This window comes from Erwinia sp. PPS120 (assembly GCF_047918655.1).
Classification (GTDB): domain Bacteria; phylum Pseudomonadota; class Gammaproteobacteria; order Enterobacterales; family Enterobacteriaceae; genus Erwinia; species Erwinia tasmaniensis_A.
Genome location: NZ_JBLREF010000040.1, coordinates 1 through 45,766, shown reverse-complemented (window position 1 = coordinate 45,766; position 45,766 = coordinate 1). Strand labels below are relative to the sequence as shown.

The following is a 45,766-nucleotide window of genomic DNA, read 5'->3' as shown; positions in this document are numbered from 1 at the left end:
AATCCGGCTCCCGCAACCAATTAACACCTTAACGGGTGTTTTTTTGTTTCTGGCGTTTGCCAAATCTCTGTAATCCCCCTCCTGCGCGACTCACTCCACCTTTTATCCGCTCCTGCAAGACTAGTGCCGCCGCTGATGCGACCTGACGTCCTGCGGGAATAAACACTGTTTCTCTGATGCTGTTATTTTATCCGCTGATGCACGGCACTGCTGGCGATCCACGTTTTAATCCCCGCCAGAATGGCTTCGGCGACCTGCTGCTGAAAATGGGCGGTGCGTAGTTTTCTCTCCTCCCCGGGGTGACTGATAAACGCCGTCTCGACCAGAATTGAGGGGATGTCCGGGGCTTTCAGCACCGCAAAACCCGCCTGGTCGATGGTTTTCTTATGCAGGTGGTTGATTTTGCCCATATGCCTTAGCACATCCTTACCCAGCTTCAGACCGTCGCTGATGGTCAGACGCTGCACCATATCGAGCAGTGTGTGGTCGAGATAGCGGTCACCGCTCATACTGACGCCGCCTATCAGGTCGGATTCGTTTTGCGTGCGGGCCAGAAAACGCGCGGCAGCGCTGGTCGCCCCCTTCGTGGACAGCGCAAAAACGGAGGAGCCGCGCGCCGCGCGATTGGTAAAGGCATCGGCATGAATGGAAATAAACAGATCCGCACGCTGCCTGCGCGCCTTCGCCACCCTGACCTGTAGCGGAATAAAAACGTCCTCATTACGCGTCATCAGGGCGCGCATATTAGGCTGTTTATCTATCAGGCTTTTCAGACGGCGGGCAATTTTCAGCACCACGTCTTTTTCGCGCGTCTTATGTTTACCTACCGCACCCGAGTCCTCGCCTCCATGACCCGGATCGAGCATGATAATCATCGGACGATCTTTACCTGCCCTGCCCGGCAGCGGCGTTGACGCAGGGGTATGCTGCGCTAAATCACCCTTATTATATTCATCCAGCAGGGCCAGCAGCGGATCGTCCTCGTGGTGATGACTGATATTGCTGGCCGGATAAAGATCCAGAACCAGCCGGTTTTTGAACCCGGCAACCGGGGCCAGCGTAAACACTTTAGGCGTTACGTTTTGCTTTAGCTCCAGCACCAGCCTGACGGTATTAGCGCTGAACTGCCCCACCCGCGCACTCTTTATATAGGGATCGTCGCTGCGAACCAGATTTCCGACGCCTTTCAGCAGAGCATTGAGATGCATATTTTCAATATCTACCACCACGCGCTCAGGTTTACTGAGTGCGAACTGCCGGTACTTAAGCGGTGAATTGGATTCCAGCGTCAGACGGGAATAGGTGGAAGAAGGCCAGATGCGGATCGCCACCAGTGGCGTTGCTGACAGGCCAATCTTACTGACGCTAAGCAGCCAGACTGCGCCTGCGCACTTTAGCCAGCGGCGTCGGCCAGGTGAAGGTAAATCGGTCATGCTATTCCAGTATGCTGTTCCATCGGGTTAAAAAATCCAGTCTGGTCTACTATGAGGTAAAAACAGCCAGATAGCGTGCAGGCTGAAAACTGTAGCGAATCAAACTGCCAGTGTCATCTCTAAAATGCGCGGCCCGGTCGCACTTCTGGTTACCTGAGTAGCCGTTTTTAATGAAAGTCGGTAACAATTGGCGCTTGCTTCCAGGCTCAAAAAGGAATAAAAATACACTTTTACCGAATAATAATTCATTAAGGGTCTGTCGTGAAGGAACGGAGTACCGAACTGGTTCAGGGTTTTCGCCATACCGTCCCCTATATTAATGCCCACCGTGGTAAAACCTTTGTCATTATGCTTGGCGGCGAAGCCATAGAGCATGAGAATTTTTCTGGCATCGTCAATGATATCGGGCTGCTGCATAGCCTGGGTATTCGCCTGGTGGTGGTCTACGGTGCGCGCCCACAGATTGATGCGAATCTGGCCGAACACCAGCTCGAACCCCTTTACCACAAGTATACCCGCGTCACCGATGCGCAGTCGCTGGAGCTGGTCAAGCAGGCCGCCGGACGCCTGCAGCTTGATATCACCGCCCGCCTGTCGATGAGTCTCAATAACACCCCTCTCCAGGGCGCTCATATCAACGTGGTGAGCGGCAACTTTATCATTGCACAGCCGCTGGGCGTGGATGAGGGCGTGGATTACTGTCATAGCGGGCGCATACGCCGTATTGATGAAGAGGCGATTCATCGGCAGCTGGACAGCGGCGCGATTGTGCTGATGGGACCGGTGGCTGTTTCCGTGACCGGGGAGAGCTTTAACCTCACCTCGGAAGAGGTGGCAACGCAGCTCGCTATCAAGCTTAAGGCAGAGAAGATGATTGGCTTCTGCTCCGGTCAGGGCGTGACGGACAGTGAAGGCAATGTTATCTCCGAACTGTTCCCTAATGACGCACAGCAGCGCATAGAGGAGCTGGAAAAGGAAGATGACTACCTGTCAGGGACGGTGCGCTTCCTGCGCGGTGCGGTCAAAGCCTGCCGCAGCGGCGTGCGCCGCAGCCATCTGATTAGCTATCAGGAAGATGGAGCCCTGCTGCAGGAGTTGTTCTCACGCGATGGCATTGGCACCCAAATCGTCATGGAAAGCGCCGAACAGATCCGTCGCGCCACCATCAATGATATTGGCGGTATTCTGGAGCTTATCCGCCCGCTCGAGCAGCAGGGAATTCTGGTACGTCGTTCCCGCGAACAGCTTGAGATGGAGATTGATAAATTTACCATTATTGAGCGCGATAACCTGACTATCGGCTGCGCAGCCCTCTATACCTTCCCGGAAGAGGAGATTGGCGAAATGGCCTGCGTCGCGGTGCATCCTGACTACCGCAGTTCGTCACGAGGCGAGGCCCTGCTGGAGCGCGTAGCCCTTCAGGCGCGGCAGATGGGGCTGAAAAAGCTGTTTGTACTGACCACCCGCAGCATTCACTGGTTCCAGGAGCGCGGCTTTATGCCGGTAGATATCGACAAGCTGCCCGAGAGTAAAAAGCAGATGTACAACTACCAGCGCCGCTCAAAGGTGCTGATGGCCGATCTGCGCCATGCCCGCCAGGCGTAATAGTTATGGCCGGTGGTCAACCAGGCCGCCAGGCGTAATTGTTATAGCCGGCGGTTAACCAGGCCGCCTGTTCCGTATAGCCCTCAGCCAGGCCGCCAGGCGAAGTTTTTCTTTCAGGCGGTCAACCAGGCCGCCAGCCCGCCTGTTCCGTCAGGCGATCGACCAGTCCGCTGCGACGCTGCGTCTGCATTCTCACCGCGCTGTTCAGTACGCCACTGTCAGCATAAAGCGACAGCTTCTGCCTGGCGCGGGTGATCGCGGTGTAAATCAGTTCACGCGTGAGCACCGGTGTGAACTGGCTGGGGAGTATCAGCAGCGTGTGATTGAATTCCGAGCCCTGCGACTTATGCACCGTCATGGCAAAAGCCGTCTCATGCGGGGGCAGGCGGCTGGGCTGCACAGCCTTAATGCTGCCATCGGGCAGCGGGAAAAACACCTTCAGCGCGCCCTCGTCGTCATTCATCGCAATGCCAATATCGCCGTTAAATAAGCCCAGGGCGCTATCATTGCGGGCAATCATGACCGGCCGCCCGACATACCATTTGCCGCCCGAGCCAGGCGCGCGGCGTATTAGCCCTTTAAGCTGGAGTGACGTTTCAATACGCTCATTAAGCCCCGTTACGCCAAATGGCCCCTCACGCAGCGCACAGAGCAGCTGAAAATGACCAAATTCGTTAATCACCTCCAGCGGGCTGTGGCCCTGAGACAGACTTCGCAGGTAAGGCCGATAGCCCTCAACGCAGGCGTTTAGCAGATGCTGATACTCCTCGCCTCTACTCAGCGGAAAGCGTTCGATATCGCTGTATCCGGCGGCAAAGACTTTTTCCATCCGACGGGTGTCACCGCCATTAACGGCCAGCGCCAGCTGCCCAATACCTGAAGAGGCATCAAAGCGGTAGCTTTTGCGCAGCAGGCAAATACTGTCACGGACGGCAGGCGCATGTGGACTCTCCTCGCCCGCGAGGGTACAGCCCGTCAGGCGGGTAAGTTCCGCCGCGCGCTCGCTGCTGTAGCCCGCTTCCGCGCAGCGACAGATATCCCCCAGCACCGCCCCCGCCTCTACCGAGGCCAGCTGATCGCGATCGCCCAGAAAAATCACTTTTGCCTGCTGCGGCAGCGCCGCAATCAGATTTGCCATCATTGGCAGATCGACCATGGACGCTTCATCCACCACCAGTAAATCCAGGTGCAGGGGGTTACCGGCATGGTAACGCATCCGCTGACTGCCCGGCACCGCGCCCAGCAGACGATGCAGGGTCGTTGCCTCAGTGGGGAACCGCTGCTTCTCCGCATCATCAATCTCCAGCCCCTGAAGCGCCGCCCCGAGGGAGGCGGTCAGCCGTGCCGCCGCCTTGCCGGTTGGTGCCGCCAGTCGAATGCGTAGCGAATCCGTTAGCGAGATAAGCGTGGCCAGTAATTTGGCCACGGTGGTGGTTTTACCGGTACCCGGGCCGCCCGAAATTACTGAAATCTGACGGGTGAGCGCTACGGCGGCGGCAATTTTCTGCCAGTCATCGGCCTTCTGACCAAAATGCCTGTCCAGCGCAGCGCGCAGCGCGCGCTCATCCAGCCGGTGGGCCTCAGCCTGACCGAGAATAAAGCGCGCCACCTGCCCTTCAGAAAGCCACATCCGATGCAGGTAGAGGCGCTGCTGATGAAGCACCAGCGGCGTGGCGGTTGAACCGTCGCCCACCGCCGCCTCGTTGGGCAGAAGAGTAAGCCAGTCCGGGTCATCCGCGGCCTGCCACATCAGGCGGGCCAGCTCCGGGTGTCGCCCGCCAAACAGCGACTGCTCGGTAAAAGTGGTAAGCGGCAGACACACGTGCCCCTCTCCTGCCTCCGCGCTGACCCATGCCGCCGCCAGCATCAGCGCGGGATGGGCTTCGCTGGCAATCATTCTGGCAAACTGCACGTCCAGCGCTCGCAGCAGTTTCTGCTGGCTGGCAGCCAGCAGCAGTTCCGCTATTTCAGCCATGGGCCCTCCAGCGTTTTCCCTGCAAATAACGCGTCCAGCGCGTTAACAAATTCAGCCGATGGCCGCGTACGATAAAGGCCATTGTCACTGGCCGTTCCGTCCACGCCCCGCAGGAACAAATAGATAACGCCGCCAAAATGCTGTTCAAAATCATAGTCGGCCAGTCGGTGGCGCAGATAGCGGTGCAGCGCCAGCGTATAGAGCTGATACTGTAAATCGTAGCGGTGGGACTGCATCGCCAGCGCCATTGCCTGGGGCGTGTAGTCGTCGCCGGATGCCCCCAGCCAGTTAGATTTGTAGTCCAGCAGATAGTATTTACCCTGCCAGACGAAGACCAGGTCGATAAAGCCCTTCAGCATGCCCTGCACCTGCTGGAAATTGAGCGGCGGGCACTCCGCTGAAAGCGGATCGTAGTGGCGAATAAGCCGGTCAAGATCCTCCGCGCTCATTAACCGCTGAACAGGCAGATAGAATTGCAGCTCCACCTGACGCTTGTCGGGGGCCAGCTGACTGAGCGTCACCCCGGTCGCGTTGAGCGGCGTTTGCAGAATACGCATCAGCCACTGCTTCACGACCGGCAGCCAGGCCGCGTCGTGCCCCTGCGAGGTGAGCTGTTCAGCCAGCCATGCCTCCTCAACCGGCTGGGTGAAATCAATATTTTCAAACAGGCCATGAAGAAATGTTCCCGGTGCCGCGCCGCGCGGGAAGGTATGCGGCGTCAGCTGAACAGCCAGCTGCGGCTGTGCCTCGCCCGCGGCATCGACATCCAGCCTGGGGAGCAGGTCAAAGGTGATGGAATGCCCATGCTGCTGTAGACCTGAATAGCTGGTAATGCGCCACTCATCGCGAAGCTGGCGGGTGACAGACTGACTGCTGAGCGTGTCTGGCACCGCCTGCTGTGGTCGCCACGGCTCATCATCGGGATGACCCGGGATAACCAGCTCAACGGCTTCACTTTCCATTTCCACAAGGGACTGACACAGGCTGGCCGCATCAGCCGCCTCACCTTTTTGCAGCAGGTAACCCACCGCACTGAGATGCAGGTCGCTGTTCCCCTCCTTTTTCCGGTTCCCCTTAACCAGCGGCGCGATACCCACGCTACAGTGCCAGACCGAACGCGTCAGCGCGACGTAGAGCAGGCGGAGATCTTCGGCCAGCCGCTCCTGTTCGGCCAGCTCAATGCTTTCAGTATCGTCACGCAGATCCAGCAGCGCCTGAAAGGTTTGCCGGTCATGATAAACTCCCTGGCCCGCTTCGCGGTAGTTAGCGACAAACGGCAGCCAGACCAGCGGATACTGCAACCCTTTAGACTTGTGGATAGTCACGATCTTCACCAGATGGCGATCGCTCTCCAGGCGCAGCTGCTGGCTGGCGGACTGACCATTAGGCTGGGCCACCTCCTGCGCAAGCCAGCGAACCAGCGCATGTTCGCTATCCAGACTGGCGGAGGCTTCCTGCAGCAGCTCCCCCAGATGCAGCAGGTCAGTCAGCCTGCGCTCTCCGCTTTCGGAGGCCAGCAAATTTTCAGCAATCTGGCGCTTAACCATCAGTTCACGCAGCATCGGCAGCACGCCGCGCTTTAGCCAGCGCTGACGATAGCCGTCAAATTCATCCACCAGCGCGTCCCAGGCTCGCTCATCCTTACTCAGCGCATCAAGCGTTAATGCGTCCAGACCAAAAATGCTGGTGGCGAGTGCGCAGCGCAGCGTCCGCTCCTGTTCGGGAGCCAGCACCGCCTGCAGCAGCCAGATCATTTCGCGCGCTTCCGGCGTGGTGAAGACGCTGTCGCGATTGGAGAGATAAACAGAGGGAATACTCAGGCCGTTCAGCGCTTCGCGCATGATGGACGCTTCACCGCGGCTGCGAACCAGAACGGTAATGTCCGATGCCGCCACCGGACGTCGATCCTCGTCTCTGCCGATCAGCGCCGTTCCCTGCTGACCCGCCGTCAGCCAGCGGCGGATATCTGCCGCGCACTGCCGGGCCATAAACTGCTGGTAATCGCTTACGCCTGTTCCTTCGCCCGGCTGTAACCAGAATCTCAGGGCGGGCTGGCGTTTACCCTCGACGCTAAACGCCAGCCCGGCATTAGGCCCGGCAGGAGTGACGTCCTTAAAGGGAATTTCATGGAACAAAAAGGGATTTTCCAGCCGGGAAAAGAGCTGGTTTACGCTGTTAACCATGTCCGGCGAGGAGCGCCAGTTGGTATCAAGCGTATAGTGGGCGCTAACTTCGCTCCGGGCTTTCATATAGGTGAAAATATCGGCGCCCCGGAAGGCGTAGATAGCCTGTTTGGGGTCGCCTATCAGCAGTAGCGCAGACTCAGGCTGATGCCGGTAAAGCGTGCGGAAGATGCGGTACTGCTGCGGGTCGGTATCCTGGAATTCATCAATCAGGGCGACCGGATAACGGCTGCGAACGGCCTGCGCCAGCGCCTCTCCGCCAGGCTGCTTCAGCGCGTCATCAAACCGTCCCAGCAGATCGTCAAACCCCAGCAGGGCATTAAGCCTTTTCTCTTTCTGCGTGGTGAAGCGGATCTCGCTCAGCGCGCGGGCGATAACCAGGTCACGCAGCGACAGCGGTTCAGCGAGAAAGCGATCCACCTCGTCAAACAGCGGATGCTGTGGCGCTTCTCCTTTTTTGGTTTTATCCAGCAGTACCCGCTGGCCAAAGCGCGCCAGCTCCTTAGGAACCGCGTAATCCTCAGTCGCTTCTGCAGCCCACTGGGCGATTTTCTCCAGCCAGTTAGGTAAGTGCTTACTGCTGTAGCTTCGCTTATCCACACCCGACTGGGCAATAACGTCATGCAGATTTCCTGCCGCCAGCCACGCCGTTTTCAGGGCATCGATCCGCCCGATGATTTTTTCATGGCGTTCGGTAAAGGACTCCTCTAAATCGGCGGGATATTTCAGCGCGGGGGCTTCACCATTTAGCCAGGGAGAGAGAGTGGCAAGGAGCTGCTCCGGCCCCTGCCACATCTGCGTCATCACCCTGGCCACCGGCAGCGAGAGGGGGTAGCAGTAGCGACGCCAGAAATCCGCCGCAGCCTGCCGGCGCAGCGGAAACTCATCTTCAATCAGCTGCTGCTCAAACAGCATGCCGGATTCAAAAGCATTAAGATTCAGCATGCGCTGGCAGAAGCCGTGGATGGTAAATATCCCGGCGTCATCCATCTGCCGCTCGGCCGCCAGCAGCCGCACTGCCGCCTGATTGCGATCCTCAATCTGCGCTAACAGCGCCGACAGCATTGTGTCAGAGGCGTAGCCGCGCACGCAGGCAATACGTAGCTGGTGGATATTGGCGCGAATACGGCCACGCAGCTCGGCCGTTGCCGCCTCGGTGAAGGTCACCACCAGGATCTCTTCCACCGACAGCGGCCTGCTGGCGGCGGCGTCACCCCCCAGCCCCAACAGCAGACGAAGGTAAAGCAGCCCGATGGTAAAGGTTTTGCCGGTTCCCGCCGAGGCTTCAATCAGCCTTTCCCCTGTGAGCGGGAGCCTGAGGGGATCAAGAGTCAGGGCTTCAGACTTCATATCTTAACTTTTCACCGGAAATGACTGCTGTAGCTTCGACACTTCCTGCCAGGTGGTGAAGCCTTCAGGCTTAGCGTAGTCCGCTTGTTTATGCTGGCTGCCTGAAATTTGCGAGAGCAGCGTCAGCCCCTGTGGTTCAATGACCGCCTTATGGAAAAAGTCTGCCAGACTTTCCGGCGTCAGCGCCTGAATGCGGGCAATCACTTTTTCTCTGGTATCGAAACGGGTGTTTTCGCGATCGAAATCTTTGCTAAAGCGTCCTGCTTCTTCATCCAGCGTTTGCGGACGCTGTTTAAGTTCGTTAATCATGGCCTGCTGATATTGACTGAAATCATCGTGGCTCATCTCACGCAGCCGTTTTTCCGCCACCGGATAGAACGCCCGGAAGCGCGTTAATAGCCAGGCGGGCTGCTTAACGTTACTTTGCAGCAGGAAGCCAATGCCCCACTGACGTCCGACCGGCATCTGGAAGGTAAATACCGCATAGCCCAGCTGCTCCCTGGTACGCAGCTGGTTATAAAACCACGGCTGAACGATCTGGCTAAGCATGGCGCTGCTGGCAATACTTTCATACTCTTCATAGCCCAGCGGAACATACAGGGCGGCCAGCGCCGAGTCGGTACTGCTCCCCTGCTGCTGAAGGTTGGCCGAGGTCTTTTTATCAATGGCGATATACTGACTGTGCCACCAGCTGTCACCCTCGCAGTCCAGATGGGCTTTGAGATCCTGACCCAGCGCCGTCGCCTCTGCCGCGCTCATATTGCCCACGACCATCAGCTCCGGGGTGGACTGCTGGAGCAGCATTTTTCGGTAAGCCTGGAGATCCTCAAGCGTGATACCGGCTACCAGGCTGCGGCGTTCACTCCGCTGGGTATAAGGAAGCTGCGACAGCATCTGCGCGGGCTGAATAGCCAGCTCGAACGCCTTACCTTTTTCAGCGGAGGAGAGACGCTCCAGATACCAGGACTTTGCCTGTTCCAGCTGCTGCCGATCGGGTTGATAGCTGGCATACCCGTTAAGTAGCGCCTTCATCAGCTCGGGAAGATGCTGGGTGAAACCGCTGGCGTTAAAGGTGACGCCATCATTTTCACTGGTTGAAAAACTGATGCCGGCTACTGACGCCTGTGAATTTAGCTCATCGAGCGCCAGCCCCGCCAGGTAGTCGTTGAGAGCGAACAGCACCTGATTTTTCGCCGTGCTCATGGCCGCTTTATTTCGCAATGCCAGCGTGATGTTAGCTTTAGGATCGTCGGCGTAAAACTGCGACGGCATATAGAATATCCGCAGTCCGGGCTGATTAACCAGCGCCTCCGGGTGCGCCTGTTTTTTCCCGGGCTTTATCAGGCTAAAGTTGTCCGGAATGTAGGGATTGAGCGCCGGCAGGGCAAGATCGATTTTATCACTGGCGGCCTGCCAGGCGGCAAACCGCTGCGGTGTAATCCTGTCCACCTGATAGGGAGCATCGACAAAGTAGGCCAGTTTGTTATGCGGCTCATCGGGGCTGATAAACCAGATGCGGGCATTTTGAGGCGTCATGCCGTCCAGCCGCGCTTTAATCGCCGCAGGATCGTAGCGATCGGCGATATAAGAGGCATCAAGCGTGTCTGCAATGGGTACGCGCAGCATGGTATCAGCCAGCCACTGGATGTAATCCATATCGCGGGTTATTGAGGGGTAGCGGAAATCCAGATTCAGAACGTGGGCGACTTCATCAAAATACTGCTTATTAATGCCCCCGGCGCGCAGTTTATTCAGATAGCTGAATACGGCAGCAATCACCCGGTCACGGTTAGCCAGCCCGGTATCCGTTAGCGATACGGAAATAGAGAAAACGCCGCCATTTCTATCAATAACCGGATCCGCCCCCGCATCAATCGAATCTGCCAGGCCATTATTCTGTAGCCAGTCAGAGAGCGTATTTTTACTACGATTACCAATCAGATAGGCAATCAGCGTATCGGTTTTACTGCGGAATTTATCGGCGTTATTGTCAATGCGGAATTCTATTTTCAGCAGCTTACGCGGCTGGGCCGGAACGTAGTGAATAATGATGCCCTTTTGCTTATCGGTCACCACTGGCACGGTGATATCCGGCACTGTCGCATGGCGATTTTCCACGCGCCCAAAGGTAGTGACGGCTATTTTTTGCAGCTCATCCATAGGCTTGCTGCTGTAGATGACCGCTTTCATCAGATTCGCTGAGTAATAGCGCTGATAAAATGCTTTCAGCGCGTCATGCAGCTTGCTGCCCGGTTTGTCCTTGAGGGTTTCCAGATTGCCGCCGGAAAATAGCGCCCCGGGATGCGCCGGGTTGATTGTTTCCGCGCCAACCTGAGCCATCCGCAGACCGTCGCGTGAGCGGGCCATCGTCAGCTCGGCATTCACTGCATGCCGCTCACGATCGGCATTGACCGGATCCAGCAGCGGTTCAGCAATGGCATCGGCAAGACGATCGACGGCAGGCTGCAGCGCATCGTTTTCAACTTCCAGATAGTAGGCCGTGCGGTAAGAAGCGGTACTGGCATTATGGCTGCCGCCGTGCTTCTTTAAAAACTCAGCCAGGTTATCAGGCTGTGGATAGCGTTTCGATCCCATCAGCAGCATATGCTCAAGATAATGCGCCAACCCCTGTTGATTGCGTGGGTTCTCCAGCGATCCTACTGGCAGCGTCAGCGCGGCGAGAGATTTCGTCGCCTGAGGATCGGAGACCAGCAGCACCGTCATGCCGTTATCAAGCCTGACCGCCTGATACTGACGCGGATCTTTTTCGCTTTTGCGGATGGTTTCCGGCACAGGTTGCCATCCCGGCTGTGCCTGACTCAGCGGGCTCCACAAGTTAATAAGCACGACCAGCGTGCCGATCCAGACTGCATAACGCCCCATTCGATCTCCTTGACGATCTCATTTTCTGCTGACGGGAAAAACGTTCAGCAGAGCATTCCCCTGAATATGTCGCCTTCATGCCGTGTGGTGAAGACGAGTAAAAAAACGGTTCAATGGTTATAAAGTAACATTACAGGATGTCCTGCACTCTGTCCGCAAACTTCCTCACCTATTGCCGGTGAGCAGAGTATCTCAGGCCTCACCGCCTTTAACATTCATCTGCAACAGCGGCAGCAGCCACGCCTCTGCGTTGCACGTAATCTCCTGCAGGGTGTCTTCATCCAGGGTACGGAATAAACGCGCCAGACAGGGATCGCTGCTCTCACCTTCAATCTGATAGTTACCCTGCCAGGCCTGGAGTAGTTTGACTCTGGCCTTCGCCTGGCTGGCTTCATCATGGAGCACCGCCGAGGCTTTTTCATCGTAGCTCGCCTCAAGCCAGGCTCCGCCCGTTTTAGGCAGCAGCAGCAGAGGCGCATTCATCCCCTGCTGATAGCCGATTATATAGCGTTTCAGCCAGCGGGACGCTGTGGCAACGTCCAGCGGAGGGAAACACCACTGGCTCTCCTTGCGACCGTACATACGGCTGCTTCCTTTGCCGCCCAGCACGGCGTAGATAAGATGCTCCAGCCAGAGCGCCAGGCCATCGGTAAAATTAAGGTGGCCGGGACGCCAGCGCAGCAGCCCATCCTCCTGGACCTGTGATAACCAGCCGTTCAGCTGAATGCCGCCCACGGTGAGGTTTATTTCCCAGCTCACGGCCTCCCTGCGCTGCTCGCGCACCCGATTCGCCAGCTCTGTCATATCTGCCAGCTGATCCTGCCAGAACAGTTCACCATAGGCACCATAGGGCAGATGCCCTGCCGCACGCTGCCTGGCGTAGAGAGGCTCATCCGGGCGATCCTCTATCAGGGTATTGAGCAGCAGTGCATTAACCTGATAGCGGCTGAGATTATCCAGGGTGAAAGGTTCGGTATCGGGTAGCCCGGTTTCCTCCAGCTGGAAGCTGACGCCCAGGCGCTGGCTGAAGAAAGCGCGTACCGGATGTCGCCAGAACCGCACCAGCTGTTCGACATTCAGCTCCGTCAAATCCAGCCCGGACAGGGGCTGCATAAAAGGTGGATGAGCGATGCCGCTGGCATTAGCGGCCGGAAGCCACTCTGAGGCATAGCTGCGAAACTCCGCCTGGGGCGAGAAGTTTTCGGCGGCGAAGGGCATCCGGCTGTGCAAATGTTGCAGATGGGCTTCAACCGCCCTGGCACTGGTGTCCACATCGCTGTCCCGGTGATGTGGCAGACAGAAGCTCTGGCTGATGTACTCCACCAGCTCACTCACCAACACCGAGGGGAAACGCTCTGAGTTATCCTGGATAGTCCTTCCGATATAGCTGATATAGAGCTGCTGCTGGGCAGAGCTTAACGCCTCCAGAAAAAGGTAACGATCGTCGTCGCGACGGCTGCGATCGCCCTTTTTCGGCTGCTGACTCATCAGGTCAAAACCGAGCGGCGGTAGCGAACGGGGATAAACGCCGTCGTTCATTCCCAGCAGGCAGACCACCTTAAAGGGAATGGATCGCATCGGCATCAGGGTGCAGAAGTTCACCGGCCCGGCAAGAAAGCGCTGGCTGATGCGCTCCTGATCCAGCCGTGACGCCAGCTCGTCCCGCAGCAGCGAGAGCGGAATAGCCTGCTGATAAGCCGACTGTATACCGTAACCGATCGCCTGCTGCCACTGTTCCTCAATCAGCGCCAGCGCCGCTTCGGTATCGGCATCAGCGGCGAAGAAATCGTTTAGCAATTCGCGGCACAGGGGCAGCCAGCTCTCCAGCGCGCGCGGTGCCGTAAGCAGATCGCGCCAGCCGCGCAGCCGCATCAGTAGCTCAGCCAGATTACCCGCCAGTTCCGCAATCAGGCCGCTGGATTCGTCATAGGGCAGGATCCCCTGCCAGTCCCCGGCCTCGCTGTGCATCGCGTAGCCGAGTAGCATGCGCGTCAGGCCAAACTGCCAGGTATGCTGTCCCCCCGCCGGAAGGTCCAGCTCACGGATCGTTTCGTCGTCCAGCCCCCAGCGAATACCTGACTCTGCGACCCAGTGGCGCAGCCGCTTAAGCCCTTCCTCATCAATGGAAAAGCGGCTGGCGACCGCTGGCACTTCAAGCAGTGCCAGCACCTCCTCCGAGGCGAAGCGGCTGTCCGGCAGGCTTAGCAGTGAAATAAAGGCCTGTAGTGCCGGGTGCGCCTGGCTGGCCCGGCGGTCAGAAATGGCAAAGGGAAGATAGCGATCGCCGGGCGCATTGCCAAATACCGCCTGAATAAAGGGCGTATAAGCATCAATGTCGGCGACCATTACAATAATATCGCGTGGGGAGAGGGTAGGATCGCTGGCCATGATTTCTAATAAGCGATCCTGGAGCACTTCTACCTCACGCTGTGGGCTATGACACAGGTGCAGGCTGACTGAGCGATCGGCGGGATCCAGCACGCGTTTGTGCCGGCTGGTTTGCCACTCCTGCTGATTCAGACCCATCACTGCGTTATCTTCCAGCTCCAGCAGGTCGCGCTGCAGGCTTTGCAACAGCGTAGCGGGTTCGATATCGACAAAAGCGTCAATTTCCTGGCACTCCATCTGCGCCAGTAAATAGAGGTTATCCCGCCCCAGTTTGCCCCAGGAGGCCAGCAGCGGGTTGCTGAGCTGCTGCTCGCCCTGCTCGTTAAACAGGCCGGAGGCATCCTCATCGCGAAACAGGGCGCTTTCACGCTGCTGCCCAAAATGCTGTCGCCGTCGGTTTTGCAGCTTTGCCAGAAACGCGTAGTCCTGGATATCGCCCCAGTAGTGCCGACAGGGATTAGTGAACAGCAGATGGATATCAATATGCCTGCCCAGCGCCTGGAGCGCCTGCAAATAGATCGGCGGGAGCGCAGAGATGCCGCAAATAAAAACGCGATCGGGGAGATTTGGCGGACGCTCACGGCTATTTTCCAGAGCCGAAATAAAGCGCATATAAAGATTTGCCCGGTGCCACTCGGGCTGCCCAAGCTCACGAGTGTACTGAACCAGAGCGGCCCAGAGCGGCGCCTGCCACTGCTGCGCATCATCCAGCCCCTCAATCAGCTGGCCTTTCTCCCAGCTGTTGAGCCATTCGGCCCGATAAACCAGGTACTGGTCAAAGAGGTCAGCCACGCGGGAGGCCAGCTGAAAAAGCTTACGCTTGTTTTCATCGTCGGTCAGATAGTGCCTTAACATCGCGAATTCCGGGCGCGTCAGCATCTCCGGAAGGATAGCCATCAGCTTCCAGCTCATACTGGATTTGTTAAAGGCGCTCTCTTTTGGGATCCCCGGCAGGACGCGCACAAACATATCCCAGATAAAGGTGGCGGGCAGAGGAAAGGCGATATTAGCGGCAATGCCGAACTGCGCAGCCAGCGACATTTGCAGCCACTGCGCCATGCCGGGACTTTGTACCAGGATCACTTCAGACTGGAAGGGATCGCGCAGCGGCTGATTTTCAATTTGCCATGCCGCCAGCGTTTTCAGCAAATCCAGCTGATTTGAGTGGTAGACCGTAAACATCTCTGCTCCTTAAGCATAATTTTGCTCTGCGCGGACACTGTAACCCTTCCAGCATCCGTTGCAAATGCACGGGAAACGAATGAGATCGCGCTCGGAAGCATTGCAAAAGCACGGGAAACGAATGAAATCGCGCTCGGGAGCATTGCAAAAGCGTTAGCTGCGCTCGCAGGCCTTAAAAACTCAGGCCCTCGGTAATTGACTGTCGGGTGGACTGCCGCAAGGTCACAAATAGCTTCTGGCGTTACCGCACAATCGAACGGGCTGAATGTCCCGCCCCCCTTTCGGACAGTTTTAAAAACCGACGACCTGGCTGGCAGTCGTCGTAATGGTAATGATGTTTTTATAGAATCCGGCTTCAGGTTTTTCGCCTGAACGTACAACAGTAACACCTAAATCAAAGGCATCGTTTGCAGCAGAAACGGGCAGAGATAACCGGCGATCGGAAAGGGTCAGGAAAGTTATTTTGTTTAAGTAGTGTTTATAAAATTTGATGGCAAAAGGAACAATTACATCACTTTTTATGTCAGTACAAAATTACAAAGGTACGGCGAGATAGTGATCCCCAGATTGAAACCTGGCTGTTTCAGCCTCGGACAGAAAAGTCCAACTGAACTTTGTTATTTTTATTTACCTTCAGAGTAATGCGCTATCTCCTTCGTGGAGGTAATGAGGTTTATTCCCCGTTTAGGCTCTTACTAAGGGGGAGTTAATCACTCCCGCCTGGGGCATTGCAAAAGCGTTAGCTGCGCTCGTCGGCCGGTTGGGCCAGTCGCCGTCGAGATCCTGACCCGACAACCACCGGGACCCGCCTGTTCTGTCACCTCAGTTTGCCAGCCGGGCGCCTGATAGCCTTCAAACCCTGACGCAGCCTGCCGCCAGGCTTCCCGCTGCTCCGTCTGGCGCACAAATCCCTGCGCCAACACCAGCTGATAGCGCATCAACGTGCTGATGCTCAGGGTAAGCAGCAGCAACGCGACCAGGGTTTCGGGGAGGCTGAACCCATGCTGGCGTCTCATTCTGGCTGGCACGCTTCGGATACCGACAGCGGGCAGTAGTCAATCCAGCCGTGCAGCACCGGCCCTATTCTCCCCATACTGCCGATCGGGACAACCCAGCGGTAGTGTGCAAGGGTTCCGCTGCCCGCGTCTCCGCGCAGGAGCATGCTATTTTCACCCTGCATACTCAGGCAGGCGCGGCCATAAAGAGGGTCGGCTTTGCAGACCCATCCCCCGGCGTTGATTAGCCAGTGCTGTTCGCCTCCCCAGGCCAGCGCAGTATCCGCGCGGCTGTACTGGAGATAAAACTGGCGCTCATCAGCGAGCAGGCCGAGTGCGTTATCGAGCTGTGTGCGGGTAGCATGCAGCAGGGTAGCCGACATCATCAGCAGAATGATGACCGCTAACAGCGAACCGCTTCCTCGCTGTGTATTCACAGGTTGACCGTCCTGACCCAGCGCTCAATCACCAGCGGATGCTGCGGCCAGATAAGCGCATAGCCCGCCAGCAGCAGCCTTACCTGCCCCGCCCGCTGAGTCACCTGAAACTTATCTATCGCTATTACCGCCGGATCGTTGAGCCTTTCCCAGCCACTCCCCTCGCAGTCGTTTATCCCGCGCTGCATTTCGAGATTGCCGCTGCGCAGACGATAGCCGTGGTAATCGCTGTCATCCCGTCCTGCTGCCTCCCATCGCCCATTGCTGTTTTCGTCCCAGCGAATGAGCAGGCAGCTCCCCGATGCTCCGCGAATACTCAGCCCTTCCCCCTGGCATTGGCCAGGGCAATAGCCCGCTCGCCGCACCGCTTTTTCCAGTGAGGTCATCATCTGCTGCATCTCTTCCTGTAGCTGAAAGGCCTTCAGCGTACGCAGGTTGTTCATTTGCAGCACAGGCAACAGACGGGTGGCCCCCAGCATCACTATGCTGCTGATGGCCAGTGCGATCAGCATTTCAGGCAGGCTGAAGCCCGCATTTCTCATCCACATAGTCTCTCCGCTGGCTGACAAATTCTGATACGGCCCCGGGAAGAGATAATAATGTGTCGCTCCCCCGCGTCGCCGGAAATCACAATGCGCCCGGGTTTAGCCACGCTGCGGCGACCATAAAAACCCACGCCCTCAGTAAGCGACAGCAGCCCGATCTCTGGCCAGGGCGCCAGCAGCGTATGGCGGCTTCTACCGGAGCAGCGTAGCTGGACGGCTCCGCTCCCCAGGCACCATTTCTGACCGGGCAGAAGCCACAGCAGGCGTGTTTCATTGTGCCAGTTCGCCTCGCTGCGCAGACGCAGAAGAAAATGCTGGATCTGAGCTGCCGTGTCATTCAGATGCCGTTGCTGCTGCCAGTGATGCCAGGCGCTGACGGCGCCAAAGCCAGGCACGCTGGCGATAACCATCACCACCAGTAGTTCCAGCAGGGTAAATCCGGATGCGTTTTTCATGGAGGCAGAATGACGCTATGAACAGGCTCGAACCAGCTGCAATCATTACGGTTATGAGCCGCGTTCCAGGAATGACACCTGCGGTTCAAAATTTCGCAGATGTTTACGCACTGGGTCGCAGAATTGAGCATCAGAAGAGGCGGTTATGTTTATTCCGCCCCAGAGCGGGTGCAGATACCGGTGTTCTTCGCGCCGGGTTTGAGTTTAATAATCAGCTGCACGTTAGGTTCATTCCCTACCGTACGGGAGATGTGCCCCACCCTGTTATCGTCCGGGCGCGGATGTGAACTGCTGTCTGCATTGAACTGGACATCGCCCGGTCCCTGGACCAGCGTGGTGCCGTCCGTGGTTTCAACGGACCATTTCCCGGAAAGGGTGATCACCCACTGTGGGCCCGGCGCGTGATGCCAGCTGCCGACGTATCCGGGGGGCAGGACGGCATAAGCAATACTTTCCACCTCGTCGGGTGACACGCCAATCCACTGTGGCGCAGAAGGGGGCGCATAGCTTTTGTATTCCAGCCCTTCAAAGCGGCAGTGATCGATATGGGTGGCTCCCTTGCCATCGGCCCATACGCTGGCGAATTTCACCGGAGGCTGCGTTTTACCATTGCTGGTGGTCTGCTCAGACGCCTCTGAGCGCACGGGATGAACGCCCGGCCCGGCGCTGGAATTGGCACTGGCACTGGCACTGGCACTGGCACTGGCACTGGCAGAGGAGAGAGCGGAAAGTCCGCACAATAGTGCAAGCGTGAGGAGTATGCTGTTTTTCATCGGTATTCCCTGTGATTTAGTTCCGGCTATAAGCGTAGCGCTGAACTGACCAGGGTGCTCAGAGAATGGCAAAAAGACTTAACAGGAGGGGCACTGCCAGAACATTGAAGATTTGCAGCAAACCAGACTCAGGATGCGCCTGGTACAGGGTGGGGGGGTAATATCAGGAGCGGAAAGCTTCCGCTCCTGGCAGGGATCAGATAGCAACGGGCGCCTTGATGCCCGGATGAGGATCGTAGCCTTCGATCTCGAAGTCTTCAAAACGATAGTCGAACAGCGAAGCCGGTCTACGCGTGATGGTCAGCTTCGGCAGCGAGCGTGGCTCGCGGGTAAGCTGCAGGCGGGTCTGTTCCAGATGGTTGCTGTACAGATGCGTATCGCCGCCGGTCCAGACAAAGTCGCCAACCTCCAGGTCGCACTGCTGCGCCATCATATGCACCAGCAGCGCATAACTGGCGATATTAAACGGCAGACCGAGGAAGATATCGCAGGAACGCTGGTAAAGCTGGCAGGAGAGTTTGCCGTCGGCCACGTAGAACTGGAAAAAAGCGTGACAGGGAGCCAGCGCCATCTCGTCAAGCTCACCCACGTTCCAGGCAGACACAATAATACGACGCGAATCCGGATCGGTTTTCAGCTGTTGCAGCACCTTTTCGAGCTGATCGATCTGGCGGCCATCTGCCGCCCCCCAGCTGCGCCACTGCTTACCATAAACCGGGCCGAGATCGCCGTTTTCATCTGCCCACTCATCCCAGATGGTGACCTTATTTTCCCGCAGATAGGCGGTATTGGTATCACCGTTAAGAAACCACAGTAGCTCATGAACAATTGAGCGCAGGTGACACTTCTTGGTGGTCACCAGCGGAAACCCTTCCTGTAGGTTGAAACGCATCTGATGACCAAATATCGACAGCGTACCGGTGCCGGTGCGATCGTTTTTCGGCGTGCCCTCGTCGAGCACTTTTTGCATTAACGCCAGATACTGTTTCATTTCCCCTCACTCACGTGCTGCTGTGGACGGCGACGGTAAGCCCATACCATCATAATTACACCCGCCAGGATCATCGGCAGAGAGAGTATCTGGCCCATGCTGATGGCGTTATCGAACAGGCCAAGCTGCGCATCCGGCTGACGGAAGAACTCGACGATAATCCGGAAGGCGCCATAGCCAATCAGGAACAGCCCGGATACGGCTCCCATCGGGCGGCTTTTACGGATAAACAGATTGAGAATAATAAACAGGACCACGCCTTCCAGCGCCAGCTCATAAAGCTGCGAGGGGTGACGCGGCAGCACGCCGTAGCTCGCCAGCAGTGACTGCCATTCGGGGTGAGTCGCAGCCAGCGCCACATCTTCACCTCTGGAACCCGGAAAGAGCATTGCCCACGGGAGATCCGGTGCAACCCGTCCCCACAGTTCGCCGTTGATAAAGTTGCCCAGGCGACCGGCCCCCAGGCCGAAGGGGATCAGCGGAGCAATAAAGTCCGATACCTGAAAGAAGTTACGTTTGGTGCGATGGGCAAACCACAGCATCACGCAGATAACCCCAATCAGGCCACCGTGGAACGACATGCCGCCGTCCCAGACTTTGAATAAATAGAGCGGGTTATCAAGGAACAGCGGCAGGTTGTAAAACAGAACGTAGCCGATACGACCGCCAAGGAATACGCCGAGGAAACCCGCATAGAGCAGGTTTTCAACTTCCTCTTTTTTCCAGCCGCTGCCGGGCTTGTTCGCGCGGCGAACCGCCAGCCACATCGCAAAAATAAAGCCCACCAGGTACATCAGGCCATACCAGTGCAGCGAAATCGGGCCGATAGAGAAAATTACCGGATCAAATTGAGGGAAAGCCAGATAGCCGTTAGTCATCTTTCACCATTGTTAATGTCTGTCCTGACCAGCAGGCGACGGAATTAATCAACCAGTGCGCGCAGCGCTTTAAGGCGCGCATCATAGCACAGCCGTGATTATTGCGGTTTGTGGGAACTGTAAACTTTGTAAGCCGCTGGCCTCAAAGCACGTCGCCGGGACTTTTATGCAGACTTCTGCGAGCCAGCTCGTAGCCGCCTTATAACGACGGGTTTACGCTGCTTTACTGCTTCCGGTGGACAGCGCCCTAACGACCGCCACGGATCAGCCCGCCCAGACCGCCTCGCTCCATAAAAGCGGAGACCAGGTGACGGACATCTGCCGCCGTCGTGGCCTCCAGGCTCCGCCCGGCCAGCCTGCGGGCCTGCTCCAGGTCGATATGATTCAGCAGATATTTCACCCGCGCTACGTTGCGTCCGTTCATGCTGAGGTGATGATAACCCAGCCCCACCAGCAGCGTGACGCTCATCGGATCGCCCGCCATTTCACCGCACAGGCAGAGCTCAAGCCCCGCCCGTTCACACTCCGTCGCGATGGTCTGTAAGGCCCGCAATACCGCCGGATGCAGGCTGTCATACAGGCTGGCTACCCGCGTGTTGTTACGATCGACCGCCAGCAGATACTGCGTGAGATCGTTGGTCCCCACTGAGACGAAATCAACGCGCTGCGCCAGATGCCCGATCATAAAGATCATTGAGGGGACTTCAATCATCACGCCAATACGCGGTACCGGGATAGCGTATCCCAGCATCTCTTCAACCTCGCGCGCGGCGCGATCGATCAGTCGCCTGGCCTCTTCGATCTCATCAATACTGGTGATCATCGGCAACAAAATACTGAGATTATCGCTGGCGACGTTGGCCCGCAGCATTGCCCGGACCTGCACGAGGAAGATTTCCGGCTGATCCAGCGTCAGACGAATGCCGCGCCAGCCAAGACAGGGATTCTCTTCGCTGATCGGCATATAAGGGAGCTGCTTATCAGCCCCGATATCCAGGGTACGCAGCGTAACCGGCTTACTTAAAAATAGCTGTAGCATGCCCTGATACTGCGCCACCTGCTCCTCCTCCGACGGGAAGCCGTTTTGCAGCATAAAGGGAATTTCAGTGCGGTACAGCCCGACGCCATCCACCCAGCTGCCGAGCGACTTTTCATGCTCGGCACTCAGGCCCGCATTAAGCATCACCCTGACTCGTTCGCCACTTTTTAGCAGGGCAGGCTGCTCGACAACGTCTTCTGCCAGCTTGCTCAGCTCGTTCTCTTCGCTGATAAGCCGCTGGTATTCCTGCACCAGTACCGGTTCCGGATCCACCAGCAGCTCGCCACGATAGCCATCGACGATTAGCAGCCTGCCATTCAGCAATTCAGGCTGGATATCAGCGCCCATCACCGTAGGGATCCCCATAGCACGGACCATAATGGCCGCATGGGAGTTGGACGCGCCATCCCTGACCACTACGCCAGCCAGCCTGTCGTGCGGCAGCTCGGCCAGCGTGGTCGCGGTCAGCTCATCGGCCACCAGCACAAAGCGCTCAGGCCAGGTATTGGTGCCCTGAATGGTGTCATCAAGGTGAAAGACCAGCCGCTGCCCCAGCACGCGCAGATCGCCTGCACGCTCGCGCAGATAGCTGTCCTGCAGACTGGCAAACTGAGCAGCGAATTTTTCGATGACCTTTTTGACCGCCCATTCGGCGACCGAGCCGGCTTCGATCTCAGCAAAGAGATCCTTTTTCAGGCGGGCATCACTCAGCAGGTGAGAGTAGAGATCAAAGATCGCCGCGCTCTCTTTATGTACCCCCGCCGTAAAGCGTTTGCTGTAGCGACGGAATTCAGCTGAAGCCTCATCCATCGCCAGCGACAGACGCTCACGTTCGCGTTGCGCATCCAGCGTCGAGGCGGCAAAGATGTTATCCAGCGAGGGTTGCGTACTGTCCACCCACCCTTCGGCCACGGCGACGCCGGGTGAGGCGGCCAGCGCTTTAATGCGGGTTTGTCGGTATTGCCCAAACAGGGCATTTAGCTGCGACTGCGAAAGAATCGCGGCCATCTGCGTGGCGAGCGTCACCAGAAATGACTCTTCACTCTCGTCGAACTGTCGGTGCTCGCGCTGCTGGACCACCAGTACGCCAAGCAACTGACGACGGCTGATGATAGGAACGCCAAGAAACGAGCGGAAGCGCTCTTCTTTTACGGAAGGAACATATTTAAAGCTGGGGTGACTCTGCGCATCCGCCAGGTTAATCGGCTCGGCCAGCCGTCCGACCAGCCCGACGATCCCTTCGTCAAAGGCCAGCGCAACCGTACGACCACGCGGTTTTTTCAGCCCGCGGGTGGCCATCAGGTAATAGCAGCGTCGATCATGATCGGCCAGATAAACCGAACAGACCTCGATATCCATCGCCAGAGAGATTTCGTTGACCAGAATATCGAGCGCCTCGGTAAGCCGTGGGGCGCCCGCGACTTTTTCAACTATTTCGCGTAGCTGTGTGAGCATAATCCGGGTGGCCTAACCTCTCTTCCGTCGATAGAGCGCATTTCGCTGTACGGGGATCTCCTGTAACGGCATGACCACGCCGGAAAACTCCTTCATCACCCGGCGGTAGACGTCGCGTTTAAAGGAGACAACCTGGCGGACCGGATACCAGAAGCTGACCCACCGCCAGCCGTCGAACTCCGGCGTGCTGCTGGTCTGCATGTTGATGTCCGCGTCATTGCACATAAGCTGCAGTAGAAACCATTTCTGCTTCTGGCCGATACACACCGGCTTTGTGTCCCAACGCACCAAACGTTTTGGCAATTTGTATCGTAACCAGTTTCGGGTTGAGGCAAGGATGCGAACATCCTTACGATGCAGGCCAACCTCCTCAAAGAGTTCGCGGTACATGGCCTGTTCCGCCGTCTCGCCTGGGTTAATCCCCCCCTGCGGGAACTGCCAGGAGTGCTGGCCATAACGCCTGGCCCACAGCACCTGTCCCTGTTTGTTACAAATTACGATACCAACATTCGGGCGGTAGCCATCATCATCGATCACTGGACTACCTCAAACTAAAACTCGGATGTTCTGATTGTTTCATACTCCTTACAGGCGGTAAACCACTGCTTTGCACCCTGTACGGCGGCCTGAAAAGGGATAACTCAGACCGCGAAACAAAGTTATAAACAGAAATCGCTGATTTTGGCCGATCTTATTCACCTTTTCTGTGGATAGCTTTGTGCAGAACTCATTTACCGTTTGGGGAAAACTTTCTGAAGCCCTGTAAAGCGGCTGGGATGAAATGACATTAACCCCTTAACGTGCATAGGATTTATCTGCATATAACGAGGGTTCCAGGGGAGATCAAACTGCGCACAGCTTAGAAAGATCGTTGGCTGGTGAAAGATCGAGCACTGGATTTTTTATCCACAGGTTATGCTGCTATCCCAGGCATAAATTGCCTGAAATATGGCAAAAGTGCCGCCGTCAAGGCTGTAAATCGAAACAGTGTTAAGGTAAATCACGAGTTATCCCATTTTTCTGTGGATAACAGGGGGTGAGATCCTGTTCATTGTGGCGGACAACCGGGGCATAAGATCCTGCCGTGCTGACATTCCCCCGTTTTACAAAGATAAAAAAGCATGGTTTATCATGCTATTATTATTGTTTTCCGCAGCCCGGAAACAAACTTTTATTGCGGCAGAAAAGAGTGCTGTTTTTTTGAACAACAACCGGGAGTTATTCATGTCCCCTGATTTCATCCCCCTGTCCCCGCCAGAAAATGAAGACCTGCTGCTCGAACGCGCCAGCAATCTGGCAGGCTATACGCTGGGTGAACTGGCGCAGAGGGCCGGGCTGCCCATTCCGCAGAATTTAAAAAAAGATAAAGGCTGGGTTGGGATGCTGCTGGAAATCTATCTGGGGGCGAGCGCGGGCAGTAAACCCCAGCAGGATTTTCCTGAGATTGGCGTAGAGTTGAAATCGATCCCGATTGATGCGCGGGGCCGTCCGCTGGAAACCACTTTCGTCTGTGTCGCTCCCCTTACGGGCAATAGCGGCGTGGTGTGGCACACCAGCCATGTGCGTCATAAGCTGGCGAGAGTGCTGTGGGTGCCGGTTGAAGGTGAGCGCGCCATCCCGCTGGCGCAGCGCCGGGTTGGTGCACCGCTACTGTGGAGCCCGGATCGGGAAGAAGAAGCTCAGCTTCAGCGGGACTGGGAAGAGCTGATGGATATGATTGTACTGGGTCAGGTTGAACGGATTACCGCCCGGCACGGCGAGGTATTGCAGATCCGCCCTAAGGCGGCTAACAGTAAGGCACTTACCGAAGGCATCGGTGAAAACGGTCAACCGATTGCGACTCTGCCGCGCGGTTTTTATCTGAAGAAAAACTTTACGGCTTCTCTGCTCGCCCGCCATTTTTTGCTTTAGCTTAGCGTACTGATGCGTATACTCCTCGTTTAACTTTCGTTTAGGATAACACGTCTGTATGTTTGAATGGATTGCAGACCCGAACGCCTGGCTGGCACTGGGTACGCTGACGATTTTGGAGATCGTCCTCGGCATTGATAATATTATTTTCCTCACTCTGGTTGTGGCTAAGCTTCCTAAAAACCAACAAAATGCCGCACGCCGCACCGGTTTAGCCGGCGCCATGCTAATGCGCCTTGCCCTGCTCGCCTCCATCGCCTGGATTACGCGCCTGACGACGCCGCTATTTACCCTGGTGGAGCACCCTTTTTCCGCACGCGATCTGATCCTCTTCTCGGGTGGGCTTTTTTTGCTGTGGAAATCAGGTAAAGAGATCTACGACACCATTGAAGGCAGCGATGAAACGCATGAAACCCCGGTTCACTCTTTTACAGGCGCCATCGTGCAGATCGTGCTGCTGGATATTATTTTCAGCCTGGACTCAGTCATTACCGCGGTCGGGTTATCCGATCATTTGATTATTATGATGGCGGCTGTGGTTATTGCGGTGGGGGTCATGATGTTTGCAGCGAAATCCATTGGTGAATTTGTTGAACGGCATCCCTCGATCAAAATCCTGGCGCTGGCCTTCCTTATTTTAGTGGGCTTCACCCTGATCCTCGAAAGCGTTGAGCTGCATGTGCCAAAAGGCTATATCTATTTCGCGATGTTTTTCTCAATGGTCGTGGAGTGCCTTAACCTGATGCGCGCTAAACGCAGCGCGCCCTGAATTCAACGGGTTAACGCGGGTGGGTACGGGGATTTTAACCATAAAGTCAATGGCGGACTGTGCTCGCCACGAATTTTCAGAGTGATACGGTTACCTTTTATCATTTTATGCGCTATTACTACTGCTCCAGTCACAGGCTTACGGGAGCGGAGAATGAAATATATGTTTGGCGCGGCGGCGCTGATGCTGGCCTTGCTGGTCAGCGGGTGCAGCAGCGATTACGTGATGGCAACCAGGGATGGCAAGATGATTATGACCCAGGGTAAGCCTGAGATTGATAAAGAGACCGGCCTGGTGAAATATACCGATCGATCCGGCCACGAATTACAAATCAACGGTGACGAGGTTTCCTCCATCGTTGAGCGATGAGTGAATTACCGCCACCTGTTTATCTTTACCGGTGGCGCTGGAAACATTTCCCGATTAATCCCCCCTTCCCCCTGCTGCGCCCGACGGTTATAGTCAGGTGCCGGATCGTAACGCGCAGCCTTGTGTCAGCATCCGCAGCGCGATGTTCAGGTTCAGCTTTTAATAATGAAAAAAAGGAAGCCGGCAAATGCACTATCACCGTATCCCCCACAGCAGCCTGGAAGTCAGTACTCTGGGACTGGGCACCATGACGTTTGGTGAGCAAAATAGCGAAGCCGATGCGCACGCGCAGCTCGATTTAGCCGTACAGTCCGGTATCAACCTGATTGATACCGCCGAGATGTATCCGGTGCCGCCCCGCCCTGAAACGCAGGGATTAACCGAAAAATATATTGGCAGCTGGCTGAAAGCGCGCGGCAACCGCGACAGGATCGTACTGGCTTCCAAGGTGGCCGGCCCGGTTCGCGGTGCCGATGCCTCTATCCGCCCCCAGCAGGCGTTGGATCGTAAGAATATCCGTGAAGCGCTGGACGCCAGCCTCAAACGTCTCAATACCGATTATCTCGATCTTTATCAGCTGCACTGGCCCCAGCGCCAGACCAATTTCTTTGGCAAGCTGAACTACGAGTACAGCGATAACACGGCACCCGTAACGCTGCTGGAGACGCTCGAAGCCCTTAATGAGCAGGTCCGCGCAGGAAAAATTCGCTATATCGGCGTTTCGAATGAAACGCCCTGGGGCGTGATGCGCTATTTGCAGCTGGCTGAAAAGCACGAGCTGCCGCGCATTGTCAGCATCCAGAACCCCTACAGCCTGCTGAACCGCAGCTTTGAACTGGGTCTGGCGGAAATCAGCCAGCACGAAGGGGTAGAGCTGCTGGCTTACTCAAGCCTGGCCTTTGGTACGCTGAGTGGAAAATACCTCAACGGTGCGAAACCGGCGGGCGCGCGTAACACCCTGTTCAGCCGCTTTACGCGCTACAGTGGCGAGCAGGCAGAGCTGGCGATTGCCGACTATGTCGCGCTGGCTAACAAGCACGGCCTGGATCCCGCTAAAATGGCGCTGGCTTTCGTCCGCCAGCAGCCCTTTGTGGCCAGTACCCTGCTGGGCGCGACCACGCTGGAGCAGCTACAGATCAATATTGACAGCTATGCGCTGACGCTGGATGAAGAAGTATTAGAGGGGCTGGAAGCGATTCACCGTCGTTACACCTACCCGGCGCCATAAGCCGAACTGGGTGGCAAAGCGTAACGGGTGACGCAGGCGCGTCACCCGTTACGATTACAGGTCAGGCGTTCTGGCCTTTTTTTGCGCCAGATGCCAGCCCCACAGCACCGCCATTGACAGGGCAAACAGCGCGCCGAAACCCACGCCGGTAGTGACCGGTGGCGCACCCAGCTTAATCGCCAGCGTATAGAGCGCCAGCATAAGCAGCATGGCGCTGTTTTCACCGAGATTCTGCACCGCAATCGCATTGCCTGCGCCCACGCTGGCCTTACCGCGCATTTGCAGCAGCGCGTTAAGCGGCACGACAAAGAATCCTCCCAGCACGCCAATCAGGATAAGCAGCAGATACGCCCCCACCTCTGCATGCTGCAGTGAGAAAAACACCACCGCCACGCCGATCAGTACGCCCGCAGGCATACAGCGTCCCACCGTCTTCAGCGTAACCAGCTTCGCCGCTGCCGCCGCACCGAACACAATGCCGATGGCGACCATGGCATTCAGCAGCGTAGGCGTTTTGTTGTCGGTAATGCCCAGCGCCACCGGTACCCACAGTACCAGCAGGAAGCGCAGCGTAACGCCCGCGCCCCAGAACAGGCTGGTACCCACCAGCGAGAAGCGGGTTTCGCCGTCGCGCCACAGTGTCCGGCAGGCGCTGAAAAAGGAGGCCGACATTTGACCCGGATGCCACGGCTGGCCCGGACGCGCCACCGCCAGTTTGGGGATCATGACGTTGGCCGCCACGGCCAGTCCATAAGCCACCACGCAGGCCAGCAGCGCCGCGATGAGGTGCCAGTCCGCCAGTACGCCTCCGGCAATGGAACCCAGCAGAATAGCGGCAATGGTTGATGACTCCATCAGGCCATTGGCTTTTACCAGCGTCTCGCCGTTGGTCAGCTCGCCCAGGATGCCATACTTGGCTGGGGAGTAGGCCGCCGCGCCCACGCCAACCAGGCTGTAGCCAATAAAGGGGTTAAAGCCAAAGCAGATAACCAGTGCGCCCAGTAGCTTGAGGGCATTGGAAAACATCATCACCCGCCCCTTAGCAAAGCTGTCCGCTACCTGCCCAACAAAAGGCGCGAGAAGGATGTAGGTTGCGACAAACACCATCTGCAATACCGGCTGGCTCCAGTCGGGATAGACCTGCTGCTTAAGCACCGCCAGGGTGGCAAACAGCAGGGCGTTATCGCCAAATGCCGACAGAAACTGCGCGGCAATCACCGCCAGCATTCCCCGGGAAAACAGACCCTCGCTGCGGATGCCGTCACTCATCACCGCTCTCCGCCTGCTCAGCCATGCTGCGTAATGTGACAAAATCCGGCTTGCCGCTGCCGAGCGCGGGGAGCTGTTTCAGATAGCGGATATCGCGAGGAACCGCCAGCTCAGGGCTGCCCAGTTCGCGGGCCGCACGTTGCAGCTGCTCCCGGTTCAGTTCCGCATCGGTGGTAAACAGCACCAGCGCCTCACCGCGGCTGCCATCCGGGCGCAGCGAAGCGGCATGCTGTTTTTCTGCCGAGGCTTTCAGCGCTATCTGTTCAACCATTTCCAGCGAAACCATCTCCCCGGCGATTTTAGCAAAGCGTTTCACCCTGCCCTGAATCTGACAGAAGCCATGATCGTCAAAGCTGACGATATCGCCGGTGTCATACCAGCCCGGCTCCATCTTCCCTTCCCCGTTATCGGCCTGCGGCGCTTCCAGTACGCCGGGCGCCTCCCCCCGCAGATAGCCCTTCATAATGTTCGGGCCGCGCAGCTGAAGCAGGCCGCCCTGCTCAATGCCCGGTACGGCGATCAGGCGCGAGTCCATTCCCGGCAGAATACGGCCCACGGTGTGATTTTTGGCGGCCATCGGCACGTTGATGGCTACCACCGGCGCGCACTCCGTTACGCCGTAGCCCTCCAGAATGCGGATGCCAAACTTGTCCATCCACGTCTGACGCGTCGTCTCCTGCAATTTTTCAGCACCGGCCACCACGTAGCGCAGGCGGGCAAAATCGTAGGGATTGGCGAAGCGGGCATAGTTGCCAAGGAAGGTTGAGGTGCCGAACAGGACGGTACAGTTCCGGTCATAGACCAGCTCCGGCACGATACGGTAATGTAGCGGACTGGGGTAAAGAAAGACCTGCGCACCGGTCATCAGCGGCGTGAATAACCCTACCGTCAGACCAAAGGCATGAAACAACGGCAGGGCCGACATAAACTTGTCGCGCGGGGTAAAATCCGCCACGGTGCGGATCTGTTCGACGTTCGCCAGCAGGCTTTTATGCGAATGCACCACGCCTTTCGGATTGCCTTCGGAGCCGGAGGTAAACAGCACCATCGCCGCATCCTCTGGCTGCTGTTCAACCGCGGCGAGGCGTGGCATCAGCAGGTGCCCGAGGATCCACAGCTTGTCCTGGGTGGTGATCGTATCCTTCAGATCTTCCAGAAATATCCATCGCGCCTGGGTGACCTGTTCAGGCAGATGCCACAGCCTGCCCTTATCAAGGAACTGCCTGGAGGTGAAAACGGTTTTTACCCCTGATGCCTTCAGGGCGCTGCTGAGCCCGTTTACACCGGCGGTATAGTTCAGCATCGCCGGTATACGGCCGCGCATTGACGCGCCTAAAATTGCCGCTGCCGCCACCGTCGCGTTGGGCAGCAGCAGGCCGATATATTCTCCCGGCGCGCTGTAGCGCTCCAGTATGCGCCCCACGCCAAGTGACTTTTTCAGCAGCCCGGTGTAGCTGTCTGCCGTGAAGTTAACGTCTTCAATGCAGGGTTTGAACAGGCCGTATCGCGTACGGGCGGCAAGGAAAGCCTCATACAGCGTCTCGCGCGGACGGACCGCCATACGGGCTTCCATCATGATGTGCTGGAGATGTTCGCCCGCCAGCTTGCGGCGATCCCGCGCCCTGGGTGCCTCCGGCATCGGAATATGGGTCGCTGGTAGCAGCGTCAGACTGATGCGCGGGAACAGGCGGCGCTTAAACACGCCCGCCAGGCGCCCAAAGGGGGTGTACTCGGCCCCCTCAATACGCAGGGGAACCAGGGTGGCCTGGGTTTTTGCGGCCACAAAACCCGCACCCTCGTAGATTTTCATCAGCGAGCCGGTTACCGTGATGCGCCCTTCGGGGAAGATCACTACTGGCCGCCCCTGGTTGATGGTTTTCACCAGCTGTTTGATGGACATCGGCTTAGTGGGATCCATCGGGACGAAATCAATAAACTTACGCAGCGCGCGCATATACCACTGTTCGCTGACCGAGGAATAGACGGCAAAAACGGGTTTTACCGGCAGAAAAACAGCCAGCAGAATGCCATCCAGAAAAGACATATGGTTAGGAACGATCAGAACTTTTTCTTTATACAGACCCGACGTATCGCCGCTTAAGCGCGTGCGGAAGCAGAGTCTGAACAATAGGCGGAAAAAAGTGAAAAGCATGCCAACTCCTTAGCATAAAAAAGTTGGCTACAACCATGCAGGATACAGCGGCACAACTCAATGCAGGTTAAGGATAAATGTGCAATTTTGCGAGTAATGCTGTGAACATTAAGGCCACCTTCCCCCGGTAAGGCTAAGTTAATTCGACAGGCAGCACTAAATCAGTCCTTTCTGGGTAAAGATAACCCGAGTGGCCTTATTGAAATCCCTCTCTTTTATCCTGCCAGCCGCCGCCCAGCGCGACAATCAGCTGTACGCTGGCAACCCACTGCGTGCTTTGCAGCGACAGCAGGCTCTGCTGCTGGCTGAGGCTGGTGTTTTCGGTAGTGGCGACGTCCAGATAATCGATCATGCCCGCCTGATACTGATTGCGCGTAACCCGGGCAGATTCCTTCGCCGCGTCGCTGGCGCGCTGCTGCGCCTGCACCTCATCCTGGAGCGTACTCAGCTCAACCAGATAGTTTTCAACCTCCTGGAAACCCTGCAACACCGCCTGGCGATAGCTGGCGACATCTGCATCCCAGGCGGCTTTCGCCTGTTCTACCCGCGAGGAGGTGGCGCCAAAGTCCAGCAGCGTGCCGCTCAGCTCCGGCCCCAGCGACCAGACGCGATTCGGCAGCGACAGCAGATGCTGAAAGGTGCTGCTGGAAAATCCGCCGCTGGCGCTTAAGGTCAGATCGGGATAGTAGCCAGCGATTGCCACGCCAACCGCGGCGTTCGCGGCGGCGACGTTGCGTTCGGCATAGGCAATATCGGGACGTCGCTGCAGCAGCTCCGAGGGGATGGCGGAGGGAATGGCGGGCAGCGTCGCCGTAAGCGGTGCCGCTGGCAGGCTGAACGCCGCCGGGGTGGTGCCGATAAGCATGGCGATGGCATGTTCGGTCTGGGCGCGCTGCCAGCTCAGATCCAACGCCGATGCCCGGGCGCTTTCAAGCTGAGTCTGCGCCTGAGCCAGTGTCGCACGTGATTCAGTGCCCGCCTGGTATTTATTATTGATGATCGTCAGGTAGCGCTGATAAGCGTCAATACTCTGCTGATAGAGCGCAATCTGGCTGTCCATAATCCGCAGCTGGAAATAATCCTGCGCCAGTTCCGACTGGGCGCTGAGGGTGATATTCGCCAGCTCCGCCGCGCTGGCCTGCGCGCTGGCTTTGTTCTCTTCCAGCGTGCGCCTCAGCTTGCCCCATATATCCAGTTCCCAGCTGGCGCTGGCTTCCAGAGAATGGCTGTCACTGACGCTGCGCTGCCCGCCGCTGACGCTGCGCGTGGAGTTGCCGGTGCCGCTCACCGAGGGAAAGAGATCGGAACGGGATTCAGACACCAGCGCTTTCGCCTGGCGATACTGCGCTTCGTACTGCGCCACGTTCTGGTTTGAGATGGATACCTGGCGCAGCAGGCCGGAGAGGATGGGATCATGATAGACCGACCACCATTCGCCCTTGCTTTGCGCGTCCTGCGGCGTGGCCTCTTTCCAGCCCCTGGCCTCTTTATACTGGCTGGGTACATTTACTGCGGGCCGGTGGTAATCAGGCCCTACGGCGCAGCCGCTCAGCAGCAGCGCCACTATTACCGGAGTGAGTTTCATAAATACGTTTATTCCGCAGGGCGCAGACGGGCCCACTGTCGCTTAGTGGCACGGCTGGCGCGATCGAGGTAAAGGTACACCACCGGGGTGGTGAAGAGAGTTAACAGCTGGCTCAGGGCCAGGCCACCGGCAATAGCCAGCCCAAGCGGGCTGCGCAGATCGGCATCACCGCCGCTGCCGAGCGCCAGGGGTAGCGCACCGAAAAAGGCCGCCAGGGTGGTCATCATAATCGGGCGGAAACGCATCAGGCAGGCCTGGGTAATCGCCTGCTGCGGCGACATCCCCTGATTGCGTTCGGCGGCCAGCGCAAAGTCGATCATCATAATGGCGTTCTTTTTCACAATGCCGATCAGCAGCAGAATGCCGATCAGTGCAATAACCGTCAGCTGGGTGTTGGTCAGCAGCAGCAGCAGCAGCGCACCCACGCCCGCGGAGGGCAGCGTTGAGAGAATGGTCAGCGGATGGATATAGCTTTCATACAGCATCCCCAGCACAATATAGACCGCTGCCAGCGCCGCGAGTATCAGCCAGGGCATTGATGCTGAGAGGTCGGCAAAGGCTTTCGCCGTCCCCTGGAAACCGGCCTGAATGTTATCTGGCAGGGCGATATTTATCATCGCCGCTTTGATCAGCGCCTGGGCCTGCTCCAGCGAGACGCCATCCGCAAGGTTGAAGGCAAGGGTGCTGGTGGCTGATTGCCCCTGATGCGCCACCGACAGAGGCGCATTGGCTCCGCTAAAGCTGGCAAAAGCGGAGAGCGGGATCTGCTGGCCCTTATCATTCACCACGTACAGTTTGTTCAGCATATCCGGATCGCGCGTGTAGGCATCCTGCAACGACATAATCACGTGGTACTGATTAAGCGTCTTATACAGGGTGGCGACCTGACGCTGCGAGAAAGCGTTGTTTAACAGCGTATCCAGCATGCTGACATCGACCCCCAGCCGCGTGGCGCGATCGCGATCGATATTGATCATCACTTCCTGACCGCCGGTCTGCGAGTCAGAATCCACGCTGGTAAGCTGGGGGATGGCTTCAAGCGCGGCTTTAACCTTTGGCGTCCAGATGCGCAGGGTGTCCAGATCGTCCGCCTGCAGGCTGTACTGGTAAGAGGCATTGGCGCTGCGTCCGCCTATATGGATATCCTGCGCAGCCATCAAAAACAGCTCCACGCCGGGAATGTTGCGGGTTTTACCGCTCAGTCGGTTCGCCACCTCGGTAGCCGTGGCTTTGCGCTGGTCGGGATCCTTTAAACGAACGAAGAAGCTGGCGGTGTTACGCGAACCAAACGCCCCGCTGCCCATAGAAGACATCACCCCGTCCACCGCCGGATCCTGCTGGATCAGTTTAGCGAAGGCCTGGAGCTTTGGCTTCATCGCCTGGAATGAGACGTTCTGATCGGCCCGCAGCATGCCCATCAGCAGCCCGGTATCCTGATTAGGGAAAAATCCTTTCTGCACCACGGAGTAGAGAAAAAGGTTGAGTATAACGGTCAGGATCAGGCTAAACAGGGTCAGCCGCTGATGGCGCATCACCCAGTTCAGCGCCGCGGCATAGGCGGCCAGCAGCCGGTTAAGCCCACGTTCGATCCACTGAAACAGCGGATGCGGCCGCACGGTGACCTTTGGCTTTTTCTTCAACAGCCGCGAGCAGAGCATCGGCGTCAGGCTGAGCGAGACCAGCATCGAGATAATCAGCGAAACGGTCAGCGTGACGGCGAACTCCCGGAACAGACGTCCCACGATGCTGCCCATTAGCAGGATCGGAATAAATACCGCCACCAGCGACAGCGTCATCGCCAGCACGGTAAAGCTCACTTCATGCGCGCCCTTGATTGCGGCGCGGACCGGACTCAGCCCTTCTTCGATATAGCGGGTAATGTTCTCCAGTACCACGATAGCATCATCAACCACAAAGCCGGTGGCGATAATCAGCGCCATCAGCGACAGGTTATCCAGGCTGTATCCCAGCAGATACATCACCGCGCAGGTGCCAATTAGCGACACCGGCAGCGCCAGCGCCGGGATCAGCACCGCCTGCACGTTACGCAGAAAAACGAACACCACGCCGATCACCAGCAGTACCGCCACCAGCAGCGTCTCCTCGGTGTCGTAAAGCGAGGCGCGAATGTTTGGCCCGCGATCCAGCACAATTTTAAGCGTCACATCGGCAGGCAGATCCTTTTGCAGCGCCGGGAGCTGGGCTTTGATCGCATCAATGGTTTCCAGCATATTCGCCCCGGCCTGGCGCGTCACCCCAATCATCACCGACGGCGACTGGTTGAAGTAGCCGACGTTGTATTTGTCCTCCACGGCGTCGTATACCGTCGCGACATCACGCAGTCGCACCGCCCTGCCGTCCTGATAGCTGATCACCAGATTAGCGTATTGCCGGGCCTTATCGAGCTGACCGTTGCTGTCGACGACCCACGACTGTCGTTCGCCCTGCAGGATCCCCTTAGGGAGATGGGTAGTGCTGTTGGCAATGGCTTTGCGTACCGTATCCAGCGACAGGCCAAAATGGGTCAGCTGCTGCGGCTGAAGATCGATGCGCACCGCGGGCAGCGCGCTGCCCATCAGCGAAACGTCACCAACCCCTTGTACCTGGGCGATCTTCTGATCGATTTTGCTGTCGGCAATATCGTACAGCTCACCGTTCGATCGGGTCGATGACGTCAATGCCAGCATCACAATGGGCGCATCGGAGGGATTCGCCTTTCGATAGGTCGGCAGCGAAGCCATGCTGCTGGGCAGCAGACTCCGGGAGGCGTTGATCGCCGCCTGGACATCACGCGCCGCGCCGTTAATGTCGCGCGACAGCTCGAACTGCAAAATAATGTTGCTTGAGCCCTGTGAACTGCTGGAGGTCATCTCGGATATCCCGGCGATTTGCCCCAGCGAGCGCTCCAGCGGCGTGGCTACGGTGGCCGCCATCGTCTCCGGGCTGGCCCCGGCCAGTTTGGCGCTGACCATAATGGTGGGGAAGTCCACCTGCGGCAGCGGCGCGACGGGCAGCAGACGATAGCCCAGTGCGCCAAGCAGCAGCAGCGCCAGGGTCAGCAGCAGCGTCGCCACTGGCCGGAAGATAAACAGGCGGGTGATATTCATCCGCGATCGATCACTTTGCGCATCTGACGACGTCCCCGCGCGGCCATGCGATCAAACCACAGATAGATAACCGGCGTGGAGAACAGCGTCAGCACCTGGCTGAAAATCAGGCCGCCGACGATCACCAGCCCCAGAGGCTGACGGAGTTCAGCGCCGGAACCCGATGACAGCATCAGCGGCAGCGCGCCGATCAGCGCCGCCATGGTGGTCATCAAAATGGGCCGGAAGCGCAGCAGACAGGCCTGGTGGATCGCCTCGCGCGGGCTGAGGTGCTGGTGCTTCTCGGCGTCCAGCGCAAAGTCGATCATCATGATCGCATTCTTTTTAACAATGCCAATCAGCAGAATTACCCCGATAAGGGCAATCAGGCTGAATTCGGTTCCCGCCAGCAGCAGCGTCAGTAGCGCCCCCACTGCGGCCGAGGGCAGCGTTGACAGAATCGTTACCGGATGAATAAAACTCTCATAGAGGATGCCGAGCACCACATACATGGTCATCAGCGCCGCAAGGATCAGCCATAGCGTATTACTGGTGGCGCTCTGGAACGCCGCCGTTTCGCCCTGATAACGCAGCGTAATGCTCGACGGTAGCGCAAGGCTGTGGGTGGTCTCAGCGATCGCTTTCTGCGCATCCTCCAGCGAGTAGCCCTTATTGAGGTTGAAGGAGATCGTCACCGCGGGGAACTGATCGATCCGCATATGCACCAGCGACCCGGTACGCTGATGAATGGTGGCGACGGAGGTCAGCCTGACCATGCCCGCGCTGCTGCCGGATGACGTCGTACTGTCCGACGTGGAGGGGGTACTGGTGCCCGACCCACTGGTGCCCGAAGAGGATGTGCTGCTGCTCGATGTCGCCAGCCAGATATCGTTCAGGGAGGCCGGCGACTGCTGAAACTCAGGCGCAGCTTCCAGGACCACCCGGTACTGGTTTGACTGAGTAAAAATGGTGGAAACCAGTCGCTGACCGAAGGCGTTATACAGCGCGGTATCCACATCGGCGGCGGTAATGCCAAAGCGCGCTGCGGCATCACGATTCAGTTCAACGTATGCTACCTGCCCCTGATCCTGTAGATTGCTCACCACCGAGCTGAACGCGGGCTGCTGCTGTAGCGCAGCAACCAGCTTCGGTGACCATTTCACCAAATTTTCACTGTCGACATCATCCAGTGAGAACTGATACTGATCCGGCGTAACCTGATCGTTAACGGTCAGATCCTGCGAGCCCTGCATATGCAGCTGGATACCCGGCACGCTGCGGGTTGCCTGCGCCAGCTCGGCTATCACCTTATCGGCGCGCTCATCACGGTCATCAAACGACTTCAGGTTGATCTGTAGCCGTCCGCTGTTAAGGCTGGTATTGGTGCCGTCAATGCCGATGGTGGAGGTCAGACTGTCTACCGCCGGATTCTTCAGCACTATTTCCGCCAGCTGCTGCTGACGTTTCGCCATTTCCCCAAATGAGACATCCTGCGAGGCGATAGTCACACCCTGAATGAGGCCGGTATCCTGTGAAGGAAAAAAGCCTTTCGGGATGACAAGGTAAAGCAGCGCGGTAAACACCAGCGTGGCCAGTGCGGCCAGCAGCGTGAGCCGCTGGTGATTAAGCACGATGGTTAACAGGCGATCGTATCCGGCGATCAGTCGGTCAAAGAGTTGTCCGCCCTTGCGATAAAAGCGGCTTTGACGCTCTTCCGGTATGTGGCGCAGCAGGAAGGCGCAAAGCATCGGCGTAAGCGTAAGCGAAACGACCATAGATACCAGGATCGAGACCGCGAGGGTAATGGCAAATTCACGGAACAGCCGCCCCACCACATCGCCCATAAACAGCAGCGGGATCAGCACGGCAATTAATGAAAACGTCAGGGAGATAATGGTGAAACCGATCTGCGCCGAACCTTTCAGCGCCGCTTCCCTGGGCGTTTCGCCCTGCTCCAGCCGCCGGGAAATATTCTCAACCACTACGATAGCGTCATCAATAACAAAGCCGGTGGCGATAGTCAGCGCCATCAGCGAAAGGTTATTCAGGCTGAAGTCGGCCAGATACATTATGCCAAAGGTGCCGACCAGCGACAGCGGCACCGCTACGCCTGGAATAAGGGTGGCCGCCACGTTGCGCAGAAAGAGGAAAGTGACCATCACCACCAGGGCAATCGACAGCATCAGCTCAAACTGCACGTCGTGGATAGAGGCGCGGATAGTCTGGGTGCGATCAGAAAGTACCTGGACTTTGACACCGTCCGGCAGGGCGGCCTGAAGCGCAGGCAGCTGCGCTTTGATGGCGTCAACTACCGAGATAACGTTGGCTCCCGGCTGGCGCTGTACGCTGATTACAATGCCTGGACTATTATTTGCCCAGGCTGACTGGAAGGTGTTCTCCGGTGCCTCTTCAATGTGCGCAATATCATGCAGCCTTAGCGCCGCGCCGTTCTGCCAGGTGAGGATCAGATTGCCATACTCTTTTGCCGTACGGAGCTGATCGTTAGCGTCAATGGTGACCGAATGATACTGGCCGTCAAAGCCGCCTTTTGAACCGTTTACGTTGCTGTTGGCGATCAGGGTATTGACGTCTTCCAGCGTCAGGCCGTGCGCCGCCAGCGCGTTGGGATCGACCCTGACCCGAATAGCAGGCTGATGCCCACCCGCCAGCGTGACCATACCCACCCCTGAAATCTGCGACAGCTTAAGGGCAATGCGCGTATTGACCAGATCCTGCACTTTAATCAGCGGCAGTGTGTCAGAGGTGGCCGCCAGGGTAATGACGGCGGTGTCCGCCGGGTTAACCTTTTTATAGGTCGGCGGATTAGGCAGATCGCTGGGCAGCAGGTTATTCGCCGCGTTTATCGCCGCCTGCACTTCCTGCTCGGCCACGTCCAGCTTGAGGTCGAGAGAGAATTTTAGCGTAATCACCGACGAACCGCTGGCGCTGCTGGAGGTCATCTGACTCAGACCAGCCATCTCACCCAGCTGACGTTCGAGTGGCGCAGTAACCGACGACGCCATCACGTCCGGGCTGGCCCCGGGGTAGAGTGTCGTCACCTGAATAGTGGGATAATCCACCTGCGGTAGCGCAGAGGTAGAGAGATAACGGTAGGCAAAAAGGCCAGAAACCAGCACGCCCACCATCAGCAAAATCGTGGCGACCGGACGCTCTATAAAGATGCGTGAAGGATTCATTTCTCCTTCCCGGTCCCGCTGGCGGCCTGGGTATTTTTGCCCGGCACTGCCTGAGTCGCGCTGCCTCCGGCAGCGTTCATATTATCAGCGGGCGCGGCGGGCGCATCGCCAGCGGCATTCATGCCAGCGGCGGTAATAATCGAAACCTTGCTGCCGCTGCTAAGGCGGTCGATGCCTTCGGTGACGACGCGGTCACCGGCTGCCAGTCCGCTAAGGACCGCCTGCTGCGTATCCCCCAGCGCGGGCCCGGTCTGGACCGCCTTCCTCGTTACGGTGTGGTCTTTATTAATCAGCCAGACAAAGCTGCCGTCGCTGCTAAGCTGTAGCGCCTGTGCCGGGATCACCACCGCCTGCTTAAGCGTCCCGACTTGCAATCGCAGGTTGACAAACTGGTTGGGGTAGAGCACCTCATCCTGATTCGCAAACAGCGCTTTCATCTCAACGCTGCCGGTACTGGTGTCTATCTGATTGCTGATAAAGCGTACGCTTCCCTGCGCCAGCGCGGTGCTGCCATCCTGATCAAACGCGGTGGCCGCAAGGCTTTTATCATTATGCAGCGCCTTTAACAGCGTCGGTATATTGTTCTGCGGCACGCTAAAGGTGACGGCAGCAGGCTGGGTCTGGGTAACGGTGACAATGCCGGTGGTGTCCGAACTGTGAACCATATTGCCCGCATCCACCAGTCGCAAACCTACGCGCCCCGAGATGGGCGAGGTGATGCGTGCAAAATCAATATTCAGTTTTGCCGCTGCAATCTGCGCCTGGTCAGCCTTAATGACGCCGCTGTACTGGCCGACGGTGGCTATCTGGCTGTCCAGATCCTGACGTGAGAGTGAATCCTGCGCAAACAGCTTACGATAACGGGCCAGCGTCAGCTCTGCACTTTTAAGCAGAGCCTGATTTTGATTAAGATCGCCCTGATACTGGGCCAGTGTCGCCTGGTAGCTGCGCGGATCGATCTGCGCCAGCAGCTGCCCTGCCTCAACTTTCTGCCCTTCGGTAAAAAACACATGCGTCAGCTGTCCGTCAACCCGACTGGTCACGGTCACCGTCGCATTGGGGATCACCGTGCCCAGCGCAGTCAGATAGATCGGCACATCCGCCGTCGTAACGTCACCTGCATGAACAGGTGTGGTCAACCCGTGCCGCATCCCTGGCCCACCAGGACCACCCGGTCCCTGCATCTGTGCTTCCCCCCCCCTGGAACCGGCAGCAGGCCAGAAATGCCACACCAGCAGCGCGATAAGAACAACCAGGATCGTAAAAATAATTTTTCTACGTCGGGATAATGAAAATTTAATAGTCGTCTGGGTCATGAGGCTCAGTAGAGTCAACCAAAGTGAGGTATTTAACGGAAGCTGCGTGCCGCCACCAGTATCAGGCAGGCCAACCTGGCCCACTGCCATTATGGGTTATTAATAAGAATAATTTCTATCTTCAACGGGTAAGAATTTCGTAAGGAAGTCTGGCAATGCATTGTTTATCCCTTTGCCACTGCGTGACTAAGCGTAGTGGGTAAACGGCGATGCCGCACCCTGACTGGTCGCAGCCCGCTAAATATCATTACAGCTAAATTTTGCAAAACTTTTCATTATACAACATTTCTGAGAGAAGTAATGCATCTTACGCCTTGACCCTATGAGAGGAAATAGTGCAGTTATAGGCATTTAACGATAAGAACAAACACTTTCCAGTCTCAGAGTCTCACCCTGTAGAATGATCGTATCAAAAACAGACACCCCTCTAGATCTTACATATCAGCAGAGTCGTAATAATAGCAGCGACTTTTAATTAATTTCTTTTAATCAGGATGACGAGAAATGATAAACAGGAAAGCATTATTAATACTTCTTACGTCTGTTTTAGTCACATCGTGTAGTAGCGTAGATACGAAACCTAATACGGTAAAAGCTGAGCTTTCACCTACAAATAAAGTAATTAAAGCAGAAAAAATTGAGGGCAGGCAGTGCGTGGATAATTTCGATCTTCTTAAGAGTCTCAACTATGAGGCCTTTACGATGTATCGGAAACAGTTCGACGCCATCAATGCTTCTCACTCCTATTACAAAAAGAATGAAAATCTGTTAGAGCAGGATCCACGCGAGCTTATGACGCTGACGCTGAATGACAAACTTAACCTTATTTGCGATCGCGTTAAAAGCCAGACGTTTGTTGAAATTAGAAAAAAGATGCTGGCGGTAAGTAAGATCTGACCGCCCTTTTTGAAACGATTTACGACAGGATAACACTTTATCTCAAAAGAGTGTTATCCCGTTGCCGTTTGGTCCAGTGAGAAGTCACACTTTATTCATGGAATGAGTAATAGTCATAATGGAAATGAACAGATTTTTCAGACCCATGGTTTATTTTGTCATATTTAATCATCTCATCCTGACCGCTAGTATGCCTGCTAATGCTGTCATCACTGCATTTGACTCTCTGGACCAACAGGTTCTTGAACTCAGAAAAGGCGATATCGGGAGCGCTTCTGTGACGCTGGAGGGAGCATCCTCACTGCCTGACGCAAAGGTGGATAAGTCTGCCCAACCAGGAGCAGGAAAGGTTCAGATTTATTCGGCACCCGAGGCAGAGCCAGCAAAAAAAGGTGAGGCCTGGTTTTTATCCCCGCAGTTCGCGCTGCCAGCAAAAACCGAAAAAAAAAGCCCGGCTAAGCCGTCTCAGTCAGACAAAGTCCCGGTTGATAACGCTCTGTCAGGTATAGTCAATTCGCTACCGTCTTTAGGGGGAACGCAGGCTGAGGCTGAGCCTGCCCCTGTCCCTGTCCCTGACGCCAGTACCGCAGAGGAGGACCCGAGAATGCCTCCCTCACTGACCGGTATCAGGAGCCTGTGGCAGGTTCTGGGTGCTGACAGCCGCGCGCAGGCAGGTATTAATATGATATCCGGCATCGGCAGTGGCCTGGCGGATAATGCACTGCGTGACTGGCTGGGTCAGAGCAGCAACAGTAAATTTCAGTTCAGCAGTAACGGGACAGGCAGTGCAGATATCCTGCTTCCTCTCTGGGAGGGGACAAATAATCTGCTATTCAGCCAAATCGGCATCAGACGTAATAGTGAGAGAACAACCTATAATGTCGGCAGTGGCCTGCGTCATTTTATAGACGACGGCTGGATGCTGGGTATTAATGGATTCTGGGATTACGATCTTACGGGTGATAATTCTCGCCTGGGCCTTGGCATCGAGGGATGGGCCGATTATCTTAAGCTTTCTGCTAACGGTTATTTCCGTCTGACACAATGGCATCAGTCTCCTCTGGGCGTAATGGAGGATTATGATGAGCGCCCGGCAAATGGATTCGACGTTAATGCTCAGGCATGGTTGCCCGCTTATCCTCAGTTGGGTGGCGCGCTGAAATATGAAAAATACTTTGGGAAAGGCGTTATTCTCAATGACTCGACCAGTGTATCATCCTTAAAAGATTCCCCCTCAGCCATAACAACGGAAATTAATTATACCCCATTCCCTCTGCTGACGCTGAGTGCTGGCCACAAGGCGGGCACGATTTCAGAGAACTACGCCAGTATTGCGTTCAGTTACAGAACGGGCGTGTCATTGCGGGATCAGATCGATCCCAGAACGGTCGGGATCATGCGTAGTCTTTCCGGCAGTCGTTATGATTTTGTCGATCGTAATTACAATATTGTTATGCAATATCGTAAACAGGACCTTATTGCCTTCTCCCTTCCCGCGTCGGTGACCGGGGAAGCGATGACCACATTATCCATTGATGCCAGCGTCAGAGCGAAATATGGTTTAAAAGATATTCACTGGGAAGCGCCGGAATTAATCAGCGCAGGTGGAAAAATTCAGAAGACTTCGCCAACTTCACTTTCCGTTACTCTTCCTGCCTATTTGGGTGAAGGGAACAACGGCTGGCGGGTCACGGCTATCGCGACCGATACCCATGGCAATGCCGCCCCACAGCAGGAAACGCTGATAAATGTTATTCGTTCCAGTAATACTGTTCATTTAACCGAAATGCCTGCCGGAAGTATTGTCGCCAACGGTATTGATGAAGGAAAGGCTACAGCATTATTAACCGATAAAGCCGGCGCCCCGCTCAGTAATATGACGGTGAAATTTACCCTGTCCGGTCCTTCTGAAAAGTGCATCATTAATGACGCGGCGACCTGCGAAGCCACGCTTAGCTCCAATAGCGCAGGGGAAGTCTCCGTTCGTTTTCGCAGTACGACAGCAGGTAATTATCAGCTTCTGGCCGCAATGGAAAATGGCAACAGCGATAGCAAGACGGTCAGTTTTATTGGCGACGTCACTACCGCGAAGATCGACTCACTGGCGGTGGTCAAAGATAATGCCGTCGCCGATGGTGTTGCTACGGATATCCTGCGCGTCACCGTTGTGGATGCCTATGACAACCGACTGGCTGACCAGCCCGTCGCCCTCAGAGCTGATATGAGACTGGTGCTGCCTGCCAAAAGCGTCACCACCGGCAGCGAGGGTACCGCTGATATCGCCGTCACCAGTACTACAGCTACCTCCGCAGACGTTACTGCCACTCTTGGTACCTCGACCGCGAATGCGACCCTTACCTTCATCGCTGACCGCAGTACGGCACGGATCAACATGCTCCAGGTCGTCAATAATAATGCCATCGCCAATGGCCTTGCCACAGGCTCCCTGCGGGTGATCGTCCATGATGCCCACGGCAACTCGGTTGCCGGTCAGGAGGTTGCGCTTCAGGCGGCAAAAGGCCTCAAACTTACCGCAGCCAGCGTGACTACGGGCATCGACGGTAGCGCTATCATCACCGCCACCAGCCGCGTCGCGACGACAATGAGTATTACCGCCTCCGTCGGCGCATCGTCGGCAAGCGCAGACCTGACCTTTATGGGTGACACCAGCACCGCCCAGGTTAGCGCACTGACCGTTCTCAACGATAATGCTATCGCTGATGGCCTCGACACTGTGGATCTCCAGGTTACCGTAACGGATGCCTGGGGCAACCCCCTTGCCGAACAGGTCGTTACGCCTGAAGCCGTCAACGATCTTAAACTGAGCGATACTCGCGTTATCACCGGCATTGACGGGCTGGCTACCTTTTCCGTTACCAGTCAGGTGGCAGCCGCTGCGCACGTCAGTGCCAGCCTCGGCGGTACATCGGCTCAGGCTACCGTTCACTTCATTGCTGATGCCCGTACGGCCCGAATAGACTCACTGGAAGTGCTGACCAATAATTCTGTCGCTGACGGTAACATCCGCAACGCACTGCGCGTTATCGTCAACGACGCGTACGGTAACAGACTTGCCGGGCAGAAGGTCGACCTGCACAGTGATAAACGTCTGATTTTTGGGGCTGACAGCGTCATTACCGGCAGCGAGGGCAGTGCCATCATCACCGCAACCAGTTTGACTGCGGCAACCTATGAAATCACCGCCTCCCTTGCTGATTCCACCGCTAACGCGTCCATCACGTTTATCGCCGACACGCGCACTGCAAGGATCAGTGAGCTTTTGGTCAGCTCCGATAATGCCGTCGCCAACGGTACGGCTACTAATATTTTACAGGTGCTGGTTAACGACGTTATGGGTAACGCGCTCGCTAATATGAAAGTGCAGCTAACCGCGGAGAATGGCGTGAGTTTGAGTAACCGGGTGGTTACCACCGGCGTTGACGGCCGAGCCACCTTTACCGCCACCAGCCGTATCGCGTCGGCTTTCACTATTGCCGCCAGCCTTGGCGAATCCTCAGAAAATGCCAGTGCTACAGTTCACTTCGTCGCCGATAGCAGTACCGCCCATGTCACTGCCCTGACGGTGACTGCCGATAATGTGGTGGCTGACGGCGTGGCCCGGGCGGCACTGCGCGTTACCGTGCAGGACAAAAATGGCAACCCGGTACCCAATCAGTCTGTCGCACTCAGCGCAGACACCGGACTGATACTGCAGGCATCGGACATCACAACCGGTAGTGACGGTACAGCCACTTTTACCACCACCAGCACCGTCGCTGCTGGCTTAAACGTGACCGCCAGCGTCGGTGAATCAAGCCTCAGCACCAAAGTGAATTTTATCGCCGATGCCTCCACTGCCGAGATCACGGCCCTGGCGGTGACCACCGACAATGTGGTCGCTAACGGTGCGGCGAAGGCTGCCCTAAAAATTACCGTCAGGGATAAAAATGGTAACCCGCTGGCCGGTCAGAAAGTCAGCCTGAACGCCGATAAGCCCCTGACACTCAGCGCCGATACCGTTATAACTGGCAGTGACGGCACAGCCATTTTTACCGCGACCAGCACTACCGCGACCACCTCTAACATCAGGGCCACGCTGGGTGAGTCCGTGCGCAACGCCTCCGTAACCTTTATCGGTGACGTCACGACCGCCCAGATCACAGCCCTGATGGTCACCACCGATAACGTGGTAGCTGACGGTGCGGCGAAAGCCGCCCTGCACGTAACCGTACAGGATAAACATGGCAACCTGCTGGCCGATCAGAAGATTAGCCTGAGCGCCGATAAGGCGCTGACGCTCAGCGCTGCTACCGTAACCACGGCGAAGGACGGTACCGCCACCTTCACCGCCACCAGTACTACCGCAGCCACCTTCCCTGTCAGGGCCGCACTCGGTGATTCCGTACGTAATGCGAACGTGTCCTTTATCGGGGACATCACAACCGCCCACGTAAGCGCGCTGAAGGTCACGACCAATAATGCCGTGGCTAATGGCATGGCGACAGCTGCCCTGCGCGTTACCGTACAGGACAAACATGGCAATCTACTGGCCGATCAGAAAGTGGCCCTGACCGCCGCCGAAAAAGGCGTTACACTCAGCGCTGCCGGTGTCACCACGGCGAAGGACGGTACCGCCACCTTTACCGCTACCAGCACCACGGCGGCTACCTACAGCATCAGCGCCGGGCTGGGTGATTCGTCACAAAGCGCCAGGGTAACCTTTATCGCTGATGCCAGTACCGCCGGGATCAGCGACCTGACGGTTACCACCGATAACGTGCTGGCCAACGGTACGGCCAAAGCTCAACTGAGCGTCACCGTAAAGGACCAGCACGGCAACCTGCTGGCCAATCAGAAGGTGACCCTGAGCACCGCTGATAAAGGCGTCACGCTCAGCACGACCAGCGTCACCACCGGGAAGGATGGCACCGCCACCTTTGCCGCCACCAGCACCACCGCGGCCGCTTATGACGTCAGCGCGACCCTCGGTAACTCGTCCAGAACCGCGACCGTGACCTTTATCGCCGATGCCAGTACCGCTGGGATCAGCGACCTGACGGTCACAACCGATAACGTGCTGGCCAACGGTAAGGCCAGGGCTCAACTCAGCGTCACCGTAAAGGACCAGCACGGCAACCCGCTGGCCGATCAGAAGGTTACCCTTACCGCCAAAGATAGCGGCATCACGCTCAGTGCTGCCAGCGTCACCACCACAAAGGACGGCACTGCCACCTTTACCGCCACCAGCACGCTTGCTGCGGCCCAGGAGGTCAGCGCAACTCTCGGTAACTCGTCCAGAACCGCGATCGTGACCTTTATCGCCGATGTCAGTACCGCGCAGGTCAGCGATCTGAAGGTCACCACCGATAACGTGGTCGCCAACGGCACGGCCAGGGCAGCCCTGCGCGTCACCGTACAGG

Annotated in this window: 27 protein-coding genes; 7 read left to right on the top strand and 20 right to left on the bottom strand. The window is 56.9% G+C overall.

Features of this window, described 5'->3' with window-relative positions; translation table 11 throughout:
• Positions 1–182: 182 nt before the first annotated feature.
• Entirely contained in the window at positions 183–1,433 is a 1,251-nt protein-coding gene (gene amiC, locus ACLRGG_RS18890) for an N-acetylmuramoyl-L-alanine amidase AmiC (RefSeq protein ID WP_416251207.1), read from the bottom strand.
• A 261-nt stretch (positions 1,434–1,694) separates the two neighbouring features.
• Between amiC and argA the strand changes: the two genes are divergently transcribed.
• The gene (argA, locus tag ACLRGG_RS18885) at positions 1,695–3,038 is read left to right on the top strand and encodes an amino-acid N-acetyltransferase (RefSeq protein WP_416251206.1); all 1,344 of its coding nucleotides are present in this window, start codon (positions 1,695–1,697) and stop codon (positions 3,036–3,038) included.
• Between the two features lie 121 nt (positions 3,039–3,159).
• Here argA and recD read toward each other — a convergent pair whose 3' ends face one another.
• The 13 genes from recD to rppH form a co-directional block, all read right to left on the bottom strand.
• Positions 3,160–5,013 carry an exodeoxyribonuclease V subunit alpha gene (recD, locus tag ACLRGG_RS18880; protein ID WP_416251205.1) on the bottom strand — a complete coding sequence of 618 codons (1,854 nt, stop codon included), beginning with the start codon at positions 5,011–5,013 and terminating at the stop codon, positions 3,160–3,162.
• On the bottom strand, positions 5,001–8,546 hold the full coding sequence (gene recB, locus ACLRGG_RS18875) for an exodeoxyribonuclease V subunit beta (RefSeq protein ID WP_416251204.1): 3,546 nt from the start codon (positions 8,544–8,546) through the stop codon (positions 5,001–5,003). Before recB ends, recD begins: the two co-directional genes overlap by 13 nt.
• Before the next feature lie 3 nt (positions 8,547–8,549).
• Positions 8,550–11,429 carry a pitrilysin gene (ptrA, locus tag ACLRGG_RS18870; RefSeq protein WP_416251203.1) on the bottom strand — a complete coding sequence of 960 codons (2,880 nt, stop codon included), beginning with the start codon at positions 11,427–11,429 and terminating at the stop codon, positions 8,550–8,552.
• 192 nt (positions 11,430–11,621) lie between these two features.
• On the bottom strand, positions 11,622–14,999 hold the full coding sequence (gene recC, locus ACLRGG_RS18865; RefSeq protein ID WP_416251202.1) for an exodeoxyribonuclease V subunit gamma: 3,378 nt from the start codon (positions 14,997–14,999) through the stop codon (positions 11,622–11,624).
• A 710-nt stretch (positions 15,000–15,709) separates the two neighbouring features.
• The gene (locus ACLRGG_RS18860; RefSeq protein ID WP_416251201.1) at positions 15,710–16,015 is read right to left on the bottom strand and encodes a prepilin-type N-terminal cleavage/methylation domain-containing protein; all 306 of its coding nucleotides are present in this window, start codon (positions 16,013–16,015) and stop codon (positions 15,710–15,712) included.
• Positions 16,012–16,431: a DUF2509 family protein gene (locus ACLRGG_RS18855; RefSeq protein WP_416251200.1), complete on the bottom strand. Its 420-nt coding sequence runs from the start codon at positions 16,429–16,431 to the stop codon at positions 16,012–16,014. The genes ACLRGG_RS18860 and ACLRGG_RS18855 overlap by 4 nt, the downstream gene beginning before the upstream one ends.
• The gene (locus tag ACLRGG_RS18850; RefSeq protein WP_416251199.1) at positions 16,428–16,979 is read right to left on the bottom strand and encodes a prepilin peptidase-dependent protein; all 552 of its coding nucleotides are present in this window, start codon (positions 16,977–16,979) and stop codon (positions 16,428–16,430) included. The genes ACLRGG_RS18855 and ACLRGG_RS18850 overlap by 4 nt, the downstream gene beginning before the upstream one ends.
• Positions 16,970–17,431, bottom strand: a complete 462-nt coding sequence (locus tag ACLRGG_RS18845) for a prepilin peptidase-dependent protein (RefSeq protein ID WP_416251198.1) — start codon at positions 17,429–17,431, stop codon at positions 16,970–16,972. The genes ACLRGG_RS18850 and ACLRGG_RS18845 overlap by 10 nt, the downstream gene beginning before the upstream one ends.
• Positions 17,432–17,580: 149 nt before the next feature.
• On the bottom strand, positions 17,581–18,204 hold the full coding sequence (locus ACLRGG_RS18840; protein WP_416251197.1) for a cupin domain-containing protein: 624 nt from the start codon (positions 18,202–18,204) through the stop codon (positions 17,581–17,583).
• 196 nt (positions 18,205–18,400) lie between these two features.
• Positions 18,401–19,195 carry a thymidylate synthase gene (gene thyA, locus ACLRGG_RS18835; protein WP_416251196.1) on the bottom strand — a complete coding sequence of 265 codons (795 nt, stop codon included), beginning with the start codon at positions 19,193–19,195 and terminating at the stop codon, positions 18,401–18,403.
• Complete coding sequence (lgt, locus tag ACLRGG_RS18830; RefSeq protein ID WP_416251195.1) at positions 19,192–20,073, bottom strand: prolipoprotein diacylglyceryl transferase; 882 nt, start codon at positions 20,071–20,073, stop codon at positions 19,192–19,194. The genes thyA and lgt overlap by 4 nt, the downstream gene beginning before the upstream one ends.
• Before the next feature lie 247 nt (positions 20,074–20,320).
• Positions 20,321–22,567 (bottom strand): phosphoenolpyruvate--protein phosphotransferase, encoded by a 2,247-nt coding sequence (ptsP, locus tag ACLRGG_RS18825; RefSeq protein WP_416251194.1) that lies wholly within the window; start codon positions 22,565–22,567, stop codon positions 20,321–20,323.
• A 12-nt stretch (positions 22,568–22,579) separates the two neighbouring features.
• Positions 22,580–23,104, bottom strand: a complete 525-nt coding sequence (gene rppH, locus ACLRGG_RS18820) for an RNA pyrophosphohydrolase (RefSeq protein WP_416251193.1) — start codon at positions 23,102–23,104, stop codon at positions 22,580–22,582.
• A gap of 687 nt (positions 23,105–23,791) precedes the next feature.
• On the opposite strand from rppH, the gene mutH reads away from it, so the two are divergent.
• The 4 genes from mutH to ACLRGG_RS18800 all read left to right on the top strand — a co-directional run bounded on the left by mutH (position 23,792) and on the right by ACLRGG_RS18800 (position 26,844).
• A complete protein-coding gene (mutH, locus tag ACLRGG_RS18815) occupies positions 23,792–24,478 on the top strand; it encodes a DNA mismatch repair endonuclease MutH (RefSeq protein ID WP_416251192.1) in 687 nt (228 codons plus the stop codon).
• Between the two features lie 58 nt (positions 24,479–24,536).
• Positions 24,537–25,247 (top strand): TerC family protein, encoded by a 711-nt coding sequence (locus tag ACLRGG_RS18810; RefSeq protein ID WP_416251191.1) that lies wholly within the window; start codon positions 24,537–24,539, stop codon positions 25,245–25,247.
• A 153-nt stretch (positions 25,248–25,400) separates the two neighbouring features.
• On the top strand, positions 25,401–25,616 hold the full coding sequence (locus tag ACLRGG_RS18805; protein ID WP_416251190.1) for a YgdI/YgdR family lipoprotein: 216 nt from the start codon (positions 25,401–25,403) through the stop codon (positions 25,614–25,616).
• A 187-nt stretch (positions 25,617–25,803) separates the two neighbouring features.
• A complete protein-coding gene (locus ACLRGG_RS18800; protein WP_416251189.1) occupies positions 25,804–26,844 on the top strand; it encodes an NADP(H)-dependent aldo-keto reductase in 1,041 nt (346 codons plus the stop codon).
• Between the two features lie 54 nt (positions 26,845–26,898).
• Here ACLRGG_RS18800 and lplT read toward each other — a convergent pair whose 3' ends face one another.
• The 6 genes from lplT to ACLRGG_RS18770 all read right to left on the bottom strand — a co-directional run bounded on the left by lplT (position 26,899) and on the right by ACLRGG_RS18770 (position 39,449).
• Positions 26,899–28,113, bottom strand: coding sequence for a lysophospholipid transporter LplT (lplT, locus tag ACLRGG_RS18795; RefSeq protein ID WP_416251188.1), 1,215 nt, complete (start codon positions 28,111–28,113; stop codon positions 26,899–26,901).
• Positions 28,106–30,265: a bifunctional acyl-ACP--phospholipid O-acyltransferase/long-chain-fatty-acid--ACP ligase gene (aas, locus tag ACLRGG_RS18790; protein ID WP_416251187.1), complete on the bottom strand. Its 2,160-nt coding sequence runs from the start codon at positions 30,263–30,265 to the stop codon at positions 28,106–28,108. The genes lplT and aas overlap by 8 nt, the downstream gene beginning before the upstream one ends.
• A 196-nt stretch (positions 30,266–30,461) precedes the next feature.
• Complete coding sequence (locus ACLRGG_RS18785; protein WP_416251186.1) at positions 30,462–31,850, bottom strand: efflux transporter outer membrane subunit; 1,389 nt, start codon at positions 31,848–31,850, stop codon at positions 30,462–30,464.
• Positions 31,851–31,858: 8 nt separating this feature from the next.
• Positions 31,859–34,957 carry a multidrug efflux RND transporter permease subunit gene (locus ACLRGG_RS18780; protein ID WP_416251185.1) on the bottom strand — a complete coding sequence of 1,033 codons (3,099 nt, stop codon included), beginning with the start codon at positions 34,955–34,957 and terminating at the stop codon, positions 31,859–31,861.
• Positions 34,954–38,133: an efflux RND transporter permease subunit gene (locus ACLRGG_RS18775; RefSeq protein ID WP_416251184.1), complete on the bottom strand. Its 3,180-nt coding sequence runs from the start codon at positions 38,131–38,133 to the stop codon at positions 34,954–34,956. Before ACLRGG_RS18775 ends, ACLRGG_RS18780 begins: the two co-directional genes overlap by 4 nt.
• Positions 38,130–39,449: an MdtA/MuxA family multidrug efflux RND transporter periplasmic adaptor subunit gene (locus ACLRGG_RS18770; RefSeq protein ID WP_416251183.1), complete on the bottom strand. Its 1,320-nt coding sequence runs from the start codon at positions 39,447–39,449 to the stop codon at positions 38,130–38,132. Before ACLRGG_RS18770 ends, ACLRGG_RS18775 begins: the two co-directional genes overlap by 4 nt.
• A gap of 504 nt (positions 39,450–39,953) precedes the next feature.
• Between ACLRGG_RS18770 and ACLRGG_RS21485 the strand changes: the two genes are divergently transcribed.
• Both ACLRGG_RS21485 and ACLRGG_RS18760 read left to right on the top strand, forming a co-directional pair.
• The gene (locus ACLRGG_RS21485) at positions 39,954–40,346 is read left to right on the top strand and encodes a YuaE family lipoprotein (RefSeq protein WP_503369202.1); all 393 of its coding nucleotides are present in this window, start codon (positions 39,954–39,956) and stop codon (positions 40,344–40,346) included.
• A gap of 604 nt (positions 40,347–40,950) precedes the next feature.
• The coding region (locus tag ACLRGG_RS18760) for an Ig-like domain-containing protein (RefSeq protein WP_416251182.1) at positions 40,951–45,766 on the top strand (4,816 nt) is incomplete at its 3' end.

Excerpts from the sequence above, each read along its gene's own strand:
- recB (WP_416251204.1), bottom strand. The coding sequence starts at position 8,546 with ATGAAGTCTGAAGCCCTGACTCTTGATCCCCTCAGGCTCCCGCTCACA.
- ACLRGG_RS18840 (WP_416251197.1), bottom strand. The coding sequence starts at position 18,204 with ATGAAAAACAGCATACTCCTCACGCTTGCACTATTGTGCGGACTTTCC.
- thyA (WP_416251196.1), bottom strand. The coding sequence starts at position 19,195 with ATGAAACAGTATCTGGCGTTAATGCAAAAAGTGCTCGACGAGGGCACG.
- ACLRGG_RS18780 (WP_416251185.1), bottom strand. The coding sequence starts at position 34,957 with ATGAATATCACCCGCCTGTTTATCTTCCGGCCAGTGGCGACGCTGCTG.
- ACLRGG_RS18770 (WP_416251183.1), bottom strand. The coding sequence starts at position 39,449 with ATGACCCAGACGACTATTAAATTTTCATTATCCCGACGTAGAAAAATT.
- ACLRGG_RS18860 (WP_416251201.1), bottom strand. The coding sequence starts at position 16,015 with ATGAGACGCCAGCATGGGTTCAGCCTCCCCGAAACCCTGGTCGCGTTG.
- lplT (WP_416251188.1), bottom strand. The coding sequence starts at position 28,113 with ATGAGTGACGGCATCCGCAGCGAGGGTCTGTTTTCCCGGGGAATGCTG.
- ACLRGG_RS18850 (WP_416251199.1), bottom strand. The coding sequence starts at position 16,979 with ATGTGGATGAGAAATGCGGGCTTCAGCCTGCCTGAAATGCTGATCGCA.
- recD (WP_416251205.1), bottom strand. The coding sequence starts at position 5,013 with ATGGCTGAAATAGCGGAACTGCTGCTGGCTGCCAGCCAGCAGAAACTG.
- amiC (WP_416251207.1), bottom strand. The coding sequence starts at position 1,433 with ATGACCGATTTACCTTCACCTGGCCGACGCCGCTGGCTAAAGTGCGCA.
- ACLRGG_RS18775 (WP_416251184.1), bottom strand. The coding sequence starts at position 38,133 with ATGAATCCTTCACGCATCTTTATAGAGCGTCCGGTCGCCACGATTTTG.
- aas (WP_416251187.1), bottom strand. The coding sequence starts at position 30,265 with ATGCTTTTCACTTTTTTCCGCCTATTGTTCAGACTCTGCTTCCGCACG.
- ACLRGG_RS18810 (WP_416251191.1), top strand. The coding sequence starts at position 24,537 with ATGTTTGAATGGATTGCAGACCCGAACGCCTGGCTGGCACTGGGTACG.
- mutH (WP_416251192.1), top strand. The coding sequence starts at position 23,792 with ATGTCCCCTGATTTCATCCCCCTGTCCCCGCCAGAAAATGAAGACCTG.
- ptsP (WP_416251194.1), bottom strand. The coding sequence starts at position 22,567 with ATGCTCACACAGCTACGCGAAATAGTTGAAAAAGTCGCGGGCGCCCCA.
- recC (WP_416251202.1), bottom strand. The coding sequence starts at position 14,999 with ATGTTTACGGTCTACCACTCAAATCAGCTGGATTTGCTGAAAACGCTG.
- ACLRGG_RS18805 (WP_416251190.1), top strand. The coding sequence starts at position 25,401 with ATGAAATATATGTTTGGCGCGGCGGCGCTGATGCTGGCCTTGCTGGTC.
- ACLRGG_RS18785 (WP_416251186.1), bottom strand. The coding sequence starts at position 31,850 with ATGAAACTCACTCCGGTAATAGTGGCGCTGCTGCTGAGCGGCTGCGCC.
- lgt (WP_416251195.1), bottom strand. The coding sequence starts at position 20,073 with ATGACTAACGGCTATCTGGCTTTCCCTCAATTTGATCCGGTAATTTTC.
- ACLRGG_RS21485 (WP_503369202.1), top strand. The coding sequence starts at position 39,954 with ATGATAAACAGGAAAGCATTATTAATACTTCTTACGTCTGTTTTAGTC.
- ACLRGG_RS18845 (WP_416251198.1), bottom strand. The coding sequence starts at position 17,431 with ATGAAAAACGCATCCGGATTTACCCTGCTGGAACTACTGGTGGTGATG.
- ACLRGG_RS18800 (WP_416251189.1), top strand. The coding sequence starts at position 25,804 with ATGCACTATCACCGTATCCCCCACAGCAGCCTGGAAGTCAGTACTCTG.
- ptrA (WP_416251203.1), bottom strand. The coding sequence starts at position 11,429 with ATGGGGCGTTATGCAGTCTGGATCGGCACGCTGGTCGTGCTTATTAAC.